The organism is Dysgonomonas sp. 521 (assembly GCF_010501055.1).
GTDB lineage: Bacteria > Bacteroidota > Bacteroidia > Bacteroidales > Dysgonomonadaceae > Dysgonomonas.
This window is the reverse complement of sequence record NZ_QVMO01000046.1, coordinates 25,427-83,097: the sequence shown is the minus strand read 5'-3', so window position 1 is coordinate 83,097 and position 57,671 is coordinate 25,427. Positions and strand designations below refer to the sequence as shown.

At 40.8% G+C, this 57,671-nt stretch carries 50 protein-coding genes, 1 tRNA gene and 1 other RNA gene (1 of these 52 cut by a window edge); 25 read left to right on the top strand and 27 right to left on the bottom strand.

The genetic code is table 11. The features are described 5' to 3' along the window. From D0T84_RS13625 to D0T84_RS13610, 4 genes are all read right to left on the bottom strand, one after another. A protein-coding gene (locus D0T84_RS13625) for a gamma carbonic anhydrase family protein (protein ID WP_163308411.1) crosses the window boundary here: on the bottom strand, positions 1 to 205 show its 5' end (the start). The gene continues 320 nt to the left of window position 1, outside the view; the window shows 205 of its 525 coding nt (coding positions 1–205); the start codon lies at positions 203 to 205; its stop codon lies off the left edge, out of view. Between the two features lie 783 nt (positions 206 to 988). Then, positions 989 to 2,404 carry a TlpA family protein disulfide reductase gene (locus D0T84_RS13620; RefSeq protein ID WP_163308410.1) on the bottom strand — a complete coding sequence of 472 codons (1,416 nt, stop codon included), beginning with the start codon at positions 2,402 to 2,404 and terminating at the stop codon, positions 989 to 991. Then, complete coding sequence (locus D0T84_RS13615) at positions 2,394 to 4,166, bottom strand: aminopeptidase P family protein (RefSeq protein ID WP_163308409.1); 1,773 nt, start codon at positions 4,164 to 4,166, stop codon at positions 2,394 to 2,396. The genes D0T84_RS13620 and D0T84_RS13615 overlap by 11 nt, the downstream gene beginning before the upstream one ends. Positions 4,167 to 4,311: 145 nt before the next feature. Further along, the gene (locus tag D0T84_RS13610) at positions 4,312 to 4,716 is read right to left on the bottom strand and encodes a polymer-forming cytoskeletal protein (RefSeq protein WP_185155743.1); all 405 of its coding nucleotides are present in this window, start codon (positions 4,714 to 4,716) and stop codon (positions 4,312 to 4,314) included. A 99-nt stretch (positions 4,717 to 4,815) separates the two neighbouring features. Between D0T84_RS13610 and folB the strand changes: the two genes are divergently transcribed. From folB to D0T84_RS13585, 5 genes are all read left to right on the top strand, one after another. Further along, a complete protein-coding gene (gene folB, locus D0T84_RS13605; protein ID WP_163308408.1) occupies positions 4,816 to 5,169 on the top strand; it encodes a dihydroneopterin aldolase in 354 nt (117 codons plus the stop codon). A 3-nt stretch (positions 5,170 to 5,172) separates the two neighbouring features. Next, the gene (locus D0T84_RS13600; RefSeq protein WP_163308407.1) at positions 5,173 to 5,700 is read left to right on the top strand and encodes an RNA methyltransferase; all 528 of its coding nucleotides are present in this window, start codon (positions 5,173 to 5,175) and stop codon (positions 5,698 to 5,700) included. A 52-nt stretch (positions 5,701 to 5,752) separates the two neighbouring features. Then, positions 5,753 to 7,273, top strand: a complete 1,521-nt coding sequence (locus D0T84_RS13595) for a DUF4301 family protein (protein ID WP_163308406.1) — start codon at positions 5,753 to 5,755, stop codon at positions 7,271 to 7,273. A 224-nt stretch (positions 7,274 to 7,497) separates the two neighbouring features. Next, complete coding sequence (locus D0T84_RS13590; RefSeq protein ID WP_163308405.1) at positions 7,498 to 10,041, top strand: T9SS type A sorting domain-containing protein; 2,544 nt, start codon at positions 7,498 to 7,500, stop codon at positions 10,039 to 10,041. A 36-nt stretch (positions 10,042 to 10,077) separates the two neighbouring features. Continuing rightward, complete coding sequence (locus tag D0T84_RS13585) at positions 10,078 to 10,470, top strand: hypothetical protein (RefSeq protein ID WP_163308404.1); 393 nt, start codon at positions 10,078 to 10,080, stop codon at positions 10,468 to 10,470. A 491-nt stretch (positions 10,471 to 10,961) separates the two neighbouring features. Here the strand turns inward: D0T84_RS13585 and D0T84_RS13580 are convergent, their stop codons facing one another. Further along, positions 10,962 to 11,450, bottom strand: a complete 489-nt coding sequence (locus tag D0T84_RS13580; RefSeq protein ID WP_370525506.1) for a glutathione peroxidase — start codon at positions 11,448 to 11,450, stop codon at positions 10,962 to 10,964. Between the two features lie 191 nt (positions 11,451 to 11,641). Here D0T84_RS13580 and D0T84_RS13575 point away from each other — a divergent pair, with 191 nt between their 5' ends. The 4 genes from D0T84_RS13575 to D0T84_RS13560 are packed head-to-tail and all read left to right on the top strand — an operon-like array spanning position 11,642 to position 14,872. Next, entirely contained in the window at positions 11,642 to 12,490 is an 849-nt protein-coding gene (locus D0T84_RS13575; protein WP_163308402.1) for a sulfite exporter TauE/SafE family protein, read from the top strand. Between the two features lie 4 nt (positions 12,491 to 12,494). Continuing rightward, positions 12,495 to 12,911 carry a DUF1634 domain-containing protein gene (locus D0T84_RS13570; protein ID WP_163308401.1) on the top strand — a complete coding sequence of 139 codons (417 nt, stop codon included), beginning with the start codon at positions 12,495 to 12,497 and terminating at the stop codon, positions 12,909 to 12,911. 2 nt (positions 12,912 to 12,913) lie between these two features. Beyond that, a complete protein-coding gene (locus D0T84_RS13565) occupies positions 12,914 to 13,915 on the top strand; it encodes a M28 family metallopeptidase (protein WP_163308400.1) in 1,002 nt (333 codons plus the stop codon). 3 nt (positions 13,916 to 13,918) lie between these two features. Then, positions 13,919 to 14,872, top strand: a complete 954-nt coding sequence (locus D0T84_RS13560) for a M20/M25/M40 family metallo-hydrolase (protein WP_163308399.1) — start codon at positions 13,919 to 13,921, stop codon at positions 14,870 to 14,872. On the opposite strand, the gene dprA is transcribed toward D0T84_RS13560, so the two are convergent. The 4 genes from dprA to D0T84_RS13540 all read right to left on the bottom strand — a co-directional run bounded on the left by dprA (position 14,873) and on the right by D0T84_RS13540 (position 18,783). Continuing rightward, complete coding sequence (dprA, locus tag D0T84_RS13555) at positions 14,873 to 15,994, bottom strand: DNA-processing protein DprA (protein ID WP_163308398.1); 1,122 nt, start codon at positions 15,992 to 15,994, stop codon at positions 14,873 to 14,875. It abuts the gene before it with no gap. Then, positions 15,995 to 16,666: an ABC transporter ATP-binding protein gene (locus D0T84_RS13550; protein WP_163308397.1), complete on the bottom strand. Its 672-nt coding sequence runs from the start codon at positions 16,664 to 16,666 to the stop codon at positions 15,995 to 15,997. 18 nt (positions 16,667 to 16,684) lie between these two features. After that, on the bottom strand, positions 16,685 to 18,004 hold the full coding sequence (locus D0T84_RS13545; RefSeq protein WP_163308396.1) for a UDP-glucose/GDP-mannose dehydrogenase family protein: 1,320 nt from the start codon (positions 18,002 to 18,004) through the stop codon (positions 16,685 to 16,687). 83 nt (positions 18,005 to 18,087) lie between these two features. Continuing rightward, the gene (locus D0T84_RS13540; protein ID WP_163308395.1) at positions 18,088 to 18,783 is read right to left on the bottom strand and encodes an outer membrane beta-barrel protein; all 696 of its coding nucleotides are present in this window, start codon (positions 18,781 to 18,783) and stop codon (positions 18,088 to 18,090) included. A gap of 181 nt (positions 18,784 to 18,964) precedes the next feature. Here D0T84_RS13540 and purL point away from each other — a divergent pair, with 181 nt between their 5' ends. The 5 genes from purL to D0T84_RS13515 all read left to right on the top strand — a co-directional run bounded on the left by purL (position 18,965) and on the right by D0T84_RS13515 (position 26,355). Then, positions 18,965 to 22,651: a phosphoribosylformylglycinamidine synthase gene (purL, locus tag D0T84_RS13535; RefSeq protein ID WP_163308394.1), complete on the top strand. Its 3,687-nt coding sequence runs from the start codon at positions 18,965 to 18,967 to the stop codon at positions 22,649 to 22,651. A gap of 149 nt (positions 22,652 to 22,800) precedes the next feature. Then, positions 22,801 to 24,774, top strand: a complete 1,974-nt coding sequence (locus tag D0T84_RS13530) for an alpha/beta hydrolase-fold protein (protein WP_163308393.1) — start codon at positions 22,801 to 22,803, stop codon at positions 24,772 to 24,774. Positions 24,775 to 24,810: 36 nt separating this feature from the next. Beyond that, positions 24,811 to 25,215 carry a thioesterase family protein gene (locus tag D0T84_RS13525; RefSeq protein WP_163308392.1) on the top strand — a complete coding sequence of 135 codons (405 nt, stop codon included), beginning with the start codon at positions 24,811 to 24,813 and terminating at the stop codon, positions 25,213 to 25,215. A gap of 16 nt (positions 25,216 to 25,231) precedes the next feature. Continuing rightward, on the top strand, positions 25,232 to 25,648 hold the full coding sequence (locus D0T84_RS13520; RefSeq protein WP_163308391.1) for a thioesterase family protein: 417 nt from the start codon (positions 25,232 to 25,234) through the stop codon (positions 25,646 to 25,648). Next, a complete protein-coding gene (locus D0T84_RS13515) occupies positions 25,645 to 26,355 on the top strand; it encodes a histidine phosphatase family protein (RefSeq protein WP_163308390.1) in 711 nt (236 codons plus the stop codon). Before D0T84_RS13520 ends, D0T84_RS13515 begins: the two co-directional genes overlap by 4 nt. On the opposite strand, the gene D0T84_RS13510 is transcribed toward D0T84_RS13515, so the two are convergent. Together D0T84_RS13510 and epsC are read right to left on the bottom strand one after the other, a co-directional pair. Beyond that, complete coding sequence (locus D0T84_RS13510; protein ID WP_163308389.1) at positions 26,356 to 26,808, bottom strand: hypothetical protein; 453 nt, start codon at positions 26,806 to 26,808, stop codon at positions 26,356 to 26,358. Positions 26,809 to 26,968: 160 nt separating this feature from the next. Continuing rightward, complete coding sequence (gene epsC / locus D0T84_RS13505) at positions 26,969 to 27,787, bottom strand: serine O-acetyltransferase EpsC (protein WP_163308388.1); 819 nt, start codon at positions 27,785 to 27,787, stop codon at positions 26,969 to 26,971. A gap of 245 nt (positions 27,788 to 28,032) precedes the next feature. Between epsC and gdhA the strand changes: the two genes are divergently transcribed. From gdhA to D0T84_RS13490, 3 genes are all read left to right on the top strand, one after another. After that, positions 28,033 to 29,370 carry an NADP-specific glutamate dehydrogenase gene (gene gdhA / locus D0T84_RS13500; RefSeq protein WP_163308387.1) on the top strand — a complete coding sequence of 446 codons (1,338 nt, stop codon included), beginning with the start codon at positions 28,033 to 28,035 and terminating at the stop codon, positions 29,368 to 29,370. A gap of 169 nt (positions 29,371 to 29,539) precedes the next feature. Further along, positions 29,540 to 30,076, top strand: coding sequence for a hypothetical protein (locus D0T84_RS13495; protein WP_163308386.1), 537 nt, complete (start codon positions 29,540 to 29,542; stop codon positions 30,074 to 30,076). A 1,267-nt stretch (positions 30,077 to 31,343) separates the two neighbouring features. Next, on the top strand, positions 31,344 to 32,795 hold the full coding sequence (locus tag D0T84_RS13490; protein ID WP_163308385.1) for an FISUMP domain-containing protein: 1,452 nt from the start codon (positions 31,344 to 31,346) through the stop codon (positions 32,793 to 32,795). A 658-nt stretch (positions 32,796 to 33,453) separates the two neighbouring features. Here D0T84_RS13490 and D0T84_RS13485 read toward each other — a convergent pair. Further along, positions 33,454 to 34,596 carry an aldose epimerase family protein gene (locus D0T84_RS13485; RefSeq protein ID WP_163308384.1) on the bottom strand — a complete coding sequence of 381 codons (1,143 nt, stop codon included), beginning with the start codon at positions 34,594 to 34,596 and terminating at the stop codon, positions 33,454 to 33,456. Between the two features lie 14 nt (positions 34,597 to 34,610). Beyond that, positions 34,611 to 35,603: a glycoside hydrolase family 43 protein gene (locus D0T84_RS13480; RefSeq protein WP_163308413.1), complete on the bottom strand. Its 993-nt coding sequence runs from the start codon at positions 35,601 to 35,603 to the stop codon at positions 34,611 to 34,613. Between the two features lie 524 nt (positions 35,604 to 36,127). Between D0T84_RS13480 and D0T84_RS13475 the strand changes: the two genes are divergently transcribed. The 5 genes from D0T84_RS13475 to D0T84_RS13455 all read left to right on the top strand — a co-directional run bounded on the left by D0T84_RS13475 (position 36,128) and on the right by D0T84_RS13455 (position 39,374). Continuing rightward, positions 36,128 to 37,096, top strand: a complete 969-nt coding sequence (locus D0T84_RS13475) for a polyprenyl synthetase family protein (protein WP_370525505.1) — start codon at positions 36,128 to 36,130, stop codon at positions 37,094 to 37,096. A 19-nt stretch (positions 37,097 to 37,115) separates the two neighbouring features. Then, positions 37,116 to 37,838, top strand: coding sequence for a hypothetical protein (locus D0T84_RS13470; RefSeq protein ID WP_163308382.1), 723 nt, complete (start codon positions 37,116 to 37,118; stop codon positions 37,836 to 37,838). Continuing rightward, the gene (locus D0T84_RS13465) at positions 37,825 to 38,592 is read left to right on the top strand and encodes a TatD family hydrolase (RefSeq protein ID WP_163308381.1); all 768 of its coding nucleotides are present in this window, start codon (positions 37,825 to 37,827) and stop codon (positions 38,590 to 38,592) included. Before D0T84_RS13470 ends, D0T84_RS13465 begins: the two co-directional genes overlap by 14 nt. Positions 38,593 to 38,727: 135 nt before the next feature. Beyond that, positions 38,728 to 38,814 (top strand) — tRNA-Ser (locus D0T84_RS13460). Positions 38,815 to 38,885: 71 nt separating this feature from the next. Continuing rightward, positions 38,886 to 39,374 (top strand): thermonuclease family protein, encoded by a 489-nt coding sequence (locus D0T84_RS13455; protein WP_163308380.1) that lies wholly within the window; start codon positions 38,886 to 38,888, stop codon positions 39,372 to 39,374. A gap of 16 nt (positions 39,375 to 39,390) precedes the next feature. On the opposite strand, the gene D0T84_RS13450 is transcribed toward D0T84_RS13455, so the two are convergent. From D0T84_RS13450 to atpD, 12 genes are all read right to left on the bottom strand, one after another. Continuing rightward, on the bottom strand, positions 39,391 to 39,957 hold the full coding sequence (locus D0T84_RS13450) for a flavin reductase family protein (RefSeq protein WP_163308379.1): 567 nt from the start codon (positions 39,955 to 39,957) through the stop codon (positions 39,391 to 39,393). Next, positions 39,954 to 40,415, bottom strand: coding sequence for an aspartate carbamoyltransferase regulatory subunit (gene pyrI / locus D0T84_RS13445; protein WP_163308378.1), 462 nt, complete (start codon positions 40,413 to 40,415; stop codon positions 39,954 to 39,956). Before pyrI ends, D0T84_RS13450 begins: the two co-directional genes overlap by 4 nt. Before the next feature lie 81 nt (positions 40,416 to 40,496). Next, a complete protein-coding gene (gene pyrB / locus D0T84_RS13440) occupies positions 40,497 to 41,414 on the bottom strand; it encodes an aspartate carbamoyltransferase (protein WP_163308377.1) in 918 nt (305 codons plus the stop codon). Between the two features lie 134 nt (positions 41,415 to 41,548). Then, on the bottom strand, positions 41,549 to 41,917 hold the full coding sequence (locus tag D0T84_RS13435; protein ID WP_163308376.1) for a hypothetical protein: 369 nt from the start codon (positions 41,915 to 41,917) through the stop codon (positions 41,549 to 41,551). 346 nt (positions 41,918 to 42,263) lie between these two features. Then, complete coding sequence (locus D0T84_RS13430; protein ID WP_163308375.1) at positions 42,264 to 43,145, bottom strand: F0F1 ATP synthase subunit gamma; 882 nt, start codon at positions 43,143 to 43,145, stop codon at positions 42,264 to 42,266. 6 nt (positions 43,146 to 43,151) lie between these two features. Then, positions 43,152 to 44,738 (bottom strand): F0F1 ATP synthase subunit alpha, encoded by a 1,587-nt coding sequence (atpA, locus tag D0T84_RS13425; RefSeq protein WP_163308374.1) that lies wholly within the window; start codon positions 44,736 to 44,738, stop codon positions 43,152 to 43,154. Positions 44,739 to 44,907: 169 nt separating this feature from the next. Next, the gene (locus D0T84_RS13420; protein WP_163308373.1) at positions 44,908 to 45,462 is read right to left on the bottom strand and encodes a F0F1 ATP synthase subunit delta; all 555 of its coding nucleotides are present in this window, start codon (positions 45,460 to 45,462) and stop codon (positions 44,908 to 44,910) included. A 5-nt stretch (positions 45,463 to 45,467) separates the two neighbouring features. Next, positions 45,468 to 45,965 (bottom strand): F0F1 ATP synthase subunit B, encoded by a 498-nt coding sequence (gene atpF, locus D0T84_RS13415; protein WP_163308372.1) that lies wholly within the window; start codon positions 45,963 to 45,965, stop codon positions 45,468 to 45,470. 18 nt (positions 45,966 to 45,983) lie between these two features. After that, positions 45,984 to 46,247: an ATP synthase F0 subunit C gene (gene atpE, locus D0T84_RS13410; RefSeq protein ID WP_163308371.1), complete on the bottom strand. Its 264-nt coding sequence runs from the start codon at positions 46,245 to 46,247 to the stop codon at positions 45,984 to 45,986. Between the two features lie 92 nt (positions 46,248 to 46,339). Further along, entirely contained in the window at positions 46,340 to 47,431 is a 1,092-nt protein-coding gene (atpB, locus tag D0T84_RS13405; protein ID WP_163308370.1) for a F0F1 ATP synthase subunit A, read from the bottom strand. Between the two features lie 407 nt (positions 47,432 to 47,838). Then, positions 47,839 to 48,087 (bottom strand): ATP synthase F1 subunit epsilon, encoded by a 249-nt coding sequence (atpC, locus tag D0T84_RS13400; RefSeq protein WP_163308369.1) that lies wholly within the window; start codon positions 48,085 to 48,087, stop codon positions 47,839 to 47,841. A 93-nt stretch (positions 48,088 to 48,180) separates the two neighbouring features. Further along, on the bottom strand, positions 48,181 to 49,695 hold the full coding sequence (atpD, locus tag D0T84_RS13395; protein ID WP_163308368.1) for a F0F1 ATP synthase subunit beta: 1,515 nt from the start codon (positions 49,693 to 49,695) through the stop codon (positions 48,181 to 48,183). A 1,269-nt stretch (positions 49,696 to 50,964) separates the two neighbouring features. On the opposite strand from atpD, the gene D0T84_RS13390 reads away from it, so the two are divergent. Next, positions 50,965 to 52,410, top strand: a complete 1,446-nt coding sequence (locus D0T84_RS13390) for a hypothetical protein (protein ID WP_163308367.1) — start codon at positions 50,965 to 50,967, stop codon at positions 52,408 to 52,410. An 88-nt stretch (positions 52,411 to 52,498) separates the two neighbouring features. Beyond that, positions 52,499 to 53,692, top strand: a complete 1,194-nt coding sequence (locus D0T84_RS13385; protein WP_163308366.1) for a saccharopine dehydrogenase family protein — start codon at positions 52,499 to 52,501, stop codon at positions 53,690 to 53,692. Positions 53,693 to 53,769: 77 nt separating this feature from the next. Here D0T84_RS13385 and D0T84_RS13380 read toward each other — a convergent pair whose 3' ends face one another. Together D0T84_RS13380 and D0T84_RS13375 are read right to left on the bottom strand one after the other, a co-directional pair. Continuing rightward, positions 53,770 to 55,392, bottom strand: a complete 1,623-nt coding sequence (locus D0T84_RS13380; protein ID WP_163308365.1) for a hypothetical protein — start codon at positions 55,390 to 55,392, stop codon at positions 53,770 to 53,772. A 16-nt stretch (positions 55,393 to 55,408) separates the two neighbouring features. Continuing rightward, a complete protein-coding gene (locus D0T84_RS13375; RefSeq protein ID WP_163308364.1) occupies positions 55,409 to 56,575 on the bottom strand; it encodes an ATP-binding cassette domain-containing protein in 1,167 nt (388 codons plus the stop codon). A 282-nt stretch (positions 56,576 to 56,857) separates the two neighbouring features. Between D0T84_RS13375 and ssrA the strand changes: the two genes are divergently transcribed. Next, positions 56,858 to 57,256, top strand: a transfer-messenger RNA (tmRNA) gene (gene ssrA, locus D0T84_RS13370). Positions 57,257 to 57,671 lie beyond the last annotated feature (415 nt).

The following is a 57,671-nucleotide window of genomic DNA, read 5'->3' as shown; positions in this document are numbered from 1 at the left end:
ATAGAGTGTGCAGTACACTGCCATCCTGTATATTTACCCTGTTTCCGATGCGTATCGAATTCACATCGCCACGCAGTACGGTATTAAACCATATACTGCAATCTTTACCTATTACTACATCGCCGATAATTGTCGCGTTTTCGGCCATATAGGTATTCTCTCCAATCTCGGGTGTAAAACCTCTGACTTCCTTTATTAATGCCATTATTGTTGTTCTTTTTTAGCTTGTGGACATTGTTTGTCAATTCAACTGTAGTGGCGTATGCAATACGCCACTACGCTATCCATGAACATTATATTAATTATTGTTTGTTCTTTAATTTTTATACGAATATTTTATTATACCTTTTTCTTCGTTCATTTTTAGCCTGTTTTAGGATGTTTTTTCCTTTCACTCAACTCAACCAGCGGTCACAGGAGCGAAGCGTATGTAAATAATCATCTCTAAAACATCTCTAAAAATTTGAACGAATAAAATTTAAATAGTTTTGTCCTTTGAAACTTAATTTGTTAATTTGTTCTTGCATAAGCTCTAAATATTATTATGTTATTATAATCAAACTCAAATATAATAATACTCGTGGGCTTATGCATATTTGCTATCGCCGTAATTCAAATACAAACATAGGAACTAAGTAATCAATAATAATTAATGCAACATTCTCCTTGTCATCCTGAGGCACGAAAGATCTCGCTCCTTAAACGCGGAACTGACAAGAGGTGCTTCCTGTCGTCAGCATGACAGAAACGCGAATTATGTTGCAATAAATAATGCGAATCAAGGGTTAAATGTGCTGTTCTTTGTCCCTTTAGGGACTGAATGTTGGTAGAAAGAAGCTTTAACCGGTTAATTGCGTGCCGTCAGGTACGCAATATCTACAGAACAATTCACATTTTGTACCTGACGGCACAAAAAAACGAATTTCATTCATGTTTCTACCAATATGATGTGCCTAACGGCACATTTAACCCTTGATTAGCATAAATACTACTTATTTATATAAAAATCGAAAAACTGCTCCAGCCCTTTCGAATCTATTTTTTTAGCGACTATCTTTTTATCCTTATCCAATACAAATACCGCAGGGATATATGAAGTGTCGAAGTATAGCCAGAACTGGGATCTGTTTTTCGCGTCAAAGGCATTTATCCAGTCGGTCATTTTGTTGTCTTTGATAAACTTTTCCCATTCATTTCTATCTTCGCCTTTTATATCTATTGCCACTACTTGCAGCCCTTTGTCCTTGTACTTCGCATACAGTTCGTTATGCAGGCGGGGTGTTTCTTCTATACAATAATGACAATCGTGTCCGTAAAAGTACAACATAAGGTAATCGGCCTTTATGTCGTTAGTATAGAATGTTTTGCCATCCATCGTTGTGAGCATCAGGTTGCGGGCTTTCATCCCTATACGGTTGTTCTTGATATGCTCATACATAAACTGTAATCCCGACATTTGCGTACTGTCTATCCAATTCAGTTTTTTACCGAAAATATATTCTTCGCAAAGCTTTGCCCAAATGTTTTCGTCGCCCATCCTGTTGCTGGTGGTGCTTGTATTTATCAGATAAGACAGCATTTCTTTAAAACAAGCTTCGTTGCTTTTTGTTTTAGCAACCAGCTTGCTTGCTGCAATAGCTAAGGAGTCGGGGGTAGGGTCTACCCACTGGCGCAGGTAGGCGTCCACATAGCTTGCCATATAGTTAGTCCGCCACAGGCGCGGATCGGTAAGGTCTATATTGTCAAAATAATGCGCCTTGCCATAGTTCTTATTTTCAGTAAACTCCTTGTCGTTTTTAGGAGTAGGGTAGGGCAGGGTTACAGGGGTTATTCCTTTGAGGAATGCACCAAACCAGTTGTTTTTATTGTCTTTTATCAAAGTTTCCACATACATCTGGGATATTTCGTTCTCTCTGGCAAGCTCTTTTTCGAGACTGGCTCTTTTTTGAGGAGTAATGTTCGGGTCCGACAGTTGGTCTTCCAGTGTTTCCCTTATATTGTCATTATCGGCAATTTTATTTAAATAGTCCCACAAAAGCTTGGAATCGTTACTTCCTGATATAGTGCTCCTCAGGTAGTTGTCTTTGTTGATGTTTATCTGTATGTTGCTTTGTTCGTTGCCAATAAGGATATCCGTTCTGATATCGGGCGCGATATACAGGAAATACTGGCCCTCCGGATATTTTTGTTTAGACGAGAAAATGGCCTTCCCGGAAGATACTATCACAGAGTCGCGCGCATAAGTGGCTCCCCTCCAGTATTGTCCGAAATACATTTTTTTACCGTCCTGTCCGGGATAATTTACTTCCAGATTAAAACCGCTTCCGGAATCCTTAATGTTTTGAGCCTCCATTCCGAATGCGAATAGGAGGCTCAATAGTATTACAACTGTTTTAAATTTCATGTGTCTTTTCTTTTAACCATTGTTTTTCGCTTTCACTCAATAGAGGGGAAAGGCGATCATATACAAATTTGTGATATTCATTAAACCATGTGATTTCTTTCTCTGTCAGCATCTCTTTTACTATAGGTGTTGTATCTATAGGGCAAAGTGTGAGCGTTTCGAACGAGTAGAAATCGCCGAACTCCGTTGTTGTCTCGTGACGCGTCCGGATCAGGTTTTCGATACGGATTCCGTATTTTTCGGCTCTGTAGATTCCTGGCTCATTGGATGTTACCATTCCCGGTTGCAGCGTTGTCGGGTTCTCATTCATCCTGATGCTTTGTGGCCCTTCGTGCACGTTCAGGAAATGGCCGATACCGTGGCCTGTCCCGTGCAGGTAGTTCATCCCTTCGTCCCATAAGGCTTTCCGTGCCAGAATGTCCAGTTGGCTGCCTCTGGTTCCTTGTGGAAAGATAACAGTGGCCAGATCGATATGCCCTTTCAGCACCATTGTATAATCTTTTTTCATCTGCTCGGTGAGCGGCCCTACGGCAATGGTGCGTGTAATGTCCGTTGTACCGTCAAAATATTGCGCTCCGGAGTCTACCAGGAGAAATCCTTCCGGCTTCACAGGCAAAGAACTGCCTTCGGTTACATGATAGTGTACGATGGCTCCGTTTGGCCCGTAACCGGAAATGGTATCAAAGCTTTCGCCTACAAAGTTTTCCTGCTTGCTTCTGTACTCTACCAGTTTTTCAGGGATCATTATTTCGGTCACATTACCTTCCGGTACGGCCTTTTCGAGCCACATCAGGAAACGTACCAACGCTACCCCGTCACGCTCCATGGCGTTGCGGAAGCCTTGCAGTTCGGTCTCATTCTTGATGCTCTTCATCATGTCGGCAGGAGATAGAGTGTCTACAATCCGGCATTCGCCCGGTATAGCATTGTATAGCTTGAATGTAACCTTGCTGGCATCGAGGCAGACAGATGTATTTAGTTTCGATACATAGTCGAATATTTTATCATATTCGGCTATTGTCACACCTTCAGCTTTCAGGTAAGCGGCTGTTTCTGCCGTTAATTTTTTTGGATTGATAAATAAGACTGTTTCTTTCGGCGAAATGTAAGCATAGCTGACTGCCACCGGATTACATTTTACATCGTTGCCCCTGATGTTGAAAATCCAGGCTATGGTATCTAATGAAGCTACCAATAAGGATTCTGCACCGTTTCGTCCGATACTGTCGCAAATGCGTCTGATTTTCTTATGCGCGGGTTCTCCCGTATATTTTTCGGGAAGTACAAATATCGGGTTTGCAGGTATCTCTGGCCTGTCGTGCCAGATATTTTGGAATGGGTCATAGTCGCTTATCAGGTGCAACCCTTTCATATTTAATTTATGGGTCAGGTTAAATGCCTCTTTTGCTGCATATACATTCCCGTCTATTCCCACATATTCGCCTTTGCCCAATTCGCTTGTCAGCCACTCCTCTATATTTGGGGTAGTTGGTAGCCCGTCTTTAAAGAGTTCTATCTCTGTGTCGCGCAGTTCATTCGCTGCTTGCAGGAAGTAACGCGAGTCTGTCCATAATCCGGCTTTTTCGCGGGTAACAACTACAGTCCCTGCAGAGCCCGTGAATCCGCTTATCCATTCGCGCGAAGCCCAGTGTGAGGCAGGGTATTCGCTCAGATGGGAGTCGGTACTGGGAATAATAAAGGCGTGAAGCCCTTTTTCTTCCATAAATCCACGTAATGCGGTCAGTCTTTTATTTATATTCATACATTATTATTTTGGTAAGGTCACAGACCTTTTTGTTATTCCGTAAGCAGAACAACTGTAGGATTTTACTAAGAGCCTGTTTAAATTTTAGCGAAAATTTCTATTACAGGCTCTGAATATGTCATAAAATCCTATCTGCTGTTTTTTACTCTTCCGAAGAACTGGTGGCTACAGGGATGGGACTGTTCTTGTTCAGCATAGAACAAGTTCCTTCAAAGTTAGCTCCGGGTTCAATTTCTATTATACGGGTTTTGATCTCGCCTATCAGATGCGAACTGGCTTTTAATGTAACAGTTTCGGAACAAACAATGTTTCCGTTAACCAACCCGAATAAATCGATATTCGCACAATTGATGTTGCCCTTTATAGAACCACTCTGGCCAACAATGATTTTCCCGCGGCACTGGATGTTGCCTTCTATCGTGCCGTCTATACGGAAGTCTTCCTCCGAAGTTATTTCACCCTGTAGTTTCGTTCCTGAAGCAAGTACGTTGTGCATACCTGACGATGTCGTGTAATTCGTGTTTTCTTTCGATCTGCCCATAATCATAATTTCATGTTTTTGCTAGGTTTTATATATTTGTGTGCTCATTGACCAACAAATATAAATAAAAAACTTAGCTTTGTGCCGTTTTATTTTTAACTCTTTATGAAAAGTTTTATTTTACTCGAAAATATGGTGTTTTATGCTTATCACGGGGTATTGCCTCAGGAAGCGAAAGTGGGTAATGAATTTGTAGTTAATTTAAAAATTGAGGTAGATTTGGCTGTCGCCGCCCAATCTGATATATTGGATGATACCATCAGCTATGCGGCTGTTTATGAAGAGGTAAAGAAGCAGATGGCAATCCCGTCCCGGTTGCTGGAAAATGTAGCATACCGCATTATACAAAGTCTCAGGCGTGAATTTACCTCGATTGAGCATATAGAAGTGAAGTTGTCGAAGCGCAATCCACCGATGGGTGCCCAGATTGATTACGCCAGTGTAGTCTTAACCGATTGATTGATGAGAGTAAAGAAGATAACGGAGCTGAACAGGCTATCCGTTGAAGAGTTTAAAGAAAAAACGAAAACACCTCTGGTTGTAGTACTGGATAATGTAAGGAGCCTGAATAATATAGGCTCTGTCTTCCGTACATCGGATGCTTTTCTGGTAGATGCCGTATATCTGTGCGGGATAACCGCAACCCCGCCGAATGTAGAAATACATAAGACTGCCTTAGGTGCGGAAAACTCGGTGGAATGGTCGTATTTTGAAGATACGGAGCAGGCCGTGTCGCAGCTGAAAAGCCAGGGATATATTATATGTGCAGTAGAACAGGCCGAAGATAGTATTATGCTGGATGACTTGTATCTGGACGCGACAAAGAAATATGCAGTTATCCTGGGTAATGAGGTGAAAGGAGTTCAGCAGAAGATAGTGGATATGTGCGATCGCTGTGTAGAGATACCCCAGTATGGGACAAAGCATTCGCTTAACGTCTCTGTGGCTGCGGGAATAATTATATGGGAATTTTCGAGGCAATTGAAGTGACATTACCGATATTTTTTCTAGTTTTGCATTAAGAAGTATAAATAGCATATCTATGATAAGTGAAACAGATAAAAACTACCTGGCCGAAAAGGGGATAACCGAAGGGCAGTTGTTTAAACAATTGGATAATTTTAAGAAAGGATTCCCTTATCTCGAAATTGTGTCTGCCGCGTCTGTAGAGAAGGGGATCAAGGTCGTTTCCGACGAAGAAGAAAAAGAATATCTTGACGATTGGGATATGTATAAGGCTTCGCCGAACAAGAGGATTGTGAAATTTGTTCCGGCCTCGGGTGCAGCCAGCAGGATGTTTAAGGATTTATTTGAATTTTTAGATGCACCTTATAATATACCTACATCCGATTTTGAAAAAAAGTTTTTCGATGAAATCCAAAAGTTCGCGTTTTATCAGGATTTAGATGCCGTATGTTTAAAGAATAACGGTAAAAGTATAGAGGCGTTGCTGGAAGAAGGCAACTATAAGTCTGTTGTTGAGAATTTACTGAAACCTAAAGGGCTCGATTATGGTAATCTGCCCAAGGGCTTATTGAAGTTTCATAAATATGGCGATACCTCCCGTACGCCTGTAGAGGAGCATTTGATGGAAGGCTACCTGTATGCTAAGAATGAAAAAGACGAGGTGAATATCCACTTCACTGTATCTCCCGAGCACAGGCCTTTGTTTGAGAGCCTGATTGAAGATAAGAAGCCTGCATTCGAAGACAATCTGCATGTAAAATATGATGTGACTTTCAGTGAGCAAAAGCCAAGTACGGACACTATTGCTGCGGATGCAAATAATGAGCCGTTCAGGGAGAATGGCAAATTGCTGTTCCGTCCGGGCGGGCATGGCGCTCTGATCGAAAACCTGAATGATCTGGACGCGGATATTGTATTTGTGAAAAATATAGATAACGCGATACCGGATAAATATAAAGAAACAGAGACTAAATATAAAAAGATATTAGCCGGCGTACTGGTTGATGTGCAGAAGAAAGTGTTTGATTACCTGAAACTTCTGGATAGCGGGAAATATACCCACGATGAATTGATGGAAATACTTTATTTCCTCCAAAACGAACTGAATATAAAGAATCCTGACACAAAACTATTGGAAGATGCCGAACTGGTGCTTTACCTCAAACGTAAACTCGACCGTCCCTGCCGTGTTTGCGGTATGGTGCGCAATGTAGGAGAGCCGGGTGGAGGGCCATTCCTGACAGTGAATGCGGATGGTACCGTCTCGCTACAGATATTGGAGAGTTCACAGATTGATATGTCAGATCCGGTTAAGCAAGCCATGTTTCGGCAGGGAACCCATTTTAATCCGGTGGATTTGGTTTGTGGTATAAAAGATTACAGAGGGCGTCCTTTTAATTTAAAGGATTATGTAGATGCTAATACAGGATTTATTTCGGTCAAATCAAAAAGTGGCAGGGAATTGAAGGCGCTCGAACTTCCGGGGCTGTGGAATGGGGCGATGTCTGATTGGAATACTGTATTTGTAGAGGTTCCTATCGAAACATTTAATCCGGTAAAAACTATAAATGACCTACTGCGTACATGTCATCTGTAACAGCGTTTTAAGTATTTATGTGAGAATTTAACTTAAAATTACAAGATATAATATTGTATATTTAAAGCTGTATAAAAAAAATAGTGATGAAGACTTTTTAATTAAAAAAAAAGAATTATCTTTGCTCGACAATAGGTTTAAAAGCAATTGCTGTCTATTGTTTTTTATCTGGACAGCTTTAACATAAAAGATTGATTTTTACTGACTTTTATAAAACTACAATAATGAAACTTCGATTAGTATTATTTACGCTACTTTTTTTGCCTTTGCTGATGAAAGGGCAGATAGCTCCTACGGACGTAGTGTTTTACTCAAAAGGTAAGATGCATGTTAAGTATCGGAACGGAACAGGAGATGATGTCGATGGTTCTAAATCACAATCCACAACTTTGTACGTTAAAGGTTCAGCTGAGTTTGCCGATGGTTCAGGTATAGTTCAGGTAGGGCGTACTGAGTTAACTGGGGATTTCGTTAATGCGAAAACTACTGCTGATACAGATCTGCCGAATCTTTTTGATCAGGATACATATACAGGTGCTGATGCCGGTGTTGTTGCTTTTATCGGTATAGATAATAAGCAAACAATTGGAGCTAAGGTTTTTAATGAAGCGCTGAAAGCTTCTAAGTATATTAATTTCCCTGTATTGCGTATTGAGAAATGGTTGACAACTACCACTTATACTGCAACATTTAATCCCAGAACTGTGGGATATGTCGCTTTAGATCCTTCTGTCGCTGTAAAAATTAATAAAGTAGGAGCACTGAAGTCATCAGCTTTAAGTGCGAATGCTCCAACTGTTAATGGTACAACTCTTTCTACTAACACGCTTGGTACAAACCGTCTTGTTATTGAAGGTGGTTATGTTGCTGCTAATGATAACCGGAAGATAAATATGGCGCATGCTATGATTGACGGTGTAGAGTCTGGGACTGATGAGGCGGGTTATAGTCAGGTAAACCTTAATATGTATAAATATAAAGGTGAAGGCGCTACAAATGATGATGGTACGTTTAAAGCTAATCATGAGGCTGCGAGCAGTTCAAATACTTTGCGTAATAGTGAAGGTAAGAATTATCTGACAGGATTTACTCCGCCATTTAAAGAAATGGCTGCCGACTACCTGTTTTACCATACATATATGGAACCAAACCAGTGGAGTTTGCACTCAAATAAAGGAACTATCGCCGATCCATTTAATAAAATGCTGGCCGGAAAGGGGTATTTTATGAGCATGGAAGTTTCAAATGAGAGTGATACTAGGATAGATGAAAGGTGGGATGACCTTAAAATATTGGCAGTAAATAGAGCAAGAGGAGGTTTTGAGTTTAACCGCCGTCTGATGAGAGAATATTTTAATGAAGGAGGTGTTGTTAATTATGCCTCAACTAACTATATGAAAGGGTTTAGTCGTTATGCTGCCGATGATTCTGATGATCTGGTAAAAGGTGTAAAAGTTCCAGGTTGGACTTTAGGTAAGGGTGGTAATGAATTTGCTGCTAACGAAGGAAGAGACGAAATTAAATATATGCCGAATGAAAAATTCTCTATAGGTGATGTTACTGTTAGCGTGGTTAATGGACTTAACTTCTTGGGGAATCCTTTTATGGCTCCGATAAGTTTGAATCCTTTGTTAGGATATGAACCGAATAGTACTAAACCGTTAGTTCCTGCTCTTAATGCTACAAATAATCTTGATGTAGGAGCGTACTTTGGTACAGGTGTGCTGACCTCATTGAGGAATTACACTAATCAAAAAGTTTTACGTTCTAAGTATTGGGTCATAAATGAAGCATTAATAAACTACTCAAGTGCTGATAATATGTTTCATATGACTGTTAATTATGATTTGGTAAGTACTGATGGTTCTACGCTTACTAATACTTTAGGACTTACAGATCCCAGAACATATTTAATTGCACCAATGCAGATGTTTGTTTTGCAGGCAAACAAAGATTTTGAAATGGTGTTGAAGCCTAGCTTAAGAACATTTGGGGAGACAAGGTTTCTGAAAAGTAATGATACCAGTCTTTTTTCTGACTTCTTTGTAGTCGAAGTTGAAAGTTCTGTAGCGAAAAGCACAGACAGGACGGCTGTTATATTGCGTGAAGATTCTAAGCTGGCGAAAAATGATATTTTTGATACTACTAAGAATCTTACGGAATCGATAGCTGTGCCGAGTGAGAAAGACAGGGCGTATCCGGAAGAGGGCTCAAGTTATATCTATACAAAATCAACAGATGGAACAAGTATGCTGGGGAATGGCGTTCCTTTGAATGTTAAGGAATTAGCTTTATATGTTACGCCTCCGACTACCCAGCAGAATATGAAGTTGAATTTCTATAATCTGGAAAATATGACATCTGTGCCTAATGTTTGGTTGATCGACAGATATGAAAATAATAAAACGGTTAAACTGACTCCGGATTATGTTTATGAATTTTCTTCAGGTCCGTCTGATTTAAAAGAATTAAGTGGGGAAAATCGTTTTATTCTTCGTTTCTATGAAACTGATGATGATATAGTGAAAGAAGAAAATCCGATAACCTGTTATTATAATACTTCAGTATTGCATATTTCGGGACTGAATGAAAATGATGTAAACAGTGATGTATATGTTTATGATATGCAAGGTAGGCTTGTCGGAAGAACGAAAGTGAATAACTATCCGTCAATGGAATATTTGAAACCGTTGAGTCTGGGTACATATGTTGTGAAAATATCCGGTAAGAGAAACTTTACATCGAAATTTGTAAACTTACAAAACTAAATAAGAATAGACACAGACCTACGAAAAATAGAACAAATGAGAACAAAACTATTGATATTTGTATTTTTAATGGCTTGCTTTGGGTTGGCTGTGCCTACAACCTCTGCTATGGCTGCATCTGATATGGATACGCCGGTTATCTCCAGTGAGTCTCCTTCTGCTGCGACTCTCTCAAGAATAGAGAATTTAGGTATAGGCTCTGATACAAAGTATTCGGCAATGGCAACAACATCAATGAGATTGGGGCGTACTGCTAATACTGAATGGGATGATTTAATCTTACCTTCATCAGATTCATCAGCACCTATAGATGTAGGAGATGCTGATGCTCCTATCGGTGATGTTACATTCCCTGTCGCCCTGCTAGCTCTGGTTATATATTTTGTATATAGAGGTGTGACTACCTCCAAGAGAAAAAGCAATCTGTAAGAAATACAATAAAGAAAATACACACAAAGTAGGAGATATAATATTATATCTCTTGCTTTGTTGTTTTATTTTGTGTGATTTTGTTTGCTTACAATCTTTTTATTCTGTACTCTTATTCTAATTGTTTAAAATATTCAATTCTTAAAGACTTGAATCTTTATGTTTTTGCATTAATTTATTTATATATAGATCGTTATATATATATTCATTGAGTGCGTAAAACTTTGAAATAAATTCACCTGCTGTTTAGTAACTATTTAAATTTTATTCGTTCCAATTTTTAGAGATGTTTTAGAGATGCTTATTTACATACGCTTCGCTCCTGTGACCGTTGGTTCTTCCTCGAAACGATAATAGCGGGCTATTTACATACGCTTCGCTCCTGTGACCGTTGGTTGAGTTGAGAGAAAGGAAAAAACAGCCGAAAACAGACTAAAAATGAACGAAGAAAAAGGTATAATAAAATATTCGTATAAAATTTAAACAGTTACTTACTGTTCAATCCATTTTACGATCTTTTCAGAGAACGGGTCTTCGCGTGGTGGAACGAAATCAATCAGATGCCCGTTTTCATCGATCATAAATTTTTGGAAGTTCCATTGCACCTCCGCATCTATTTTCCCATTTTGTGACTTTTCTGTAAGCCATTTATAGATGGGCGCTTTATCTTTTCCTACAACATCTATTTTACTCATCATGGGAAATGTAACATCGTAATTTAATACGCAGAATGTTTTTATGTCCTCATTCGTACCCGGTTCCTGCCCATTAAAGTTGTTAGCGGGGAATCCTATAACAATGAAATCCTGATTTTTATACTTCTCATATAGTTGTTGCAGTTTCTCATATTGAGGCGTTAATCCACATTTAGAAGCTACATTGACTACCAATACTTTTTTCCCTTTCAGGCTGGCCATATCGAAATCTTTACCATCGATATCTTTAACCTTGAAGTCATACAATGATGTTTGCCCTAACATAGTTATTGAAATTATACTGAATAGAATTGTTGAAATAATTTGTTTCATTTGCGTCCGTTTTTATTGTAATCTGTTATATAAACAATCAATATCAAAGATTGTTTAGTGTAAGTAAAATGCTGTATTGTTTCGTATCTTAAATATTTATTAGTCTCAAAAAGACTATCTTTACATCTCTAAAACAGAATAAAATGGAGCTTAGTTTAGAAATTTTTTCTTTAGTACTGTTCTTTGGAGCATGCTTTGCCGGATTTATCGGTTCGTTGACCGGCCTTGGCGGAGGGGTTATAGTCATACCCTTATTGACCCTTGGCTTTGGTGTTGATATACGCTATGCAGTGGGGGCGGCCTTGGTTACTTCTATCGCTACATCTTCAGGTGCGGCAGCTGCTTATATCAAGGAGGGTATAACCAATGTACGTATTGGTATGTTTCTCGAAATAGCGACTACTACCGGCGCTGTAATCGGTGCTATTGTGGCTATGTATCTGGATAAAATGTATATAGCCATTATTCTGGGTATAGTACTTATTTTTTCCGCTGTCCGGTCTATCACAAAAAAAGAAGACAATTTTGATTATGCTGCCCCCGGAGATAAACTGGGAGTAACACTGAAACTAAACGGTTCGTATCCGACAAAAGAAGGTACTGTGGAAAAATATAATGTACACAATGTTGTCGGCGGATATTCCCTGATGACTGTGGCCGGAGTTTTGTCCGGCCTGCTGGGGATCGGTTCGGGAGCGCTGAAAGTGCTTGCGATGGATACGGCTATGAAGATTCCATTTAAGGTATCTACTACCACCAGTAACTTTATGGTGGGCGTCACTGCTGCTGCCAGTGCGGTTATCTACTTCCAGCGTGGATATATCGATCCCGGTTTGGCGATGCCTATCGTTGTAGGCGTATTACTGGGTGCGTTTTTTGGCTCGAAGATTTTACCGAAAACAAATGTCCGCAAGCTGCGGCTACTGTTCAGTGTCGTCATTTTCTTTCTGGCTGTGTCTATGATATACAATGGTATAACCGGTAAACTATAATAAGATGAAGAATATTTTTTCTAAAGAGTTCTGGGCAGAAAGGGATATGGAGCTTCTTATTGGCAGATTATTGCGTTATGGAGTTATATTGGCCTGTGGTATTACATTATTCGGGGGGGCTGTGTATTTATTCCAGAATCAAGGCCTCTCTATCGATCATTATAAGCCTATTCCTGACGATTTGCCGTTTCCGGGGGTAGATCATTATCTGCGCGAGTTATCCACGATTATACCCCGTGTATTGTCCTTTGATGGTGCCGCAATTATACAATTAGGTGTTTGTGTCCTTATAGCGACTCCTATACTCCGTGTGGCATTTTCTGTAATAGGCTTCCTTATCGAAAGGGATTATATGTATGTGGTAATAACGCTGATCGTATTATCCATTATCGTTGCTAATATGCTTCTAGGATTACATTGATTATGAGGAAGATTATATTGTTATATCTAATTTCTTTGCCCATATTCTCTTTTTCTCAGTCTGCTAAAGAAAAAGGCTTAGCGACAATAAACAAGGAAAGCGCACAAGCTTATATCGGCTTTTTAGCAAGTGATGCTATCGAAGGGCGGGAAGCGGGAAGACAAGGGGGACGAATTGCCGGAGAATATATAAGATCAGTCTTGCAGGATATGGGGCTCAAACCATTGAATGAGAACTCTTATTTTCAACCTTTCGAAGCTTATAGCCCTGAGAGGCAAAAGAGAGTCCGTTACTCGGTGCATCCTGACTCTATTGCTAAATATAAGAATTTACCTGCCTTTCGCAAATTGCGGATGCGCAATATCTTAGGCTGTATTGAAGGCAGGAACAAAGAAGACTATATTATTGTCGGCGCGCATTACGACCATTTAGGTATGGACGAAGCTTTGGACGGGGATAAAATATATAATGGGGCGGACGATAATGCTTCCGGTGTTTCTGCTGTTTTGCAGATTGCAAAGGCGTTTCTTTTAAGCGGAGAGAAACCCGGAAGAACCATCATTTTTGCCTTTTGGGATGGAGAAGAACTTGGTCTGCTGGGTTCTGAAAACTTTATGCAAACATGTCCTTTTGTATCGCAGATAAAAGGTTATCTGAACTTTGATATGATTGGAAGGAACAATGACGAATCCCGACCAAAGCATGTCGTTTATTTCTATACGGAGGCTTATCCTGTATTTGGCGATTGGCTAAAGAGTGATATTATTACTTATAACTTACAACTCGAACCTGACTACAGGCCTTGGGATAAACCAATCGGAGGCAGTGACAACGCTTCGTTTGCCAAAAGGGATATACCTGTAATATGGTACCATACCGATGGGCATCCCGACTACCATCAGCCGGGTGACCATGCCGACAAAATAAATTGGGATAAACTTGTCTATATCACTAAATCTGCTTATCTTAATCTTTGGAATTTAGCTAACGCAAAAACCTATTAGGGCATGAAAAACTTTTTGCTACCAATACTCTTACTGATAATTTCTCAGGCTATATTTGCCCAGACAGCTAAAGATAAAGGGCTGTCTGCAATAGACTTGAATAAAGCAAAAGAATATATAGAAGTTTTGGCTGGCGATAGCCTCGAAGGCCGCAAGGCCGGAGCTTCCGGAGGCTTAAAAGCTTCGGAGTATATTAAATCTAAATTTCTGGAGATGGGGATAAAGCCCTGGGTAGATAATTATTTTCAACCATTCGAAAATGAAAATCATAAGTCTCTGAAAATGCGTAATGTATTAGGATATATACCAGGTAAATATATTGACGAGGTAGTCGTTATCGGAGCGCACTATGATCATCTGGGTATAAAGACGAATAAAACGAATGATAGCATATATAACGGTGCGGACGATAACGCTTCCGGTGTTTCCGCTATCCTGCAAATAGCCGGTGCTTTTATGGCTTCGGGAGAAAAACCCTTGCGGACGGTCATATTCGCTTTATGGGACGGTGAAGAAGTTGGCCTGCTTGGGTCTTTCCATTTTGTGGAGGATTTTCAGGAAAATATAACTTTCCCTTTACTGTCGGCGCCTAAAATGAAAGGACATATCAACTGTGATATGATTGGCCGGAACAAAACAGAGGCGGACTATAATCATGTGGCTTGCTTCTTTTCACCTGAAAAACCTGTTTTTAAGGAGTGGTTAGAGAATGACATCGTGAGATATCATCTGGATTTGGCTCCTGAGTTCCATCCTATGAACGATTCTCCGGGAGGTAGTGACCATCTTCCGTTTTCTATGAAAGGAATACCTGTGATGTTTTATAATACGGATTTACATGAGGATTATCATCAGCCAAGCGATCATGCAGATAAAATTAACTATGATAAAGTGGTTAATATAACAAAGGCTGCCTATCTGAATCTGTGGAATATGGCGAATCTGAAAGATTTTTAATCAGCACAAAGCATATAAGTTACCCGGCAGGTTCCGTATAAGCCCTTTCATTTCCATTTCCAGCAAAGTGGAGAATAAGGAATATGCAGGGGTGCTCAATTCTCTGGCCAGTTGATCGATATGTAATGATTCGTTTTCGGTAAGTTTTTCTACAATAGCCTGTTCCTCATCGGATAAGACAAGGAAAAGTTCCCGTTGTACCGGTGCTTTCCTCTTTTTCGAAGATTCATTATCCCAGCCCATCTGTTGCAGGAAATATTCTGTAGAACGCAATAAATCCGCTTTGTGTGACGAAATGAGCTTGTTGCATCCTCTGGAATATTTATCTGTCGTTTTACCCGGTACGGCAAATACGTCTTTACAATATGAGTTCGCTATTTCGGCAGTAATGAGTGAACCTCCTTTGTCATCGGATTCGACAACGATAACCGCATCGGCCATGCCCGCCACAATCCTGTTTCTCCTTACAAAATTATGCCTGTCGGGTTCTGTTTCACTGGGGAAGTCGGATAATAAACCTCCATTGTCAACCATCTCCACAGCCGTATGCCTGTGAGCATGCGGGTAGATGCGGTCGAGTCCGTGTGCAAGCACTCCCACAGTAGGCAGATTGTATTTCAATGCGGCTCTGTGCGCGTTTATATCTATACCGTATGCCAGACCGCTAACGATTAATGTATTGGGTAATAAAGAAGAGATTTCTTCCAGAAACGTGCAGCAAAAGCTATTCCCATAATTGGTGGAATTCCGGGTTCCTACTATACTGATTACTTTTTCGGCGTTGAAATCAGTATTCCCTTTAAAGTAGAGTAGGACAGGGGCATCAACGCAATCGATCAGCCGTCGCGGATAATTTTCTTCGTTGATGAAATAGGTTTTCAGCTTGTTTTTTTCTACAAAAAGTAATTCCTTTTCGGCTTTTGTGAGAATTTCAGGATTTAGGATTTCGTCCACTATCTTAGGCGAAAGCCTGGTTTTATTTATCAGGGATTTTCTGTCTGTTTTAAACAGAGTCTCTACATCCCCGAATACTTGCAAGAGATTGCGTGCCGTGATGTCCCCTACGCCGGGAATCATTGTCAGAGCAATCTGATAAAGCCGTTTATCAGAAGGTATCTCCATTTATAAAGAATCAGCCGGGTTGTCGATTATCAGGCCGTCTTTCATGTGTACAGTACGGTCTGTGATAGATGCCAGATGTTCATCGTGGGTTACTATTATAAAGGTCTGCCCCAGTGTATCCCGTAACTTAAAAAACAATTGATGCAGTTCCTCTTTATTCTCGGTGTCAAGGCTACCCGATGGCTCATCAGCCAGAATAACGGCAGGATTGTTGATAAGGGCGCGCGCTACGGCAACCCGTTGCTTTTCGCCACCTGAAAGTTCATTCGGCTTGTGCTCCATTCTTTCGGTCAGTCCCAGCATATCCAGCAACTCTTTCGCCCTCTGTTTCGCCAGAGATTCTTTTACTTTGCCTATCAATGCCGGTATCATCACATTCTCTAATGCGGTAAACTCAGGCAGGAGTTGATGAAACTGGAAGACAAAGCCGATATTCTTATTCCTGAAGTCGGATAATTGAGTATCCTTCAACGTGTTTAATTGTTGTTCGTTAATGTATATCGTACCACTATCCGCTTTGTCTAATGTCCCAATGATTTGCAGAAGGGTTGTTTTTCCCGCGCCGCTTGCACCCACAATCGATATTATTTCACCTTTCTCTACATAGAGGTCTATACCTTTGAGTACTTTCAAAGTGCCGAAGCTTTTAGTAATTCCTTCTGCTTTAATCATCTATCAGGTTTGTTGCTTTTATTTTATACCGATGCCGAAATAGTCGAATCCGCTATCTGTCATTTCCTGTTTATTATATATATTCCGTCCATCGAATACTACAGGCTTATTCATTGTCTTCCTTATTACTTCCCATGTAGGCAGGCGGAACTCGTTCCATTCGGTAACCATCATGATAGCGTCTGCATCCAGGGTTGCGTCATAAATATCCTTAGCATATATGATGCTATCGCCTAAATGGCGTTTTGCCTCTTCCATAGCAACAGGATCATAAGCCCTTACTTTTCCTCCCGCTTGTAGTATCCTGTCTATGATTACCAATGAAGGGGCTTCACGCATATCATCTGTTTTCGGTTTGAATGCCAGTCCCCATACGGCGATGGTCTTACCCTTTATGTTGCCGTCATAGTATTTCATCAGCTTTTCGAAAAGGACATTCTTCTGGTATTCGTTCACTTCCTCTACAGCTTCCAGTATTTTCATATCATGCCCTAATTTTTTGGCGGTATGTATCAGGGCTTTTACATCTTTAGGGAAGCAGCTGCCTCCGTATCCGCATCCTGCATACAGGAATTTAGACCCGATGCGGGCATCCGCGCCGATACCTTTGCGCACCATGTTTACGTCGGCTCCTACAATTTCGCACATGTTGGCTATGTCGTTCATAAAGCTGATACGTGTAGCCAGCATGGCGTTAGCCGCGTATTTAATCATTTCGGCAGAAGAAATGTCAGTATATATGATGCGATAGTTGTTTAGTGTAAACGGCTTGTATAGCTTTTCCATCAGGCGTTGGGCTTCTTCCGATTCTATACCTACAACTACGCGGTCGGGTTGCATAAAGTCTGTAATAGCAGCACCTTCTTTCAGAAATTCAGGGTTTGAGGCCACATCGAATTTGAGGTCAGACAGGCCTCTTTTGTCAAGTTCCTCCTGTATGGCCTTTTTTACCAGTTTTGCTGTACCTACAGGTACGGTGCTCTTGGTAACGATAACCATATATTTATTTAGGTTTTGCCCTACAGTGCGGGCTACATCGAGTACATATTTCAGGTCGGCGCTACCATCTTCGTCAGGAGGTGTTCCCACTGCCGAAAATACAATGTCAACATCGTTTAATACAGAACTCAGGTCTGTAGTGAAGTTCAAGCGTCCGGCTTTGTGGTTGCGTTCCACCATTTCGTCAAGTCCCGGTTCGAAGATAGGGATTATGCCTTTCTTTAATTTCTCTATTTTGTTTTGGTCTATATCAACACAATATACCTCTGTTCCCATTTCTGCGAAACATGTTCCTGTAACAAGACCTACGTAACCAGTACCGACGATAGCTATTTTCATTTTCGAGTTATTGTTTAATAAATTTTTGTATTCGTTTGTTTTTGGAGTACAAAGATAATATTAATCTTTTATTTAGCATGCCATTAGAAGAAGTATGTGACACTTGCTTTCAATGCTCTGTTGTATAAGGGAGAATCATCTTTTACTATATTTTGTAAACCGTGGTAATAATTGAGGGCAAATTGCCAGCGATGATATTCTATACCTGCTAGTATCGTGCCTCCGAAGTCGAAATTTCGATAATCTCCTTCATCGGTTCCTAACTCATCGTTTGCTGAAACTCTATTTTTCCCTGCATTTTTGCCATACAGGCGCTCTTCGTTGGGGTTACTAGCTACCCCATAGATATCCACTCCTATATATGGGCCTAATCCAACAATCAGACGGTAATTATCATTCAAATGCCATTTATTCCCAAAGTTAATTGCTAAATTAGCATAGATTCCGGTTATTCTTTTTATCCTGTGGTCATCGCTTACATAAGCATCTTTTAATCCGGTATTGAGGCAGGATACAATAAGGTCTGTCTGAACTACAAAACTGTTTCGCCCGTATTGTATTGTAAGACCGAAATCCCACGCCGGATATACGCTGGATCTGTACGGAGCAGAAGTTATCATGCACGATCCGGGTAGAATACTTGCCGATTCATAAGGTTTCATTCCGTTTAGTTTGGATATACCTATAGCTCCGCGAAACCCCACAGCCATATACACTTCCTGCGAATGCAATCCCACTGCACAAATACAAAGGGCAAAGAATAATATTATCTTCTTCATAGTGTGTTTGTTTTAAGATTTAATAATATGACTGCATTTTGGCGAAATAGTTTAAACGATATTAGAATAAAATACTCTGTAAAAAGACTTGCTATTTTTCTTTTTTCCTTCTCTATTCTAATCTCTTTTCACTACCTTTGTATGCCTATTAAAAAGTCAAAATATTAACTTGAAAATAAATATGGTTTCTTTCTTTCAGACCCCTTCCGGGAACATTATTGCTGTTCAAACAAGCTCGACACTTAACAACGATTTTATCCAGCGCCTGACATGGGCTTTTAGTGGTGCAAATATGCTTGATTCTGATAAAGTTTCAGGCTTTTTTGTTGGTCCCCGCCGCGAAATGATAACGCCGTGGAGTACCAATGCTGTGGAAATTACCCAGAATATGGGGGTTGATGGGATTATCCGGATCGAGGAATTTTTCCCGGTTGATAGTAATGCCGCTGAGCATGACCCGATGCTTCAACGTATCTATGACGGATTGAATCAAAACATATTCACAATAGATAAATTACCTGACCCGATTGTCGAAATTGATAATATAGAGGCCTATAACCAACAGGAAGGATTAGCCCTTAGCGAAGACGAAATTGAGTACCTGAATAGTGTCAGCCAACGATTAGGACGTAAACTGACCGACAGTGAGGTCTTCGGTTTTTCGCAGGTAAACTCGGAACATTGCCGTCATAAGATATTCAACGGAGTATTTATTATTGACGGGAAAGAAAAGGAAAGTTCATTATTCAAACTGATAAAGAAAACATCACAAACCAATCCGAATAAACTGATTTCGGCATATAAAGATAATGTAGCCTTTAATCAGGGCCCTGAAATAGAGCAGTTTGCCCCGGTAGATGGCGATAAGCCAAGCTATTTTCAGGTAAAACCGATTAAATCGGTTCTCTCGTTAAAAGCTGAAACACATAACTTCCCTACCACTGTAGAGCCTTTCAATGGCGCTGCTACAGGTTCGGGAGGGGAAATCCGTGACCGTCTGGGCGGGGGTAAGGCATCTTTGCCCATTGCGGGAACCGCGGTTTATATGACCTCCTATCCGCGCACGAAGGCAGGACGCCAATGGGAAGAGGCTGTGCCCGAACGCCCGTGGCTGTACCAGACGCCGGAAGAGATACTGATAAAAGCATCGAATGGGGCGTCTACATTCGGAAACCATTTCGGACAGCCGCTTATCTGTGGTTCGTTGCTGACATTCGAACATGAAGAGAACCGTAAGAAGTTTGCTTATGATAAAGTAATCATGCTTGCCGGAGGTGTAGGCTATGCCAACAAGCGGGACGCCCTGAAAGGCGATCCGAAGCCGGGCGAGAAAGTAGTCATACTGGGCGGCGATAACTACCGTATCGGTATGGGCGGCGGCGCCGTATCGTCAGTAGATACCGGGCAATACTCAAGCGGTATAGAACTGAATGCTGTTCAGCGTGCCAACCCCGAAATGCAGAAACGTACCGCCAATGTGATACGTGCCTTTGCGGAGTCTGATGATAACCCGATTGTATCTATCCACGACCACGGGGCAGGAGGCCACCTCAATTGCCTGTCGGAGCTGGTGGAAGCTACCGGAGGAAAAATAGACATGTCGAAACTGCCGGTTGGCGACCCTACTCTTTCTGCTAAGGAAATTGTAGGAAATGAGAGCCAGGAACGCATGGGCCTGTTGATTCCGGAAGAAGTCGTTGATAAGATGAAACGGATTGCAGACCGTGAACGTTCGCCGATGTATGTAGTAGGCGAAACCACCAATGATATGAAGTTCGTATTCGAACAGGCGGACGGCAAACGTCCTATCGACCTGAAACTGGAAGACTTCTTTGGCAAAGCGCCCAAAACCATTATGCGGGACGAAACTGTTGAAGAAGAGTACAGTAAGCCTGAATATGATTTGTCTAAACTGGAAGAATATATTAAGAACGTGCTCCAACTGGAAGCTGTAGCCTGTAAAGACTGGTTGACCAACAAGGTAGACCGTTCGGTAACGGGTAAGGTCGCACGCCAGCAGACACAGGGTGAAATACAATTGCCATTGAGCGACCTTGGCGCTGTAGCATTGGATTATAAGGGTAGGGCAGGTATTGCCACATCTATCGGCCATGCGCCGCAGGCTGCGATGGTAGACCCTGCCGCAGGTTCGGTGCTGGCAATTGCTGAATCGCTTACAAATATAATTTTTGCTCCTATCGAGGATGGGCTAAAAGGCATTTCGTTGAGTGCCAACTGGATGTGGCCTTGTAAGAATCCGGGTGAAGACGCCCGCCTGTATAGTGCTGTCGAAGCCTGTTCCGAGTTCGCCTGCGAACTGGGTATTAATATACCGACCGGAAAAGATTCTCTGTCGATGACACAGAAGTATGGAGAAGATAAGGTGTATTCTCCCGGAACTGTCATCATCTCGGCTGCCGGCGAAGTACGGAATATACGCAAAATAGTTTCGCCTGTATTGGCTTATATAAAAGGAACTTATCTGTATTATATCGACTTCTCTTTCGATACCTTCAAATTGGGTGGTTCGGCGTTTGCCCAAACCATGAATAAAGTAGGTGAAGAAGTCCCTACCGTGCAGGATACCGAGTATTTCAAGAACGCGTTCAATGCCGTGCAGGAACTTGTTGACAGGGGGCTGATCCTTGCCGGACACGATATTTCTGCGGGGGGGCTTGTAACCACGATGCTCGAAATGTGCTTTGCTAATCCGCAAGGCGGATTGGAGGCACGTCTTGATAAGCTTCATCATGCAGATTTAGTTAAAGTTTTATTCTCCGAAAATCCGGGTATTCTGATTCAGGTAAAACACCATCATCTGGTAGAGAAGGTACTGGACGATTACGGAATCGGTTTTGCCATTGTTGCCAGACCTATCGAGGACAGGAAGCTGGTTATACAGAAAGAGGCGTTCTCTCAGGAGTTTGATATAGATGAATTGCGGGATGTATGGTTCGAATCGTCATACCTGCTGGACAGGAAACAAAGCGGGGAGAAACTTGCTGCCGAACGTTTCCAGAACTATAAGAACCAGCCATTACAGTTTAATATAAATCCTTCTTTCACGGGTAAATTCGCACAATACAATATTGACCCTAACAGGACTAAGCCGACAGGGATCAGAGCGGCTATAATCCGTGAAAAAGGTACGAATGGCGAACGCGAAATGGCTTATGCCCTGTATCTTGCAGGCTTCGATGTGAAAGACGTCCACATGACAGACCTGGCTTCGGGCAGGGAAACACTGGAAGATATAAACCTGATTGTATTCTGTGGCGGATTCTCCAACTCGGATGTGCTCGGTTCGGCTAAAGGCTGGGCGGGAAGTTTCATGTACAACGAGAAGGCGAAAGATACCCTGCGCAAGTACTACCAGCGCAAGGATACACTGAGCCTGGGAGTATGCAACGGTTGCCAGTTGATGATGGAACTCGGGCTGGTATATCCTGAGCATGACGTGAAGGCTAAGATGGAACATAATGCTTCGCATAAGTTCGAATCTACTTATGTGAGCGTCGAAATACCTCAGAATAAGTCCGTAATGCTAGGTTCCCTGTCGGGCAGCAAGCTTGGTATATGGGTAGCCCACGGTGAAGGACGTTTCTCCATGCCTAAAGCGGAATCGGAATACAATATCGCGATGAAATATATTTATAGCGACTATCCGGGCAATCCGAACGGTTCGGATTTTGATACTGCCGGGCTTGTATCTGACGACGGCCGCCATCTGGTAATGATGCCGCATCTGGAACGTTCATTGTTCACATGGCAGTGCGCTTATCATCCGTTCGAGCATCGCAGGGATGATTTTACCCCGTGGATGGAAGCCTTTGTAAATGCAAGGGAATGGGTGAAAGGAATAAAATAATTTGTTTCAATAAATAGGATGGAGGCCATTTCGAAAGAAATGGCCTCTTTTGCAATCGTTTGCGAATACTTAGTTGCACAATTTACATATTACGGAATATTACATCTGTTTTTAATAATTAGTTTTGAGAAACCAATTGTCCGTAAATCATGAAAAACAACCTTATCTTATTTTCTATTCTCATTTTATTTTCACCGTTTCTGAATAGCCAGACTACCTACCAGCCAGAATATAATTATATCCGCGATAACGGAATAGAACCGTCAACATATCTTGTATCCAAGTTTCAACGTTACGACCTCGTATTACTGGGAGAAGATCACGGTATTAAAAACCATTTGGATTTTGTGCAAGATCTTATCCCCCAATTGTACAGGAACGGGGTTACTAACCTGTGTATGGAGTTTGGCGCATTTGAGATGCAGGCCAGACTGGATTCTTTGCTTAATGCGGATAAGTACGATGAGCAAACAGCCCGCGATATGATGTTTTATTATAATGTAGGCTGGGCATACAAAGAGTATACCGATATATACCGGAAAGTATGGGAGTTTAACAAGACATTACCGGCCGGCAAGAAGAAATTCAGGATTGTAAATATCAGCTACCAATACGACTGGAGTGAATTCGGATTGCCCAGAAATCCGGAAAATATGAGTAAGGTGTTTTATCGGGGAACTCCTGATGACTTCAGAACCCGGATAATAGAAAAAGAGGTGATTGAAAAAAATGAAAAAGCGCTGATATATATGGGCTTGGTTCATGTTTTCACTAAATATAAAATGCCCGTACTGAAAATGAATAATGATGACTTTTGTGATTATGATACGGGTTTCGTGGGAAACAGGCTTTACCGGAAGTATCCTGATAAAGTATTCAATATAATGTTTCACCTGCCATTCGAAGCGAAAACTAAGGCCAAAGGATTTTGGGGTTCTCCGGCTGATGGAGCCATTGAGGTCATTATGAACATGAATGGAAATAAACCAGTAGGATTTGATTTGGATAACACGCCATTGGGAAGACTGCCGGATAATAGCGTCTTTAGTATGTGCTATAATGATTTCCGTATGGAGGACTTTTTTGACGGATATATTTTTATAAGTCCTTTCAAAAATATGACCGGATGTACAATGGATTCATTATTCTTTAAGGGTAGGGACTGGAAAGAAATAAAAAGACAAATGCCCGACCCCGACTGGCACACAGCCGGTAATCTCGATGATTATTATAAACAGATCAGTGACTATGTAGATATAAAAAAGAGGTATGCTGATGTAATCCGTAACTCAGTCCCTACCGTGGCGACAGGTACAATTGAGCGCTATACTGATTTTGCATCCACGCATGTTCAACCCAGAAATGTAGATGTGTGGTTGCCGGAAGGTTATTCCCCTTCAAGAAAATACAGCGTGATCTATATGCATGACGGGCAGGCACTTTTTGATAAGCATATCACATGGAACAGTCAGGAATGGGACGCAGACTCTATAGTAGGGAGATTAGTAGTAGACAAAAAAATAAAAGATTGTATCATTGTTGGTATATGGAATAACGGGAAATTCCGGTATCCTGAATATTTTCCTCAAAAGCCATATGAATCTTTACCGGAAGATTTGCGGAAAAGAATGGATGTAGAAGTACAATCGGATAATTACCTGCGTTTCATTGTAGAAGAATTAAAACCTTATATTGACAAACATTATAGTACGAAGCCCGACAGGGAGAATACCATTGTGATGGGATCGAGTATGGGCGGGCTGATTTCAGTATATGCGATTTGTGAATATCCGGAAATCTTTGGTGCAGCAGCATGTTTGTCTACACATTGGATTGGCGATTCCGGCAATCCGGAAAACAATGAGATTCCTCAGGCTTTCGTCAATTATTTAAAGTCTTATCTTCCATCACCAGACGGGCATAAAATTTATTTCGACTATGGTACGGAAGGCATCGACAAATACTATAAAACCCATCAATTACTTGTTGATGATGTGATGCAACAGAAAGGATATACTTCAAAAGAATGGCTTACAAAAGAATTTATTGGAAAAGATCATTCCGAAAGTGCATGGAATGAAAGGTTGCATATTCCCTTAGAGTTTTTAATCCCTCAGGAATAATATTAACTTTGTGTTGAAAAAATACAGAGTTGATAAATGAAAAATAATAATCCTTTATTCGAATATAAGCTCAAAGTGCGCGACTATGAATGTGACGCGCAGGGTATTGTCAACAATGCCAACTATCAGCATTATTACGAGGTAGTACGTCACGAGTTTCTGGAAGAGCATGGGCTCAATTTCTTCGAACTTCATCAGCAGGGTATTGATGCGGTAGTAGTAAGTGTATATATACGTTACAAACATTCACTTCGGGGTAGTAATGATTTTATCTGTACAGTCGATTCGATAGAAAAAGAAGGCATACGTTATATCTTCAACCAAAAGATTATCCGTTTGAAAGATAATAAAGTCTGTTCAACAGCCCGTATAGAAATAGCCTGTATGGTAAACGGGAAGGTAGGCAGGCCTGATGTATTTGATAAAGCGTTTAATCTTTAAATTTGAAATCTTATATATGGCACTGACATTTGAAAATAAAATGAAAGTCCGCGACTACGAATGCGACTCGCAGGGAGTAGTAAACAACGCGATATATCTACATTACTTTGAGGCGACACGCCACGAATTGATGGAAAAATGTGGTTTGCGGCTAAGGGATCTGACCGAGGCCAATATTATTCCGGTAGTACGTAATGCTAATATCAGTTACCGGAGTTCGCTGCGTGGTTCCGAAGAGTTTGTTTGTACCATCAGGATAGTACGAGACGGGCTTCGTTACTTTTTTCATCAGCAGATAATACGTATCCCCGACAACACTTTATGTGCCAGCGCTGTTATAGAGGTAGTTTGTTTAATAGAAGGCAAGGTGGCCAAACCTGACATGTTTGACAGCGCCTTTGCCGGTTATTTAGAATGGAAAGATAAGAGATGAGTTCAAAAATTACATTATATGTTGCCCGTCATGGCAAAACATTGATGAATACACTGGACAGGGTACAGGGTTGGTGTGATTCCCCTCTGACAAAAGAAGGGATAGACGCGGCACGTTACCTTGGATATGGATTGAGTGATATAACGTTCAGGACGGCTTATTGCAGCGACTTGCGCCGCACCCGGCAAACAGTGCAGATAATACTGGGAGCTAAAGGTCAGGACGATGTGCCTGTTATCGAATTGCCCGGGTTGCGTGAGGCCTGTTTTGGCGGCTTCGAAGCCGATTTCAATCATGTGATGTGGAACAGTGCCGCACTTTATCTGCATTATACGTCCGTGGAGGAAATGTTTAAGGCTATACTGGAGAAACGGATCAACTATGGGAATGTACTGGATGCCGTAAAAAAGATAGATAAGCTGGGATTGGCAGAGAGCTTTTCTCAGGTAGAATCGCGCACTCAGGAGAGCCTGCGTGAAATAGCCGAGAATGAAGCCCGGTATGGCGATGGCGATATACTGATTGTATCGCATGGGATGAGTATTCTGGCTATGCTATTGGGACTGGGAGGCCATAGGCTGTTTACAAAGCCACTCGACAACGCGGCTGTATGTAAAGTCACTTATCAGGATGGCGAATTTACCGTAGAGTCTATGGCTGATATGAGCTATGTAGAAAAAGGGCGGTTGACAGAGATTGAGGCCTGATTATTCTTTCAATAACTTATCGAGGAAATCGTCGAATTCGCGGTCAAACTTTTCCATCAGGTCGTTATCCGGTTTGATGGCGTAATCCTCGTTTATAAGGAGTAGTTCCTCGATCACTTCGAAACCGTCATCCGAATAATTTATCGAGAATGGCTTGTACAGGTCGAGCGATGAAAACCGGTCTTCATCATCAAGTTGCCCGGTAACGCCTCTCAGGACAGAAATGACTTGTTCATCGCTAAGTTCGTCTACCTTGTTTACCCAGTCAAAAACAACTATTTCGGCAACCTTATTTTCTTCGTCATCATAAAAAGCAACTTCGCCGCTTTCCTTATCTACGGTAATGAAGATATAGGTAAAGGAACTTCCCGCATAATCCTTTGATAAGGAATCTATTGCCTGCTGAAATGTACTTTTAATCAGAGAGGATGGATTTTTACGAACTTCTTCCATTGGTTTGTTTCTAGAGAATTAAGGAGTAGATAGAGTTTTATATAACATCTCCAAGTTGCAATCAACATATGTTGATTTGCTTTCAAAATAATAAATAGGGCAGCAACCTTATTTGATGCGAAAATACGAAAAATATTGCATAATCCCTGTTTATTCTGCCTTATATATTAAAATCCAGAATATGTTCTCCTGTTTTTAAAGTATTGTGTATCCTTATCTCCGAGTTTTGCTGTACCAGAGAGTACGGCACAACACTTTTGGTGAGCCATGCATTACCGCCTATTATAGAATCGTGGCCGATAACCGTTTGTCCGCCAAGTATAGTCGCTCCGGCATATATGACCACGTTGTCTTCGATGGTAGGGTGCCGTTTTTCATTGGCAAGGCTTTTGGTAACGAATAAGGCGCCGAGTGTTACCCCTTGGTATATTTTCACATTATTGCCGATTATTGTCGTCTCGCCGAAAACGATACCTGTGCCGTGGTCTATATAAAAACCTTGTCCTATTTCTGCTCCGGGGTTGATGTCCACTCCCACTTTCGAATGGGCATACTCCGAGAATAAACGGGGGATTATCGGCGTGTTCATCTTATAGAATTCGTGCGATATGCGGTAGACTACCTGCGCAAAAAAACCGGGATAAGTGAGGATGACTTCTTCTATCGACTTGGCTGCCGGATCGTTTTCGTAATATACGGTAGCTTCATGATAAAGCTTTTCCTGAAGTTCCGGCAATTGGGAGATGAACTTATCCACCATTGTTTCGGCAGTGGCTCTGTCGGTCAAAGCAGTAATGTTCTCTACCAGGACGGAATAGAAATAATATAGCTTTTTCTCCCTCGATTTTTCAAGGTCACATATCGGAAACAGTACCCTGTGTATAAGGGTATTCAGGGCATCTTCGAGTTCTATTCGGTTAATTGGCAGATGCTTCGACTCCGCCCTCAGTTTCTTGGCTATTTCGTAAATATTTGTCATGATTTTGGCGTTGTATACGACAAAAGTAAGAATTTAAATAAGAATTATGAATTATGAGCGATGAATTATGTATTAACCGTTGACAATGAGCAACCTGTAACTTTTAATTTATTACTCGTGTTAACCTCCGTTTTTATGTTGTTAATCATGTTATTGAGAGTGAAAAAAAAGGAAATAACGTGAGAAAAATTATTTCTTTATTTATACATTTGTATAGTAAACCAACTGATTTAAACCGTTAGATCATGAAAATTAATGACATTTTATCAGCTTTAGAGGCAAAACACCCCGGAGAGTCCGAATTCTTACAAGCTGTAAAGGAAGTGCTTGTATCTATAGAAGATGTTTATAATCAACACCCGGAATTTGAGAAAAACCGTATTATCGAACGTTTGGTAGAGCCTGACCGTATCTTCACATTCAAGGTGCCTTGGGTGGACGATAGAGGAGAGATTCAGGTAAATCTGGGTTACCGTGTGCAGTTTAACAATGCTATTGGACCATATAAAGGTGGACTGAGATTTCATGCCTCAGTAAACCTTTCTTCTCTTAAATTTTTAGGATTTGAACAAACATTTAAGAATGCTTTGACCACATTACCAATGGGTGGAGGCAAAGGCGGCTCAGACTTTAGTCCCAGAGGGAAATCAAATGCTGAGATTATGCGTTTCTGCCAGGCATTCATGCTCGAATTGTGGCGCAATATAGGGCCTGATACGGATGTTCCTGCCGGTGATATCGGTGTGGGCACGCGCGAAGTTGGGTATCTGTACGGAATGTATAAGAAGCTGGCTCGTGAAAATACTGGTACATTTACAGGTAAAGGGCTCGAATATGGCGGCTCGTTAGTACGTCCTGAAGCGACCGGATTCGGCGCACTGTACTTTGTAAACGAAATGCTGAAGGCTAAAGGTATAGATCTGAAAGGAAAGACTGTTGCCATTTCCGGGTTTGGGAATGTGGCGTGGGGTGCTACCCTGAAAGCTACCGAACTGGGGGCGAGAGTAGTTACTATCTCCGGCCCCGATGGTTATATCTACGACGCCGACGGCGTGAGTGGGGATAAGATTGAGTATATGCTTGAGCTTCGCGATTCGGGTAATGACGTGGTCGCTCCTTATGCTGAAAAATATCCTAACTCCGTATTCCACGCTGGTAAGAAACCTTGGGTGGAAAAGGTAGACATTGCTTTGCCTTGCGCTATCCAGAATGAATTGAATGTAAAAGACGCCGAAGCTCTGATCGCTAATGGCGTTACCTGCGTAGCTGAGGTTTCCAATATGGGCTGTACGGCAGAAGCTGTTGATCTGTTTATTGAAAAACAGGTACTGTTTGCTCCGGGTAAAGCGGTAAATGCAGGTGGTGTGGCAACTTCGGGTCTGGAAATGAGCCAGAACGCGATGCATATACAATGGGCAGCCGAAGAGGTAGACCAGCGTCTGCATGGCATAATGAAAAATATACATAGCCAGTGCCTTAAATTTGGCAAGGAAAACGGAGGATATATCAACTACGTAAAAGGTGCGAATGTGGCCGGGTTTATGAAAGTAGCCCGGGCAATGATTGCACAGGGTGTTGTATAACTAAATTTTAATCAATCAATCGAGTGAAGGGCTCTTTGGATTAGCAATAATCTAAGGGGCCTTTTACTTGTAATATATTTTCCCCGAAATATTATTCTATACTATAAATTTTATTAACTTTGTATCTCAAAGTACAATGTGGTATAAATTAACATAAACAATATGACCTATGGAAACTAAAACACAAGCAGCAGAGAAAAAGTTATTATTTAAGATTCGCGCATTAGTAGTTTTCTATATGTTCGCCCTTTTCTTTTGGGGAGTAACGGCATTTCCTTTAGAGACTGAGATGAGGATTGCGTGCCAGATATTGGGTATCTCATTAGACGTTTCTCCCGATACGTATGGCGGACTTTATGGATGGATCGCTACTGTGGCCGGTGCGGTAATCAATACAAATCAGAATTACCCGTTTCTGGCATACGGTACCGATTGGCTGGCCTTTTCCCATTTGGTAATAGCGGCGGCGTTTATCGGCCTGTACTTAAAGCCTGTACGAAACATCTGGGTTGTTTATTTTGCTATGATAGCTTGTATTGGAGTAGTCCCTTTGGCTATGATATGCGGCGCGGTGCGTGATATTCCTTTCGGGTGGAGGCTGATTGACAGTTCATTCTGTATATTTGGAATAATTCCTCTATATTTTCTCCATGTTTATATAAAGAAACTGGAGAAACTTATAGGATATATTCCTGCCAGATATTAGTTTGCTTTCTTTAAGGTTCATGTAGGGGCGTATTGCATACCCTCGCTTATCTGGTTTTGTTATTCGGGCGTATGTAATACGCCCTTACGCTGGTAATACGACTATAAATATTATTTATTCCTTAATTGGGGTACCTTTAGGAGAAGTAGTGATATGTGGATTTTTGCTTACATTTGCTACTTGTTAAAGCAAAAAAAAGAGTCCGTCTCTTTATAAGTGACGGACAACCTGTTGAACTTACGACTACAAATATAGGGCATCTCACCCTTTAATTTATTGCTTATTTCCGCACAATTATTATCCAATCACGCCTAAATGCCCGTTTTTTAAGCTTTTTTTAGTATCTGCAAACACTCATTTTTCTCGCAACTTTTTTCTTGTAAGGTGCTTATTTACAGGTGTTTTACAAATGTTTTACAAATGGCTTAACGGGAAGTCGAATTTTTCTCTTTTAATTCGCTTGTATTTTATTGATATACAGATTATTATTCGGTTTCGATGGCGGCAAATCACTACTTTTTTGTTTGACAAATGTTGCACAAAGCTTTTTTGTTTTATTTTTCAGCCCTGTAATCCGTTGCTATACAGCGGTTTGTAAAACACATTTTCCACTGTCCGTCACTTATAAAGAGACAGACTCGAAAACCTATCAGGAGACACTTCTTGTTTTTTGGCAAGAAATCATATAAAGACGGTAGAAACGAAGCAAATAACAAATGTATTCACAACTACATTTCTATAGGAATATAGTATATCGCTATATACACAAAGGTCATATATCGTGCCCATCCGGTATATGTCCGGGAATGGGTATTTGCCTTTTTATTGCAAATATAGTGAAAGCCGAACGGAATCAAGCTTGCTTGAGATTGCCGAGGCGCATCCTATATTCTGCAAATATAATTAAAAATCTAACATCCGGGGAGGGAACATCCGTATTGTCTTGTTTGTCTTCAACGTTATCTTATTTGTCTTCAATGGGTCTTTTACCGCTTGTGAAAGTCGTAAAAGAATACCTCCCCGTTTTTTTCAGTCAACAGCTAACAGTTAACAGTCAGCAAAGAACTCCGTGTTACTCTGTGTACTCCGTGGTGGGAAAGAGCTGCGCAAAGCGGGGACAGATACCGTTTCGCCCGCCAGGCACTCTTCCCTTTTGATAAAGGGAAGTACCCGAAGGGGGAAGGGTTAGACAACTAATGTTGCAATAAATTCTTTTCATTACTAACGTCTATTAAACTCTAAATTTTTTAAATTATAAACTGCTTTTATGAAAACAACTGAAACACGAACAAAAAACTGGTGGAAACAGGCAATTGCCGTTTTCGCCTTCCTAGTACTTACTCCGGGCGTATATGCTCAAGTAACCGTAGGCAGCAACAAAGAGCCCGAATCCTTTTCGGTGCTCGAATTGATTTCCAACAATAAAACCGGGCTGCGTATGCCACACCTGACTACCGCAGAACGGAATAAAATGACTACCGCCTTTATTGGCTCTCCTGAAGAAGGACTGGCCAAAGGCCTCACCATCTACAATACCTCGATCGACTGTATGGAGTTTTGGAACGGAAAGAAGTGGATTTCTACCTGTGATGGAGAATGTATACCCGATCCGGCGGATGTGGACGAGAATGCTTCGGTAAGTAGTTGCCTGCCGTATATGTTCACTTATCAAACTATGAACTTAACAGCCTCTTATGCCGGAGATACACCAGACTCATATTTGTGGATAGTAGATGGCAAATGTATATTGGATAATAACTCTCCAGCGTATGCTTATACTCCTCCGACTAATATTGTTTTGGAAGAAGATGATCTCGGCAACTGGAAAAAGACGGTAAAGATCACTTGCCAAATGGGAAAGGACGGCAATATAGTACAAGCTGCCGACTACGAAATACTGGTAATAAAAGCTACTAAAGGTATCTTGTCGCCTATATATGTATGGGCATTGAAAGAAGGTGACCCAGATGCGGGCGAAAAATCTGATATAGTAGCTTTTGCTCATGTCAACCTAGGTGATGAAAATGTTACAAATCCTTGCGACTTGGCGGGTGATCTGTACCAGTGGGGGCGCGAAAGGGATGGTAATGGTACTACTACTGGGCATTTCAGGCGCAACCTGACCGACCTGGATGTATTACCTAATGGGATTGCTCAAGATCCAACTGAATCGTTCATCGCAGAAACTGCTGATCTGGATGCTACTACTGGGCAGGTTCTTTTAACAAGTGTACAGTACGGTAAGTTTATTAAATCGAGCTCGTCCGACTGGCGTAGCACCCCTAAATATGACCTATGGGGTGACGGCGAACTGAATTATAGCTTACAAACTTACAATCCTACATGGAAGATACTTACTAATAATCCTTGTCCTACTGGTTGGAAGATTCCGAGTGTAAAACAGTGGGGTGCTATTTTCCGCGGAGGTATTATTGATGGTACATCCAGCTCTTCTACTTCTGGCAGCACATGGACTTGGTTTGGAACAGATCCAGTCAAAGGCTACAAAGTGGCTGATGCCCTTTATTTACCGGCTGCCGGTTACCGTCTTGGATATCGTGGTTCACTGAACTATCGTGGCACTAGTGGCTACTACTGGAGTAGTACGGCCTATGACAGTGATTACTCGTACGGTCCATTTTTTAATAAATTTGGTGTAATCATCGGCTATTTTAGTTTGCGTGTAACAGGTCAATCCGTCCGTTGCATCAAGGAATAAAGGTGATCTTTCGAGATCTTCCGTCCTTCAGGGTTTACAACCCCGAAGCCCCTACTATCAGGATTTGTAATCCTACAAAAAAACAGGCTGTCACTTTTTTAGTACAGCCTGTTGTTTTTTCGTAGAAAATTGTCTTATATAAAGAGCTCTTTGATATAGTCAGAGGGAAAAGGTAACAGAGAAAAGTAATGAAAAAAGTCACCTTTGTCACTTTTTTGCAGCAGCCTGCTATTCCTGTTTTACGGTCAGGCATCTAAGTCCGCGAAGCGGGCTAATATGGATAACCACGGGTAAAGCCCGTGGCAAAAGCAGAAAGGAAGAGCCCGTCTCCGTAGGAGGCGAATGGGATTGATTTTTGCTATTTGCCTCCTACTGAGACATTGTCTTTCAGTCAGTTCCAGCCACGGGTTTTACCCGTGGTTATCCATGTTCAGTCCCTTCGGGACATAAAGAGCCGCCGAAGCCGCTACCATCAGGATTTACAATCCGGCAAAAAAACAGGCTGTCACTTTTTATAGTACAGCCTGTTATTTTTTTCGTAGAAAATTATCTTATATAAAGAGCTCTTTGATATAGTTAGAGAAAAAAAGGTAACAAGGAAAAGTAATGAAAAAAGTGTCACCTTTGTCACTTTTTTACTATTGCACCCCTGATCTCTTTATTTCTTCACAGAGAATTTAAAAATAGTTTCGCTGCTGTATTTTTCTCCCGGGCGCAGAGTAGCCGATGGCCAGTCTTTTTTGTTCGGCGTATCGGGATATTTCTGAGTTTCGAGGCAAACAGCGGCACGCTGCTGGTATACGATTCCTTTCTTACCTTTAACCGTTCCATCAAGGAAATTGCCGGCATAGAATTGTATTCCCGGTTCGTTAGTGTATACATCCAGTACGATGCCTGTTTTAGGCGATTCCAGCGTAGCGGCTATCTTGCTTATGTCGTTATTTGTATTCAGTACCCAGTTGTGATCGTAGCCGTTTCCGTTTTTCAATTGGATAAACGAATAGTTATCGATTCTGCTGCCGATCGTTGTCGGTTTACGGAAGTCCATGTCTGTACCTTCCACAGTAAGTATTTCTCCGGTAGTCATAAAAGTAGAGTCTACAGGAGTATATTTGTCACTGTTGATAGTGAGCAGCCAATCCGAATTTTTCACGTTAGGGTCTCCGTCCAGATTGAAATATGAGTGGTTGGTCATGTTTACTACTGTCGGCTTGTCTGTTTCGGCTTCATACTTTATTTGCAAAGCGTTATCCTCGCTAAGGATATATGTAACCTTACTTTTCAGGTTGCCCGGAAAACCTTCTTCCCCGTCTTTAGCCAGGTATGTCAATTCCAAAATTTTATCGTCCGGTTGCGTAGCATCGAACAGTACATATTGGAAACCTTTGGGTCCGCCATGCAATGTGTGTCCGAAATTGTTCTTCGGTAAGTCGTACTTCACTCCGTCCAGTTCGAAAGTACCGTTGCCTATGCGGTTTGCGTAGCGGCCAATAGCAGCTCCGAAGTCGCTTGGAATGTTGATGTAATCCTGTATGGAGTCAAATCCGAGGACAACATCTTTCATTTTTCCGTCTTTATCCGGAACCATAATGGAAACGATACGTCCTCCAAAGTTTGTGATGCATACTTCCATCCCGCTTGTATTTCTCAGCGTGTACAGGTCAGATTTTTTACCGTTGATCTCTGTTTCGAAATTCTTTTTGTCGAGGCCAGAGTCCGTTAATTTCCCAACGGGAGCCTTTTCGGTGCAGCTTACAGCTAAAAATAAGGTAGCCAATGCCGCCAAACATACTTTTTTCATAATTGATAGTTAATTTATTTTAGTGGATTTCCTCTTACTCCTTCTTTTGTGATGATTACCGGCTTGATATACCCATTTTCGTCAAATTGCATTTCATCTATACAGGTTTCTCTGTGGTTTCCATCGGTTTCGGTTACCGGACGGCGATGGTAGACGATATACCATTTGTCGGATTTCGGTTCGTGTATGACTGAATGGTGTCCTGCCCCTGTAGCGATTTTCGGATCTTGTTGCAATATTCTTCCTATCCTCTTAAACGGTCCGAACGGACTGTCGGCAATGGCGTATGCTACGAAATAATCAGGTCCGCCCCATCCTCCTTCCGACCACATGAAGTAATATTTATTGTCCTTGATAAACATAAATGGCCCTTCTACATAATTTTCGGGGGTAACTTCTTTATAAAGCGAACCGTCATCAAAAGGTACCAAGCCTGTAAAGTCTTTGTTTAGCTTAGCTACATTGCAGTGCTTCCATCCTCCGTAGTAGATGTAATAGCTTCCATCTTTGTCTTTAAACACAAACTGGTCTATCGGTTGCGCTCCGTTATGGAATTTATCTATGAGTGGTTTGCCCAAATAATCTTTGAACGGCCCTTCGGGTTTGTCGGCTACAGCGATACCGATGCCTCCATATTCATCATTGTTTTGTATGTCATTTCCTGCAAAAAACAGGAAGTACTTGTTGTCTTTTTTTACAATAGCCGGAGCCCACATGGCACGATTTATCCATTTCACGGAAGCTGTGTCTACTATGCGCTCATGTTTTGTCCAGTTTATAAGGTCGGTAGATGAGAAGGCATCCATGAAAACCTGTTCTTCGTAAGGTGCGGAGTAGGTCGGGTAAACCCAATATTTATCATCGAATATTATTCCTTCCGGGTCGGCATACCATCCTTCAAAGATAGGGTTTCCGGAAGTTGTTTCTTGTGTTGGGTTAGCCTGCTTTGATGTACAAGAGAACATTAATATCAGGCACGAAAAGATAATAAGAGAACCATTTTTCATTTTCATTAACATTTTTTTTATTACTAACTGATAAAAATACTATTTTTTTCAATTCATCATGTTCAGAGCCTGTTTAAATTTTAGCGAAAATTTTTATTACAGGTTCAGGTCAATAGTTCTTAGCAATTTTTTTATGCTCTTTTTAGCGTATTTTACCCTTTTTACTCTTGGTTTAGCCCGCTAAACCTGCTGGCAAAAATGATAAAATACATCTAAAAATAGCTATAAAAAAGATTTGCTATAAAATTTAAACAGACTCTCAGTTTTAGAATATTTTCAAGACAACTAAAATTAATTTGGGTTTTATACGGTTAATCTAGTGGCACACCTGCGGTGTTATGCATATATGGGATATCTAAAAAACTTATCTGATTTTGATGCAGTTGCTCTGGAATATTTTGATTTTTGTTGTCAAAAAGTTACCTTTGTTGATAACCCGGAAAAATGACAGTTTTCTGGGGTATGACCAAGCAATTAAGTAAGCAGACTACTAACTAAAAACCCTTTTATTAAACATGGCTTCTATCTATTCATTTGATGAAATTTTAAATATTGTAAACACCGAAATAAGCAAAGTTAAATACACTACCAGTCCCGAATCTCTTTTTGAGCCGATAACTTACATCTTGTCCTTAGGCGGCAAACGTGTAAGGCCAGCTTTGGCCCTTATGTCCTACAACTTGTATAAAGGGGATGTGGAACGGGTAATACCGATTGCTTTAGGGATAGAGATATTCCACAATTTTACCCTGTTGCATGACGACCTTATGGATAGAGCCGATATGCGAAGGGGAAATCCTACGGTGCACATTAAATGGAACGATAATACTGCGGTTTTGTCGGGCGATGCTATGCTGATAGAAGCATACAAGGAGATTGCAAAGATTGAACCTCAGTACTTGCAGCCTGTATTGGACCTGTTTTCCGCCACTGCAACGGAAATATGTTGCGGACAACAGTATGATATGGAATTTGAGCAACGGCTCGATGTTACCATTCCTGAATATCTGGAAATGATACGCCTGAAGACGGCTGTGCTATTGGCCTGCTCACTTAAAGAAGGCGCGATTATCGCCGGAGCGTCGTCGGACGATGCAGCTAATCTTTACGAATTTGGTATTAATGTCGGTTTAGGGTTTCAACTAAAGGATGACTTGCTGGATGTTTATGGCGACAGTACAAACTTTGGCAAACGGATAGGAGGGGATATACTTTGTAATAAGAAAACCTTCCTGCTTATCAATGCATTGTTGAGTGATGAGTCTAGAGAAGAACTGATTGGCTGGATTGATAGGGATACGTATGATGAATCGGAAAAAATAAAGGCTGTGACAGCTATATATAATAAGTTGAACCTGAAACAAAAATCAGAGCAATTGATAAATGAATATTATGAGAAGGCGGTGGCTTGCCTAAATAAGGTTAATGCTGATGAAACAAGGAAAGGAGGTTTGTATTCATTAGCAGAAAACTTGATGTCGAGAATTTCATAACACAAAATACAAACAAAATATGCCGTACAGACGTTTACCTAACACTGATAATGCTAGGATAAGGGCTTTAAAAACAGCGATAGAAAAAAGCAATAGATTTTTCAGGCAAAATGTAATTTCTCTTGATATACAAAAGCTGGAATATATGCTTCGCAATTTCGAAACAGCCCAGATTCGTTATAAAGACAGTTTGGAGGCTCAGGCTTCGGCCAATCGTAAATTTCAACGACTGGTAAAGAATGCGAGGCTTTATATATCACATTTTATACAAGTCTTCAATTTCAGCGTTATCCGAAATGAAATAAAGAAAGATCATAAACAGTTATATGGTATCGACCCTGATAATTTTACGGTTCCCGACCTTACCAGTAACGACTCTCTTCTTTTTTGGGGCGAGAATATTATAAGAGGAGAGCAAAACCGTACGGCACAGGGTGGTATACCTATTTATAACCCAACAATTGCGCGTGTGAATGTCGCGTTTTCACAATTTAAAGATGCGTATTTTGCACAGAAAACATATCAGAATACGACATCCCGTCAATTGGATAATTTGAGCCAGCAGCGTGAAGATATTGATGCTACATTAATATTGTTATGGAATCAGATTGAAGCTGCTTTTTCGAATCTGCAACCAACGGAACGCCTGGAAAAGTGTAAAGAGTATGGTGTTGTATATTATTTGAGAAAAGAAGAAAGAGAAAAAGAGAAGAAGCAGTTGAATAGCAATGAAAATTATTGATACACATTCACATATTTATTCTGAAGAATTTGATAATGATATAGATGAGGTAATTGACCGTGCTAAGAAAGTTGGCGTGGGAAACATATTAATGCCCAATATAGATGTGTCTTCTATAGCCCGTTTACATCATATTTCGGATAAGTATAGTGGTTATTGTGCTCCTATGATGGGTCTGCATCCTACCAGTGTGAATGAAAACTGGCGGTCGGAACTGGATACTATTAAGCAGGAGCTAACGAAGCGGAAATATATTGCGATTGGAGAGATAGGCTTGGATCTTTATTGGGACAGAACCTATGAGGAGGAGCAGAAAGAAGTTTTCGAAGAGCAACTGCGTTGGAGTATCGACTATGATCTGCCTGTAGCTATACATTCGCGTGATGCCATATCTCAATGTATCTCCTGCATCAGAAATGTGGGAGCTGAAAAGTTGAGAGGTGTATTTCATAGCTTTGGAGGCACAGAAGAGGAACTGGACGGGATACTCTCGTTAGGGGGCTTTATGCTGGGTATCAACGGAGTAGTTACATTCAAGAATTCGACCTTGTCAACCGTATTGAGAAATACGGACTTATCCCATATCATTGTTGAAACAGACGCTCCTTATCTGGCACCGGTTCCATACAGAGGCAAAAGGAACGAACCGTCATATACATTGAATGTCGTTGAGAAATTGGCCGAAATATATGGTTTAACAATTGAGGAAATCGGCGAAATAACCTCACAAAACGCTGAAGAACTATTCTTCTGAAAAATAAAAGATTGCGCTAAGGCCTTGGTGATAACAAAAGGAAAAGATATCGGAAATGATATTTGATCCTGCCTTCTTTAAAGATTAATTTGTCAGAATAAAAATATCCCTTATCTTTGCATGCACAATAGTTTTGGAGAGGTGCTCGAGTGGTTGAAGAGGCATGCCTGGAAAGCATGTATACGGGTAACTGTATCGAGAGTTCGAATCTCTTCCTCTCCGCAATACTAAGATATAATAAGGATTAAAACAGGCAAAGTCCTCTTTTAGTCCTTTTTTTATTGATCCTGTGAATGAAGAAGATACTTTTTATATTACTGCTCTTAGTCTCATGCAATCCTCCTGCTCGGGATAGCGAAGATATTATTACCGGGAAGGTAGTGAGCGTGGCCGATGGCGATACTGTGACTATACTGACTGATGCGGATGAGCAAATCCGTATCCGTTTTTATGGAATAGACGCACCGGAGAAAGGACAGGATTATGGAAATAAAGCACGCCTGTACCTCAATGACCTTTGCTATGGGAAAAGGGTAAAAGTAGAGAAAAAGGGAGTTGACCAGTATGGACGTGTGCTTGGTGTAGTTTATGTCAAAGAACTCAATTTGAATCAGGAAATGGTTCGGAACGGGCTTGCATGGTATTACGACTACTATGTAGAAGACCCGTATATGGAAGAACTGGAAAAAGAAGCCCGAAAGCAAAAACTGAATATCTGGAGTATGAAGAACCCTGTTTCTCCTCACGAATTCAGAAAGGCCAAACGGGAAAAAGAAAGGTAATACTGAACTAAAGATTCTATTTCTTCTTCCGTACCGACCAGCCGAAACCGCCGATCCTCTCTCCCAGATTGTAATATTGCCCGTGGGAGTATGCTATGGGATTCGCTTCTTCCAGACTGAATTTGCCTGTTTCCTTATCTATGTATTTCTCGTCAGCCTTGACGTTCACCACATCCGCTATAAACATGTCATGAGAGCCCAGACCGATTATTTCCTTTACCCTGCATTCTATATTTAATGGCGATTCGGCAATGATGGGAGCACGTACGACTGACGCTTTGCCAGCGGTTAGCTTCATCTCTTCAAACTTGTTTGTATCCTTTCCCGATTTCACCCCGCACCAGTCTGTCGCATAGGCCAAGTCCTCTGTAGTAATGTTTATTACGAATTCCATATTCCTCTTTATAATCTCGTATGAATGCCGTTCGGGGCGTACCGATATGTAGCACATGGGAGGATTGGTGCAAATCGTTCCCAGCCAGCTAAGGGTGATAATGTTGTATTCAGCAGGCGTGCTTCCGCAACTTATCATTGCCGCCGGCAACGGATATATAAGGGTTCCGGGTTTCCAGTCTTGTTTCATTTCAGTATTATCTCGTCTTTCTTTATCTTCAGGTTACAATAGTGGCAGCGTAGCTCTGTATTGTTGCAATCTATAACTTCGAAACGGGTCGTCATCGGCTCATTATTTGTGATGCACTTCGGGTTATTGCATTTTACAATCCCTTTGATCGTTTTGGGCAGTTCTACCCTTTTCTTTTCCACCACCTCGTAATCCCTGATTATATTGAGTATGACGTTAGGGGCTATCAGCGCGATTTTATTGATAACGTCTTCTTCAAAGTACTTCTCTGATATTTTTATAATGCCCTTCGATTGCATTTTCTTGCTTTCCAGGTTGTTGCCTATGGTTATGGGGTTTTCCAGTTTTTCCAGTTCCAATAACGATACTACCTTGAAAACGACATTGGAAGGTATATGATCTATCGCAGTTCCATTACATAATGCAGCTACCTGTAATTCTTTTCTACGTTCTTTCATAACTAAATTTCAAGATTTATAACTCATAACTCTTTTTGCTGTTTTGTCTGCTCCTCCCTTTTGGGGAGGTTGGGAGGGGTGTTAATCCACATTTATTCCTAACGCGTCACAAATAACAGCTTCGCGTGTGAATACCCCATTCTTAGCCTGTTCAAAGTAGTAAGCCTTAGGGCTGTCGTCCACATCCTGCTGTATCTCATTCACACGGGGTAGGGGATGCAGTATTTTCAGGTTATCCTTAGTCCCTTCCAGCATGTCTTTTCTCAGTATGTAGATATTCTTTACCTTCTCGTATTCCATCAGGTCGGTAAATCGTTCACGCTGTACACGCGTCATGTACAGTATATCGGCTTTTTCGATGACCTCTGGCGAAAAATCGGTGTGCTCCTCATACCTGATGCCACGTTCGTCGCAAAAGGTCTTATATGTGTCCGGAAGGCTTAATTCTTCGGGGGCGACAAACAGGAAAGTCGGATTAAAGTGAGACATTCCGATGATAAGCGAATGTACAGTCCTGCCATATTTGAGGTCTCCTACGATTGTGATTGTAAGGTCGTCAAGCTTTTCCTGCGTTTTGAATATGGAATACATGTCGAGCATCGTCTGTGTAGGATGCTGGTTTGCTCCGTCTCCCGCGTTGATAATAGGTATCGAGGATATTTCGGAAGCATAGCGTGCGGCTCCTTCCAGATGGTGGCGCATGACTATTATGTCAGCGTAGTTGTTTACCATCAGTATGGTGTCCTTCAGCGTTTCGCCCTTGGCGGAACTGGTCGTAGCTGCATCGGTAAAACCTATGATGCGTCCTCCAAGCCGGTTTACGGCAGTTTCGAAACTAAGGCGTGTCCGCGTTGACGGTTCGAAGAAGAGGGTTGCGCAAACCTTGCCTTTCAATAGCCTCCTGTTTGGTTGTTCATCAAATTTCTTTGTCAGATTGAGTATTCTCAGGATGTCGTCCTTCGAATAATCTGTAATCGATACCAGACTTTTATTACACATACCGTTTATATTTTTGAAGAATTATAGTTTGAATATTTCATTTTCTTTAAAAGTTACAAGTTGCCGATTGTTCCAAGCTATTGGCCAAAAACTTTTTGTTAAAAAGTAACATTTGTAACACTCTTTCGCTATTTCTATCTGTCACTTTCCTCTTGCATGCCTCCATGAAAATATTCATAGGCATATGTTTCAATATATCCACCCGAAAGATCATTCCCTTTTTCATCGATTATTGTATAAGTTTGTTGACAATCGCCAATAGTTGCCTCTCCATCAAGCCCTAACAGGATAGTATAGAATGTATCTGTTAGTAATGCTGATACAAAATCTTCAAAAACAGGATATTGTTCTTCTGTCAGATTCAGGTCGGCAACAAGTTTTGTTACCAAACCATTATGACCATTTTTACCTTCGATATACACTTTGAAACAATCATTATAGAGAGATTGCTTTTCCTTGTAGAATTGTTTTACAAATTCTTTAATTATTTGTTCTTTTCCCATCACTAATAGATAATATTATTTCAAAAAAAATCCCCGAAAAAGAGGACTTCTTCGAGGATAAATATCTAGATCAATAAATTAATATCACTTGTAATACAGGAACCACTGTCATGAAAATAATACTGCTGTATAAAGGACATTCTTTTCATCATCATTCATTCTCTATATTATTGGTTACAAAGGTAATTACTTTTTTTGAGATATATGATTTCTAACTCTCAATTTTATTTTTTTAGTACGTCAGTTGTTAGATCGTAACTATTGCCGGAGCAGATGCCCGAATAAAATAAGGGTGCCCATATTAGAGCACCCTTACCTATCTATATCCGTCAATATCAATCTATTTCTACAATGCAGAAGCGCCGCCGATAATATCAAGCAATTCGTTTGTAACAGCCTGCTGACGCGACTTGTTGTACTGTATCGTCAGGTCTTGCACCAGTTCTTCGGCATTGTCGGAAGCTATTTGCATAGCCATTGTACGTGCAGCATGTTCCGAAGCATTAGCATCGAGCAACGCCGCATACAAGCGCGAATAGAGCACTGTAGGAATCAGTGAATCGAGTATCTCCTCTTTCGAAGGCTCCAGAATATAGTCGGCAGAAAAACTTTCAGCCTGTTCTTCATTTCCTTTGCCATGTTTCAGGTCGAAAGGAAGGAACTGTGTTACTCTTAATTTCTGAGACCCTGTAGAAACAAAGTGATGATATATCAGTATTACTTCGTCAAGTTCCTTATCAATATATTTTTTTATCAATTCTTTTGCCAGATCCTGTACTGCCTGGAAAGTAGGTTTATCAGCCATTTCCCTAAAATCCCCTTCAAGTTTTATTCCTTGTTTTTTAGCTGTGTCTGCCAGTTTCTTACCTACAGGATATACCAGTACATTTTCCTTTCCTACCTCTTCCTTTTTCTTATTGAAGGCCGTATTGAACTCTTTTATCACATTCGAGTTATACGCCCCGCAAAGCGAAGAATTGGAAGCAAAGGCAACTATAGCAACTCTCTTCGTTTCTCTTTTTTGAATAAAAGGAGATTCGTAACTCGTATCAGAAGCGAGAAGATTGGTCAGTATAGTATCTAACTTCTGCTGATAAGGCAGGAAATTATTTATCGCATTCTGAGCCTTATGCAGCTTGGATGAGGCAATCATCTTCATTGCAGAGGTAATCTTCTTTGTACTCTTTACTGAGCCAATTCTATTTTTTATTTCCTTAAGAGATGCCATAATTCATTATTTTTTATACTGGGAAGCAATGTCCTTCGCTACCTTCTTGATAATGTTTTCTATATCTTCGTTGATAACGCCTTTTTTCAGCAGGTCGAATACTTCAGCCTGATATTGCATTTCCAATGTCCGGAGGAACTCGGTTTCGAATTCGTGTACTTTTTCGGCAGGAACCTGGCGCAATAGGCCGTTAGTCCCGCAATATAATACGGCGATCTGCTTTTCTACAGGCATCGGTGCGTATTGTGGCTGAACAAGCAACACTGTATTCTTCTTACCCTTGTCTATGGTCATTGCAGTAACAGGGTCCATATCTCCACCAAACTGTGTAAACGCTTCCAGTTCACGATACTGAGCCTGGTCTATTTTCAGCGTTCCGGCAACTTTCTTCATCGCCTTCACCTGAGCCGAACCTCCCACACGCGATACGGAGATACCCACATCGATAGCGGGACGCATACCGGAGTTGAATAAGTCAACATCGAGGAATATCTGTCCGTCGGTAATGGAGATTACGTTTGTCGGGATATAAGCCGATACGTCACCTGCCTGAGTTTCAATAATCGGCAATGCAGTAAGCGAACCGCCTGCTTTTACCTTCCCTATCAGGCTGGGTGGCAGGTCATTCATTTGTTCAGCTACTTCTTGCTGGTTGATTATCTTGGCTGCACGTTCCAAAAGGCGGGAATGCAGGTAGAATATATCGCCCGGATAAGCTTCACGGCCCGGAGGGCGGCGAAGGATCAACGATACTTCGCGGTATGCTACAGCTTGTTTCGACAGGTCATCATATACCACAAGCGCATGGCGGCCTGTGTCGCGGAAGTACTCGCCGATAGCAGCGCCAGCAAATGCGGCAAAGTACTGAACGGCGGCAGGCTCGGCAGCTGTAGCCGATACTATTACTGTATAGTCAAGAGCGCCTTTTTCTTTTAATGTTTCTACTATATTAGCCACAGTAGACGCTTTCTGGCCTATAGCCACATAGATACAATATACCGGATCTCCGGCGTCATAATTGCTTTTTTGATTTATGATAGTATCTATGGCAATAGCTGTTTTTCCTGTTTGGCGGTCACCGATAATAAGCTCACGCTGACCTCTACCGATAGGAATCATGGCATCTACAGCCTTCAGCCCCGTTTGAAGCGGCTGAGTAACGGGCTGACGGTAGATTACCCCCGGAGCTTTGCGCTCTAGTGGCATTTCGAGCAGTTCGCCGCTAATAGGGCCTTTTCCATCCAAAGGCTCTCCCAGAGGATTGATTACACGGCCAAGCATACCTTCGCCTACATTGATAGAGGCGATACGGTTTGTACGCTTAACGGTAAATCCTTCCTTAATCTGGTCTGACGGACCTAGTAGCACGGCTCCGACGTTGTCTTCTTCAAGATTCATCACAACGGCCATGATGCCGTTGTCAAACTCAAGAAGTTCGTTTGCTTCCGCGTTTTTCAGCCCGTATATGCGAACAACTCCATCTCCTACATAAAGAACAGTACCTACCTCGTCGAATTGTACGCGGCTACTAATGTTCTCAAGCTGCATTTTCAGCACATCGGAGACTTCGCTTGCTTTTATATTTTCAGACATATAATTTAATTTGAAAATTAGATATAAGATACAAGGTACGAGATACAAGGCATTTAACTTGCCTACTCATGTCTGATCTTTTTTAATCGTTTAAAAATTAGATACAAGATGTCAGATACAAGGCGTTCAACTGGTTAACTCGTATCTTGTCAGCTTGTTAACTCATGTACTATCCAATCTTACTGTTTTCGGCGATAAACTGTTGTTTAATCCGTTTCAGCTGGTTCTTAACGCTTGCATCGAGCCTGTATGTATCGATGTAGAGGATAAATCCTCCTTCGATATCGGGGTCTACTTTTGTTTCAAAATCAAGCGTTCCGGGCTTAATGGTTTGGAGCAGGCCTTTCATCTTTTCGATAACCGCGTCATCTACCGGAGTAGCCGTTACCAGTTTACCTGTGTTGATGCGTTTTGCTTCGCAGTACAGGTCAATGTAACTCAACGCGATATTCTGAAAAAATGCTTCCCGCCTGTTTTTTACTACCAGTTCGGCAAACCGTGAGAACTCTGTATTCGGTTTTCCGCCCACGGCAGCTTTTATAAGCGTCAGTTTATCATCAGCGTTCAACGTAGGATTATCCATTGCCATACGCAACTGAGGCACATCGTTAAATGCAGATGTTATTTTTTTCATTTCAATAAACATTGCATCTTCCGCTTTCTGCTCTATCGCATATAGCAATAGGGCTTTGGCATATCGCTTCGAAATCATCCCTTCATTCATAACAGTTAAGATTTAGATACCATAGCTTCGTCCACCAGACGGTCAATCATTGACATTTGATCTTTAGAAGTTTTCAAAGAGTCGCGGAGAACTTTTTCGGCAACGTCTACAGACAGCTCGGCTACCTGACGGCGGATGTCGCGTATAGCCTGATCTTTTTCAGCCTGAATCTGTTTCCTTATTTCCTCCATTTCTTTTGCCCCTGCTATCTTGGCTTGCTCTTTCGCTTCGTTGACGATGCGGTCGCGCGTGTCGGCAGCCTCTTTCAATATTTTAACCTGTTCTGCTTTGGCCGATGAAAGTATTTCATCGCTCTTTTGCCTGATGGTAGCGAGCTGCTCATTCGCTTTTTGTGCAGCGTCCAGCGAGTCTTGTATGTAGTTTTTCCGGTCGCTAACCATTTTAGTGATAACCGGAAAACCGAACTTTGCCAGCAGGATGAATACGATGCCGAAGCATATAACCATCCATACAACAAGACCAAATTCAGGTTTTAAAAGCATATTTTTCTATTTTTATTATTATAAAACGAGTATAAGCAAACAAACTACTACCGCGAACAGAGCTACCCCTTCAATCAAGGCCGCAGCGATAATCATAGACATACGGATGTCTCCGCTTGCTTCAGGCTGACGGGCGATACCTTCCATTGCCGAACCACCGATTTTTCCGATACCGATACCTGCGCCAATAGCTGCTAAACCTGCACCCAGTGCAGCACCTAATTGAGCCAGACCTGATCCGGCTACTGCTTGCAATAAAACTGCTAAAGTTGATAATAACATAATCTTTTCTTTTTTTAAGTTATTTAATTTAAATATTTAGTTACATGTTAATTAGCAAATTGGTGAATTTCATTTTCACTTTTTCGAATTTGTCAATGTTTTTCGGCGTGGTGTGGTTCAACCTGAGCCAAACCAATGAATACTGCCGATAGCATAGTAAATACGTATGCCTGAATGTATGCTACAAGTATTTCTACTACATCCATAAAGATTGTCATCACAACCGATACGAAAGTCATAGAAGTGAATAATACTGTACCTAGGGTTGCTGTTACAAATATCAAACTCATCAATCCAAGTACAATGGAGTGTCCGGCCAGGATGTTGGCAAAAAGACGGATCATTAATGCGAATGGTTTGGTTAGCATACCTACGATCTCTATAACAGGCATGATAGGCACCGGAACTTTGAGCCACGTTGGTACTTCGGGCCAGAATATTTCTTTCCAGTATTCTTTTGTACCAAACAGGTTGACGGCAAAGAATGTAAATATGGCCAATACTAGTGTTATGGCAATATTACCTGTTACATTAGCCCCTCCGGGGAAGATCGGTATCAGTCCCATCAGGTTGTTGATGAATATAAAGAAGAAGGCTGTGAGCAGGTATGGTGTAAATTTCCTGTAATTCTTCCCGATGCATGGTTTTATTACATCGTCTACAATACTCATGATAAACATTTCCATAAATCCTACGAATCCTTTCGGAGCTTTGTATTTACCTTCACTATTGTTCTTCTTGTACCAACGCGCTACGCAAAGTATGATCGAAACCAATATGATACAGCTAAGGATAAGGGATAATGTATTTTTAGTAATGGAAAGATCCCAGGGGCGAATTTCTTCTCCTGCTGCGTTCTTTTCTACTATTTTTCCTTTATAATCGCCATCGGGCGCAATATAGAAGCCATTATGGGCTTCGTGTCCATGATGGAATCTGGAGGACATAAATACATTTAATCCACTAGTCTCGCTAAATACGATAATGGGTAATGGTACAGAAATATGGGTTTCTCCGGCAGTTGCAATATGCCACTCGTATGAATCCATCAAGTGATCCATAATCATTCCGGCGATATCCAGTTTTTCTTCTGTTCCATGTTCTGTGTCTGCCGCACTTAGAGGAAATGAAAACCCAATAAGCAACAAACACAATAATGCAATATGTTTTATCCTATTACTCATTATGATTATTTATTTTAATATGTTTTTCTATTTTCGTAAACAAAAATGTTTCCGCTATCAAAAACAATAAGTAAAATACTATGTATATAATGATGAACATTTTTATATTATACGATCTCTCTATAATGTAATAGATAAGCACGAAGACTAGAGACAAAACTATTTTTATAACCTTTGTCAGCGTGTATATATTTACCAGTCGTTTTTTGTCTTTACTATAGCTGTTTTTTTCTACCAGATTCAGTATAAAGATTTCTACAATCATGAAAAATATGAAGATACCTAAATACCAGTTCCAGCTAAAGCCGGGAAAAAAGGAGTGCAGTATAATTGCTATAATAGCTCCAACTAGTAGGCCATAGCCAATCAACCCGGAAAACAACCTCGCTTTGAATGAGTTCATAAATTCAGACGACACAAATAGTTACTACATTCTGTATCACTTCTGCAATACCTCCTTTTACTTCTACCGATTGTTCTGTTCCACTTGCGCTGTAGGTTATCGCCCCTTCTTGCAGGGACGATATTAAGGGCGCGTGGTCGGGATATACTCCGAATCGGCCTTTAACACCGGGAATTACAACCGATGATACCATTCCGGAAAACAGTTTCTTTTCGGGTGATATAATATTTAATTGAAGTTCTGAATTTTTCATAATTTCTAATTTGCTAGTTGCCATTCCCTCCAACCTTCCACGAATAGGAAAGGCCTTCTCCCTCCCTGTAGGGGAGGGCTGGGAAGGGATGTTTTATTCTGCTGCCTGGGCAAGTATTTTTTCGCCCTTAGCTATGGCGTCTTCTATTGTTCCTACGTTGAGGAATGCCTGTTCAGGTAAATGGTCAACTTCACCATCGAGAATACGCTGGAATCCTTTTATCGTATCCTGTATATCCACTATCACTCCGGGAACTCCTGTAAACTGCTCGGCCACATTGAACGGCTGGGACAGGAAGCGCTGTACACGCCTAGCCCTGTTTACGGTCAGCTTATCGTCATCGGAAAGTTCATCCATCCCTAAGATTGCAATAATATCCTGAAGCTCTTTATTTCGTTGAAGTATCTGTTTCACTCGTTGAGCCGTATCATAGTGTTCTTGTCCTACCACTATAGGGTCGAGGCTTCGCGATGTAGATCCAAGAGGGTCTACGGCAGGGTAAATACCCAACTCGGTAATCTTACGATCCAATACGGTAGTTGCATCCAGATGGGTAAAGGTTGTGGCCGGCGCAGGGTCGGTCAAGTCATCGGCGGGTACATATACTGCTTGTATAGATGTGATTGAACCACTTTTTGTAGAGGTAATACGTTCTTGCATCGCACCCATTTCGGTAGCTAGTGTAGGTTGATAACCAACTGCCGACGGCATACGCCCAAGTAGGGCTGATACTTCGGAGCCCGCTTGTGTGAAACGGAATATATTATCAATAAAGAACAAAATGTCTTTTGTCCCGCTATCTTTTGCATCACGGAAAGATTCTGCTATCGTAAGGCCCGACAGAGCTACGGATGCGCGCGCGCCGGGAGGTTCGTTCATCTGTCCGAACACTAACGATAATTGGGATTTTTCTAATTCTTTAGGGTCAACTTTAGACAAGTCCCAGTTGCCTTCTTCCATGCTCTTTTCAAACTCTTCTCCGTAACGGATAACTTTGGCTTCTATCATTTCGCGAAGTAAATCATTTCCTTCACGGGTGCGTTCTCCTACACCTGCAAATACCGAATATCCGTCATGGGCCTTCGCCATATTATTGATTAGCTCAAGAATCAATACGGTTTTGCCTACTCCGGCTCCACCAAAAAGGCCTACCTTACCACCTTTAGCGTAAGGTGCCAGCAGATCAATTACTTTAATCCCGGTGAAAAGGACTTCACGCGCGGTTTGTAATTCTTCAAATTTCGGGGCTTCGCGGTGTATAGGTGCTCCGTCTACTTTGTCGAGGAGCGCCATGCCGTCGATCGTATCGCCTACTACGTTCATCAGTCGTCCTTTTACCTGATTGCCTATGGGCATTCTGATGGGCGACCCTAATGGCATCGCTTCCAGTCCACGGCTAATCCCGTCTGTACTATCCATAGCAACGGCACGCACGGTGTCTTCGCCTATGTGCTGTTTTACCTCGAGTATCAAAGAACGGCCATCCGGCCTTTTAACTTCAAGAGCATCATTGATTTTCGGTAGGTTCTGAACCGGATTGGGCGTATCAAAGAATATATCCACTACTGGCCCGATAACCTGTGAAATGTGCCCGACTAATTGTGACATAAGCTTTTGTGTTTATATATTTGTTTTTAATTTATTTCCTTTTTTCTGTTTGCAAAACTGTATTGAAAAAGCCGTAAAGAATTATACTTGAATTCTTTACAAAATTTCAAAAATCTACTGAATAATAGAGCTTCTTAGCAAATCAATAAAAGCTGAGGTATCTTATGTGTATAATATGGTACCAGACTCCTCTATTAAATTATCGAAGACAAATATAAACAATAATAGTTTCGATTACTCTCTTTGTAAAGAAAAAATATAAGTAAACTTACTATTTTTAAATATTAATTAACAATGTGCGTGTGTGCGCACACACTAAAGGTGTAAAAAATGAAAAAGATTGTGGCTTTTTTTAGATTTTAGTCTTAGTATATACGATTTGTCGATAATTTGATTATATGTGAAGTGATTAGGAAACATAGGCACTAAGAAAGCTTATAATAACAGTGCAGAGGTGAGTAATAGAATAAGTAACTGTTTAAATTTTCTTCGTTCATTTTTAGTCTGTCTTGATTTAATCCCCCTTTATGCAGCTCAAATAGTCCGCTATTATCAACTTCGCAAAAGGAAGAGGTGTTTCTTTAATAACTCAGAAATTGGAACGAGATATTTCCTAACAGTTACAAAGCAATCTAATTTTTAATATTATTTTTGCAATAATAAAAATAGGGGTCTTATAGACCTTTTAAATTTTAGCAAACTTTTTAATACTTTTTCTATCATTTTGGACGGGGCGGAACGACATAAGCCGATTGTGAATTGACAGAGCGAAGCAGAGCCAAAATAGCTTGAAGTATGAGATATGTCTTATTGTTAGTCTAACAATAAGATGTAAGGATAGAAAGTCTTGTTGGTCGTATAAATACACTTTTTTTTAACGGGTACTAGAATAGCTGAAGTTTATTTAAACTTATATAGATGATATCTACTTTAATATCTTGGGTCATTATATTTTACATTTCATTCTCACTGGGAGATTTATTCCTTTTTTTGTATAATCGGATTTGTAAAAGTGAAGAATATTATAATTTTCTTGATACTTTTATAATAGGAATATGTTTTATTACAGTTCTGCTTTCCATTTCGTCTCTTTGGTTTCCTTCCAATCAATATGTGTTGTTGACTTATTTAATAATTACTGTTGCTTACTGGATATTGAGGAAAGAAAGGTTGAAAACCTATATTAAGGATGTATCAGAGCATGTGAACTCAATGACGAAATTTCAGATCTCAACTATTTTCTTCAGTTCTTTTATTATTTTGTTTCTAATGGCTTTCTGTTCCGATTTTTATGATGCAAATGTGTATCATCATCAACAAATAAGGTGGAATGAAGAATTTGGTGTTGTCCCCGGCTTGGCAAATATTGAAGATCGATTCGGTTTCAATTCCAATTATTTATTGATATCTGCAGTTTTTTCTTTCCGGTTTCTGTTTGGAGAGGCTCTTAATACAATTCAGTCTTTATTGTTTGTAGCCATAACATTTTGGATTTTGATTCAAATATTTAAAACAAATTATGGTATAGCACATATTATAGCTTTGTTCTTTATGTTATTGATTTTATTTACAAATAGTACATTGCTGAATGATTCCAGTACCGATATAATCCCTCTTCTTTGTATTTTCTACTTCATTATTAAAACAGTATCAGCTCCGGACTGGCTGGTTAAACAACCCTTTTTAGCCTCTTTGCTACCAGTAATAATGGTTACTTATAAGCTGTCAACATCTGTTTTCTGTCTCATAAGTCTGGGCATTCTTATTTATTTATTCAGACAGGGTAAATTAAGGAATATATTTTTTATTTTAATAATTTCAATTTTGTGCGTTTTGGTATGGTGTATCCGTAATGTGGTCATTACCGGGTATTTAGTGTACCCGTTCGAAAGCATCGATTTATTTTCTTTTGACTGGAAAATGCCAAAAGCCAGCGTTCAGCTTGAGCGGCTGCATGTGCAGGAATGGGCTAATTGGGTTTTCAGCTATTTATTTGAGATTAAAAGAAATAGATTGATTATAAATGTGACAAATTATTCCATGTTTATTCTGGCTGTTTTGTCACCCATTGTTGTAATATATAGTTGGATAAAAAAAGTAAAGATAAGCAATTCAGTATATTATATATATGCTGTGTCGATGCTATGTTTGTTTTTGGGAATGATGACTGCTCCTGATTTTCGTTTTGTCGGCGGATATTTGTTTGGTTGTGGATTTATTCTCGTATATTCAATTTTGAAATATTTCAAAGTAGATGAAACCACTTTTCCTGTTTTAGGCAAAATAGCAATATCCTTTATTATTGTTTGTGCTTTATTGTTTGTCACCGATATGAACTATAGAATGATAATAACATCTGACTATACAACGAGAGACCTTTCATATATATGGTGGAAACAAAAAAGATTTGATTATAAAACACAGTATACAGAATACAATATGAATGGGCTTACTATATATTTAATTGATCGGGAAAAAACCTGTACCTTTGATGTTTTACCTTCAACAACATCTTATGAAGGTATTCCTTTTACCCCATTTAAGGGGCTTAAGTTGCAAAGTATTAATACTGTAGAAGCCAGGGGAGATAATCTTCAGGATGGATTCAGAACTAAAAAAGAATATGTAGATATTATTAATGATAATGTGGAGGAATATATAAAAGCATATTTAAAGAGATATGAACAATATAACGAACCGGTATCCCATAAATAAGCTTTTATTTAAGTAACTGTTTAAATTTCCTGACAGTTACTAACATTTAATTTTATTTTTGTATCCTAAAAGAATAATTTTATAAAATATGGGTAAAGTTTTAATTATCGGAGCCGGTGGTGTTGGCACCGTTGTGGCTCACAAGGTTGCGCAGAATATGGATATCTTCACAGAAATTATGCTGGCCAGCCGTACCAAATCGAAGTGTGACGCTATAGCAAAGGCTATAGGGGGGAATAAAATACAAACAGCCAGGGTAGATGCTGATGATGTGGAGGATTTGAAAAAGCTATTCAACTCCTTTAAACCCGAACTGGTTATAAATGTGGCTTTGCCATACCAGGACTTGACTATAATGGATGCCTGTCTGGCATGTGGCGTCAACTATCTGGATACAGCCAACTATGAGCCGAAAGATGAAGCTAAATATGAATACAAGTGGCAATGGGCTTATCAGGATAGATTCAAAGAAGCAGGATTGACAGCCATTTTAGGTTGTGGCTTCGATCCGGGGGTAACGAGCGTGTTTACTGCTTATGCCGCTAAGCATCATTTCGATGAAATGCACTATCTGGATATTGTGGATTGTAATGCCGGAGATCATGGCAAAGCGTTTGCCACAAACTTTAATCCTGAAATCAATATCCGTGAGGTTACCCAGAAAGGTAAATACTGGGAAAACGGAGAGTGGGTGGAAACAGAGCCGCATGCGATACACAAACCGCTGAACTATCCGAATATAGGCGCAAAAGAGTCTTATGTGATTTATCACGAAGAGTTGGAATCGCTTGTGAAGAACTACCCAAGCCTGAAAAGGGCACGTTTCTGGATGACATTCGGACAAGAGTATCTTACACACCTGCGTGTAATACAAAATATAGGTATGGCGCGTATCGACCCTATCATATATAACGGTGTGGAAATAGTGCCTATCCAGTTTCTGAAGGCTGTGCTTCCTGATCCGGGCGAACTGGGAGAAAACTATACAGGGGAAACTTCTATCGGTTGCCGTATCAAAGGCCTCAAGGATGGTAAAGAACGTACATACTATGTGTACAATAACTGTTCGCACGAAGCTGCCTATAAAGAAACCGGAGCACAGGGCGTAAGCTATACTACGGGTGTGCCTGCAACTATCGGCGGCATTATGTTTATGAAAGGCCTGTGGCGTAAACCGGGTGTATATAATGTAGAAGAATTTGATCCGGATCCGTTTATGGATCAATTGAACAAGCAAGGCTTACCTTGGCACGAATTGTTCGATGTGGATTTGGAAATGTAACACCTCCCCAACCCCTCCGAAAGGAGGGGCTTACTTCTGTAACCTACTCCTCCCTTTTGGGGAGGTCGGGTGGGGTATCATTCTTCCGGCAGGCTTTTCCATCGGCGTATAATAGCGGATATCAGCCACATCGCAAGTATAGTAAATACCAGATTTGCCCAAAACATACAGGTGATATCCTTACCCTCTATCTCTATCTCGGCATATTTTACTTTGGTGTATTCGAGATAGCAAGCATAGATTAAAAATAATAATGGTACAATGCAAGGTAACAACCACATAAATATATTGGTGTATACCGGAGATTTTCCTTTATGCTCGTTTCCTTTTACTTTGACAACTATACGCACCCACAGCGCTGCAAACAGCATTACCCAGAACGCGCTCATGAACATTAATACGATTTCTTCGTTACTGTAGCCTATCGATTCCCTGATGCCTACGCCTGTTAGTATAACAATAAATATAAGGATACCCGCCGACACCAGCGCTATGAGCCACGATCTGCCGCCTGTAGCCCTGAATGAGAATATGAAAGCGGATGCCATAAGGGCTACACAGACACAAATTAACGAAAGGGCTTCCATGTCACCATTATCTTCATAGCATTTCAGTATTTGTACATAGCCTGACCTCAGTTCATTGTATGGCAAGCGGGGTGTATAGTCAGTATATCCATAGTCATAATTATAGCTTATATTGATGTTGTACTCATGTTCTACCTTCGGAGCCGTTGACTGTACACTGTTTTCGCTATAGGGCTCATCATCTGTTATCGAAGTTTTATAATCTTCATATTCATTGTTTACATATCTGATAAAATAGTTATCTCCGGTCACAGGATAGAATGGAGGCCTGTATATACGTATAAACCATTTTTCGGGAGTTAAGTCAGAACTTAACTTATGCTTTCTTTTTAATTTCTCAAAGCCTTTAATGATAGAGTATATACTATCACTTCTTTCTTCTTTGAGCCATGTTTTCACCAACTCCTGTTTCTTTATTTTTGCCGCACTTACTGAATCTTGCTTTTCATAACTGTAATAATAATCGTAATATTCATAATCATAAAATAGCAAAGATGGGCCTATATACCCCTTTATTTCTAAACCAGACTTCTGGCTATATTGTGTCTGATACAGGCTCAGATTCAGGCTCTCCGGATCGAGGGCCAGCCCATCCGGCATGGGTATAGGGTTGTTATACTCTGCCTTGTAGTTATAATAACTCTCGTTTTCATCAGGCATCAGCACCTTTGCCATATCTAAAAGGTCGAGAGCACTTTTGACCTCTGCCAGAGAGGCGGTGGACTTCCATTTGGTAAGATATCCCTGTGTAAGTGTAAAAGGCAGGAATGCGATGCCCGAGGTAATCACAAGTATCAGTAGCCATTCCATATATAGCTGGTGTGTCTTACGTGGGTAGAACGTCTTGAATCCGTTGTTCCTGTTATAATATACCAGCCAGCCGATTAATAACAAAATTCCGACCAGTATACACACAAAATATAACAGGCCGAGATCGTTGGCCGGCGAGTAGCCATAATAGTATGATTTCTGAAATTGTGAATTGGTAGAAATATAGCCTATGCCGAAGAATATAAGGTGCATGGCTATCAGTACGAATGCCATAGGCACTATCCTTATGTTCCACAATATGGGCTGGTTTAGCAATAAATATTTTTGTATTTTCTTAATCATCGTGTCTGTATTTTTTTTATGAAAGGAAAAAACGGCGTGTAGAATTAGAGATATTTCTGAAATAAGATAACGGAACCTGCTGTTCGAGTACGACTTTCAGAAAATCGTCCTGCGATATATTATCAGGGAAACTGGCTACATACGTACCTCCGTTTATTTGCAGTTTTTCCAGTTGTAGTTTTTCCAATACGTCATGCAGGCGGTCTTGCTTCCATTCCGATTCGAATTCTATGATTAGTTTTACTACTTCGGTATATGTTACATCCGTATCCTGGCATAAATTACGTGGAAGTCCGTTTTTTAGGAATATGACACTGTCCGATGTCTTTTCCACTTCGTAAAGCTGCTGCGAACTAAGGACTATTCCCAACGGGCGGAATGGCGACCTGGCTATATCCTTGAAATCGTCCAGAACGATTTGCTGGGCTAGTATATCCAGATTTGCGAGAGGTTCGTCTATCAGGAGCAGTTTGGGTTTCCTGAGCAGGGCTCTTGCCAGTTCAAAGCGCATTTTATAACCCGACGACAGGTTCTTCCATCCATAACTCCGGTATTTTCTCAGCCCCATTCTGGCAATGATTAATTCTACAATGAGGATATTCTCATCGCCGGTTATGCCATACGATGCGGCTGTGAACCGCAGGTTCGACAGTAAAGAGCCTTGCCATGACGTTGTGCGTTGAGGGATATATATCAGCTTAGAGCGTAGGTCATAATTGTCTTTATAGGGGAAATAATATTTTATATCCCCGCTTGTTTCCTGTAGTTCCCTGCATAAGGTGCGGAGCAGGGTGGTTTTTCCGTTCCCGTTTTCCCCTACGAGGCCTATTATTTCGCTGTCCTTTATCTCAAAGCTTATAGGGCCGAGGGCAAAAGACGATCGCTTATAAGATTTTATCAGGTTGTAAGTGGATAGTAATAATTTTCTGTCGTCTGAAACAACAGGCTTTTTAATCAACTCCTGGTAGATTATGTCTAGTATATTGCTGTATCGTTCTTTTACTTTCTCCTTTTTCTCATTCGGATTTGATTCCAGTTCGTCAAGAAATTTTACGACCTTTTTATAGATATCTATATTCTCTGTGTCTAAGGTGAAATCAATGATTCGTTTTGTCAACAAGGCAAAGTCTTCGTAGTCTATTCGTTTTTTTACCTCATCGAACTGTTCCTGGAATGATGTCATTACGTTATGTTTTGTATTGTTATGTAACTAGAGGCAAATATATTTATTTTTCCATAAAACAAGAGCCTGTTTAAATTTTATAGCGAATCTTTTTTATAACTATTATATGCCGAATGCTTATGTGCCATAATTTAATCTCAATATTAGTCAGGATTGCTTCGCAGTAAACTCAAAAATCACTATCTTTGTATCCCGTATTTGGATAACAAGTTTTATCCTTTTGTTATTCAATATCTAAGTTCTGATAGTAAAGCGTTATATATCAGATGAAATATACTCATCGGGGCTGACTGGCTTTGACAGCGAGATGAAGTGGTTTGTAAGCATGCAGTGCGTAGTCGGCTGGCACTATAATCTCAGACGTCAAAAATTTAACTGGCAATAACAATTACGCTCTTGCTGCTTAATCGAAGTATAGTAGATTCTAGCTTAATCCCTGCACAGGTGTAGGGACAAGACATTACCCGGAAGCTGTGGCTTCGAAGCGTTCCGATACGGTGGTGCAGATAAATCGGAGATAGGATAGGGGAGGCTTCGGCTCTTATCTGAAACTAAAGAAGCTAAGGTTTGGGTTGGTGGCTTCGGTCTTGCCCATTCACGAAAACCAAAGCGGAGATAAGCATGTAGAAAGCAAATTAGTTCCTTGTTTGGACCGGGGTTCAAGTCCCCGCAGCTCCACAACCCGAAAATGAAAAATGTATCTTACCCCTGTAAATTAGATATTTACAGGGTTTTTTGTTTTTGTATGGTTAGCAAAAAAGCGTTTTCAGGAGCTTTTAACTCAAAAAGGCGCTGATGCTTTTATTTTATAGATCTTGTCAGCACTTTTGCAATAGTCTTATGTGTATTTTATTGAAATTCAATAAATAACGATTCTGTATTTCTCATGTGATTACTTCTTATTCGTACTTTTATTATTAATGCGAATCAGTATTTGCTTTTGTTTAAATTATATGTTCTTTTATTTTTTATTCTGCGCGCAATCACAGATTGCTTGCCTTACTTTTGGCCGAAGCTCCAAAAGTAAGCAAAAAAGCATTGCGCCCCGCTTCGCCGTACGACCCACCATCGGCTTGCCGGCTGAATGAAGTGATGA

Bases quoted from the DNA above. Each gene is read 5' to 3' on its own strand.
- pyrB (WP_163308377.1), bottom strand. From the start codon at position 41,414: ATGTGTAATAAAAGTCTGGTATCGATTACAGATTATTCGAAGGACGAC.
- atpE (WP_163308371.1), bottom strand. From the start codon at position 46,247: ATGTTATTATCAACTTTAGCAGTTTTATTGCAAGCAGTAGCCGGATCA.
- D0T84_RS13510 (WP_163308389.1), bottom strand. From the start codon at position 26,808: ATGGAAGAAGTTCGTAAAAATCCATCCTCTCTGATTAAAAGTACATTT.
- D0T84_RS13610 (WP_185155743.1), bottom strand. From the start codon at position 4,716: ATGATTATGGGCAGATCGAAAGAAAACACGAATTACACGACATCGTCA.
- gdhA (WP_163308387.1), top strand. From the start codon at position 28,033: ATGAAAATTAATGACATTTTATCAGCTTTAGAGGCAAAACACCCCGGA.
- D0T84_RS13580 (WP_370525506.1), bottom strand. From the start codon at position 11,450: ATGTTAGGGCAAACATCATTGTATGACTTCAAGGTTAAAGATATCGAT.
- D0T84_RS13570 (WP_163308401.1), top strand. From the start codon at position 12,495: ATGAAGAATATTTTTTCTAAAGAGTTCTGGGCAGAAAGGGATATGGAG.
- atpD (WP_163308368.1), bottom strand. From the start codon at position 49,695: ATGTCACAATTAGTCGGGCACATTTCACAGGTTATCGGGCCAGTAGTG.
- epsC (WP_163308388.1), bottom strand. From the start codon at position 27,787: ATGACAAATATTTACGAAATAGCCAAGAAACTGAGGGCGGAGTCGAAG.
- folB (WP_163308408.1), top strand. From the start codon at position 4,816: ATGAAAAGTTTTATTTTACTCGAAAATATGGTGTTTTATGCTTATCAC.
- D0T84_RS13520 (WP_163308391.1), top strand. From the start codon at position 25,232: ATGGCACTGACATTTGAAAATAAAATGAAAGTCCGCGACTACGAATGC.
- D0T84_RS13485 (WP_163308384.1), bottom strand. From the start codon at position 34,596: ATGAAAAAAGTATGTTTGGCGGCATTGGCTACCTTATTTTTAGCTGTA.
- D0T84_RS13380 (WP_163308365.1), bottom strand. From the start codon at position 55,392: ATGATTAAGAAAATACAAAAATATTTATTGCTAAACCAGCCCATATTG.
- D0T84_RS13585 (WP_163308404.1), top strand. From the start codon at position 10,078: ATGAGAACAAAACTATTGATATTTGTATTTTTAATGGCTTGCTTTGGG.
- D0T84_RS13540 (WP_163308395.1), bottom strand. From the start codon at position 18,783: ATGAAGAAGATAATATTATTCTTTGCCCTTTGTATTTGTGCAGTGGGA.
- atpA (WP_163308374.1), bottom strand. From the start codon at position 44,738: ATGTCTGAAAATATAAAAGCAAGCGAAGTCTCCGATGTGCTGAAAATG.
- D0T84_RS13620 (WP_163308410.1), bottom strand. From the start codon at position 2,404: ATGAAATTTAAAACAGTTGTAATACTATTGAGCCTCCTATTCGCATTC.
- D0T84_RS13455 (WP_163308380.1), top strand. From the start codon at position 38,886: ATGAAGAAGATACTTTTTATATTACTGCTCTTAGTCTCATGCAATCCT.
- D0T84_RS13385 (WP_163308366.1), top strand. From the start codon at position 52,499: ATGGGTAAAGTTTTAATTATCGGAGCCGGTGGTGTTGGCACCGTTGTG.
- D0T84_RS13615 (WP_163308409.1), bottom strand. From the start codon at position 4,166: ATGAATATAAATAAAAGACTGACCGCATTACGTGGATTTATGGAAGAA.
- D0T84_RS13560 (WP_163308399.1), top strand. From the start codon at position 13,919: ATGAAAAACTTTTTGCTACCAATACTCTTACTGATAATTTCTCAGGCT.
- purL (WP_163308394.1), top strand. From the start codon at position 18,965: ATGGTTTCTTTCTTTCAGACCCCTTCCGGGAACATTATTGCTGTTCAA.
- D0T84_RS13375 (WP_163308364.1), bottom strand. From the start codon at position 56,575: ATGACATCATTCCAGGAACAGTTCGATGAGGTAAAAAAACGAATAGAC.
- D0T84_RS13490 (WP_163308385.1), top strand. From the start codon at position 31,344: ATGAAAACAACTGAAACACGAACAAAAAACTGGTGGAAACAGGCAATT.
- D0T84_RS13590 (WP_163308405.1), top strand. From the start codon at position 7,498: ATGAAACTTCGATTAGTATTATTTACGCTACTTTTTTTGCCTTTGCTG.
- D0T84_RS13575 (WP_163308402.1), top strand. From the start codon at position 11,642: ATGGAGCTTAGTTTAGAAATTTTTTCTTTAGTACTGTTCTTTGGAGCA.
- D0T84_RS13390 (WP_163308367.1), top strand. From the start codon at position 50,965: ATGGCTTTCTGTTCCGATTTTTATGATGCAAATGTGTATCATCATCAA.
- atpF (WP_163308372.1), bottom strand. From the start codon at position 45,965: ATGCTTTTAAAACCTGAATTTGGTCTTGTTGTATGGATGGTTATATGC.
- atpB (WP_163308370.1), bottom strand. From the start codon at position 47,431: ATGAGTAATAGGATAAAACATATTGCATTATTGTGTTTGTTGCTTATT.
- D0T84_RS13550 (WP_163308397.1), bottom strand. From the start codon at position 16,666: ATGATTAAAGCAGAAGGAATTACTAAAAGCTTCGGCACTTTGAAAGTA.
- D0T84_RS13495 (WP_163308386.1), top strand. From the start codon at position 29,540: ATGGAAACTAAAACACAAGCAGCAGAGAAAAAGTTATTATTTAAGATT.
- D0T84_RS13430 (WP_163308375.1), bottom strand. From the start codon at position 43,145: ATGGCATCTCTTAAGGAAATAAAAAATAGAATTGGCTCAGTAAAGAGT.
- D0T84_RS13515 (WP_163308390.1), top strand. From the start codon at position 25,645: ATGAGTTCAAAAATTACATTATATGTTGCCCGTCATGGCAAAACATTG.
- D0T84_RS13450 (WP_163308379.1), bottom strand. From the start codon at position 39,957: ATGAAACAAGACTGGAAACCCGGAACCCTTATATATCCGTTGCCGGCG.
- D0T84_RS13545 (WP_163308396.1), bottom strand. From the start codon at position 18,004: ATGAAAATAGCTATCGTCGGTACTGGTTACGTAGGTCTTGTTACAGGA.
- D0T84_RS13565 (WP_163308400.1), top strand. From the start codon at position 12,914: ATGAGGAAGATTATATTGTTATATCTAATTTCTTTGCCCATATTCTCT.
- dprA (WP_163308398.1), bottom strand. From the start codon at position 15,994: ATGGAGATACCTTCTGATAAACGGCTTTATCAGATTGCTCTGACAATG.
- atpC (WP_163308369.1), bottom strand. From the start codon at position 48,087: ATGAAAAATTCAGAACTTCAATTAAATATTATATCACCCGAAAAGAAA.
- D0T84_RS13470 (WP_163308382.1), top strand. From the start codon at position 37,116: ATGCCGTACAGACGTTTACCTAACACTGATAATGCTAGGATAAGGGCT.
- D0T84_RS13420 (WP_163308373.1), bottom strand. From the start codon at position 45,462: ATGAATGAAGGGATGATTTCGAAGCGATATGCCAAAGCCCTATTGCTA.
- D0T84_RS13595 (WP_163308406.1), top strand. From the start codon at position 5,753: ATGATAAGTGAAACAGATAAAAACTACCTGGCCGAAAAGGGGATAACC.
- D0T84_RS13435 (WP_163308376.1), bottom strand. From the start codon at position 41,917: ATGGGAAAAGAACAAATAATTAAAGAATTTGTAAAACAATTCTACAAG.
- D0T84_RS13465 (WP_163308381.1), top strand. From the start codon at position 37,825: ATGAAAATTATTGATACACATTCACATATTTATTCTGAAGAATTTGAT.
- D0T84_RS13525 (WP_163308392.1), top strand. From the start codon at position 24,811: ATGAAAAATAATAATCCTTTATTCGAATATAAGCTCAAAGTGCGCGAC.
- pyrI (WP_163308378.1), bottom strand. From the start codon at position 40,415: ATGAAAGAACGTAGAAAAGAATTACAGGTAGCTGCATTATGTAATGGA.
- D0T84_RS13600 (WP_163308407.1), top strand. From the start codon at position 5,173: ATGAGAGTAAAGAAGATAACGGAGCTGAACAGGCTATCCGTTGAAGAG.
- D0T84_RS13530 (WP_163308393.1), top strand. From the start codon at position 22,801: ATGAAAAACAACCTTATCTTATTTTCTATTCTCATTTTATTTTCACCG.
- D0T84_RS13480 (WP_163308413.1), bottom strand. From the start codon at position 35,603: ATGAAAAATGGTTCTCTTATTATCTTTTCGTGCCTGATATTAATGTTC.